Source organism: Myroides sp. LJL115 (assembly GCF_054871665.1).
Genome location: NZ_JBTXLS010000021.1, coordinates 1 through 45,878 on the forward strand (window position 1 = coordinate 1; position 45,878 = coordinate 45,878).

The following is a 45,878-nucleotide window of genomic DNA, read 5'->3' on the forward strand; positions in this document are numbered from 1 at the left end:
TCTTTGCTTTTGATCTAAGGTCCATTTATCTGCGCTTTTGTATAATAGGTATCTAGATCTAGCTAATAGTTGCTTTTTAGTATCTCCATTTTCTAAAACTTCTGGAGTATAAGTTGTTCCGAGAGATTTAGCCTCGCCATTAGCAGTATTTTCATTGTCCATTTCTATCCATCTATATTTGATACGGATGTTTTGAAGCGCCTCATTAGCAAGCTTTTGTACATGAAAACGGTCGATAACCTGAACTGCATTTACAAAACAAGACTTAGCGATTTGTTTCATAGAACCTGCCATGTCTAAAGTAATCTCTTTTACAGTATCTCTCAGGGATTTTGGGATCTGCCTAAGGTGTTTTATAATCGTTTCTGATTTAGTGCCTTTTATAACCGCTACAATAGTTTTTTTCTTGCCTTGCCCAGCTTTAGAGGTAAGTATAGTATATAACTCTCCTTTAGATAAACAGACTTCATCTATGGATAGCTTTGAGGTTAAGTTTTTAGGGAAGATTAGCCATTCCTTAGCGTGAGAGCCTTGATTCCACTCTTTAAAGCCACTGGTTTTGTTTTTGTATTGACGTTGAAATTTCCTGCCATCTACACCAAATAACTCACCAATAGCCTTGCAGCTTAGTAGTTTAGTATCGGCTAATTTTTTTTAAGAACTCCGAAAACTCTTGAGTCATTCGTGTTCCTTGTGCAATTAGGTTCCAATCGCGTGAGATAATTTCTCCTGTGTTTTTATCTGTCCAACGACGACGTTGTACATGTAGTTTAACTGATTTACCTCTTAAAGGAAAATCTTCGATGACAGCCATAGGGTAGAAACCTTTAGATATCAACTGCCTATCGGCAAGTTGATTTCCATAATCGTTCTTCTCTTCAAAGTAAATATCTACACGACTATTTAACTCCTCTACTTTAGTAATATTGAAATGCTCTACCAAGTACTCTGGTAGGATTAATTTTAGTAATTCTTTGCTGTCCATCATAACACAAAGATATTATTTTATCTTTTCCTCCCCAAGTTTTGTACCTGATCCGGATCAATCTCAAAACCTGTGGTTATGCAAATAGTTTGGTTAATCTATATGGATCAATCTCAAAACCTATGGTTATGCAAATAGTTTTCTGAGCTAAAACATAATTTATTTTCAAAAATAAAGGTGAGCAATTAATTTAATTCTTACCTTAGAAAGGCATTATTTTCAATACTACTAATTATGATTTATCCATTTATTTCAGTAGGACTATTAGTTGCTTTTATTGTTTACCTTATCTACGTAATAGGGGTGAAAAAAGATTTTAAACGACAGAAAAACAATGTTTTTGCTGGTTTATTTATTGTATTGATTTGGGGAGTTATTTATTACTTTTTGACTAAATAATTTTTTTGTTTAACCTAAGTATTACATCTCCTAACATTTCTCATTCTAACAAGTAAGTGTAGTTATGCAGCAATGAGATATAAAGTAGCCTTTTATAAAAAAAGGCAGTATTTGCCGTTAATTTTACAGACTAGTTGGAGATATATTTCAGAAAATAACTAGGGGTCAAAAAATAAAACTTTTATCTTAACTATTCATTCAAAGATTTTATTTTTTTACAGCCTCCGAAAGCCTTTTTTTACAAAATACAGGGAGGAATGAGCCGTTCTAAGGTTAGTTCAATTGCTCTAGAAGAGTTGGAAAGAGCAAAGACTTTATGCTTTTTTAGTTTCTAGGCTATCCTTTATTTTTTTGATTGAGGCCTTGGTTTTGCGTTATGCTAGCTAAATAGTGGTTAATTGTTGGGATAAAAGCTAAATTACCGCTGTAGAGTTCTTGTATTGTGGAAATATGAATTATCTTTGTCTCTTATTAAAATTAAGAAAAATGACATTAAATCAGATATTAACTCCACAGATAGAGAAGGCAGTTCATACCATATACGGAGTAACCGTAGAGAAAGTTGAATACCAAGGAACAAGGAAAGAGTTTGAAGGAGATATTACGGTAGTTATTTTCCCTTTTTTAAGACAAATAAAGGGGAATCCAGTAGAGATAGGAACCAAAATTGGGGAATACTTAGTGGAGAATACTTCTATTATCGAACGGTTTAATGTAGTGAAAGGATTCTTGAACCTTGTGGTTTCTGATACCTATTATATTAACTTCTTTAATGATATTAAAGCACAAAAGCATTTTGGATTTGTTCCTTTAGACCAAAATTCAAAGGCAGTATTAGTAGAATATTCTTCTCCTAATACCAATAAACCTTTACACCTTGGACACGTTAGAAATAACCTTTTAGGTTATTCTGTTGCTGAGATTCTAAAGGCGGCTGGTAATAAGGTATATAAAACACAAATTATCAATGACCGTGGTATCCATATTTGTAAGAGTATGCTTGCTTGGCAAAAATTTGGACAAGGACAAACCCCTGAATCTACAGGATTAAAAGGAGATAAATTAGTTGGTAATTACTACGTTAAGTTTGATCAAGTTTACAAAGAGCAAATAAATGCTTTAATGCAGGACGACGGCTTAACAGAAGAAGAAGCTAAACAACAAGCTCCTATTATTTTAGAGGCTAAACAAATGCTTTTAGATTGGGAAGCTAACAAACCAGAGGTAATCGAATTATGGAAAACAATGAACCAGTGGGTTTATGATGGTTTTGCTGTAAGTTATAAAAACCTAGGTGTAAATTTTGATAAAAACTACTTTGAGAGCGATACTTACCTTTTAGGAAAAGATATCGTTGAGCAAGGTTTAGAAAAAGGAGTGTTTTTCAAGAAGCCAGATAATTCTGTATGGATTGATTTATCAGATGAAGGTTTAGATGAGAAGTTAGTTCTTAGAGGAGATGGTACTTCGGTATACATGACTCAAGACTTAGGTACAGCTATTCAACGTGTGAAAGATTTTGCTGATACTTCAGGTATGGTTTACACTGTTGGAAACGAACAAGACTATCATTTTAAAGTTCTGTTTTTAATTTTAAAGAAATTAGGATACCAGTGGGCAGAAAGCCTATACCATTTATCATATGGAATGGTAGACTTACCTTCAGGAAAGATGAAGTCTAGAGAAGGAACTGTTGTGGATGCGGATGATTTAATGTTAGAAATGGCTCAAACTGCTCAAACTATATCAGAAGATTTAGGTAAGTTAGAGGGGTATTCTGATCAAGAAAAACAATCTTTATATAATACAATTGGACTTGGAGCTTTAAAATACTATATTTTAAAAGTAGATCCAAGAAAGAGAATATTATTCAATCCTGAAGAATCTGTGGATTTTGCCGGGAATACAGGTCCTTTTATTCAATATACTTATGCGCGTATCCAATCTATTATTCGCAAGAGTGATTTTGATTATAGCCAAACTATCTCCAATATCGCATTAGATCCAAAAGAAAAAGAATTATTAAAACTTGTTGCTGAATTCCCAACAGTTATACAAGACGCAGCACGTAGTTATAGTCCTGCTTTAATTGCAAACTATATCTATGATTTGGTAAGAGAGTATAACTCTTTCTACCAAACTGTTTCTATCTTAGGGGAGCAAGAACAAGACTTAAAAGTTTTCAGAGTACAATTATCTCTAAAAGTGGGACAAATCATTAAAGATGCATTTGAACTTTTAGGTATTGCTGTACCTGAACGTATGTAATATTTTACTTAAGTGAAAAAAGAAAAGTCCTATATATATCAGTCGCTTGTCATAATCATTATGGCAAGTGGCTTTTTTTTATTCTTTAAGGCCCAGTTGCCCAATAAGATATTTTCTGTAGAACCAATTGTAAATAAGAATGTTGTCATTGATTCCCTTCTTTTACAAGCAGTAGCCGATTATAAAGATAGTAGCTTAACTACACCTGATACCTCTAGTGGTAAACAAACACAAAAGCAGAGTTCTTCTGAGAATAACCAAGATACTACTGTAGAGCAAAAGGAACAAAGTCCAAAGAGCAAAGATGGTTTCTTGGGGCAAGAGGATTTTAGAGGTAATGGTTTTACCAATACAGATGGGATGGACAATTTGGAGTACTTCTACAGTCAATTATACAATCTACAGCAAGATCCAAATAAGTCTGTTAGGATAGCTTATTATGGGGACTCTATGACAGATGGTGATATGATTGTACAAGATTTAAGAGGAAGCTTCCAAGAGAACTTTTCTGGTAACGGTGTGGGATTTGTACCTATGACCAATGAGTCTAGTAGATCAAGGGCTTCTATTACCCATCGTTATTCCAATAACTGGAACACTATTTCTTATGTAAATAACAGAAATCCTATACGTCCTTTTGGGGTGTCTGGACAAGTGTTTTTTGTAAAAGATAGTGTTAATCCCACTTGGGTTTCTATTGCTGCTGGTGGGATTAAACATATGCGCTCTTTATACAGTCCTACCCTATATTATGGCAAGTCGGATAATAAAATAGCCAGTGTTCAAATTATAGCTGATAGAGATACTGTAGTAAAACAATTACAACCCAATAATAGGCTTAATCGTTTAGAGCTTGTAAAAGGTCCTGTTAAAAAACTAGAGGTTAATTTTATAAAGGCCGATTCTATCGCCTTTTATGGTATAAATGTTGGAAGTAGTAAAGGAGTACAAGTAGATAACTTCTCCTCTAGAGGAAATTCAGGTCTGCCTATCTCATTATTATCTACAGGGTTAATTAATTCCTTTGATAACTATTTGCATTACGATCTTATCATCTTGCACTTTGGTACTAATGTTTTAAACTATGGGTCTTATAATTACTCTTGGTATACCAATCAAATGTCTAGGGTAGTTAAGCACTTACAACAGTGTTTCCCTAAAGCGGATATATTGGTTATTTCAACAGCAGATAAAGCAACAAAATATGAAACAAGTATGCAAAGCGATTCAGCCGTTACTCCACTAGTTAATGCTCAAAAACGCTATGCTGAGCAAAACAATATTGCATTTTTCAACCTGTATACGGCCATGGGAGGAGAAGGTTCTATGGTAGAATGGGTGGAAGAGCTTCCTACAAGAGCCAATAAGGACTATACACACTTTAACTATAAAGGTGCAAAAGAAGTTGCTAATTTACTGTATAAGCAGATTGATCAAGGTTATTTATTATACCAAGGTAAAAGAGAAGAGCAGAAAAAAAATAAAGAAAAACAGATTCGATTAGAAAAGCAAAGAGATTCTTTAGCCCTTGCTAAGGACTCTTTGACAATAGAAGTATCCAATGAAAATTAAATCACTATCCAAAATAAGCCATTTGTTCAATAAATTTCACCTATTTGTTGTTCTTTTTTTTAGTTGTTTTACCCTAGCTTTTTCTCAGGCTACTACCATAGCAATAAAAGATGACGAAGAGCAAATCTATTTTGATAGCACTTCAACAGAGCAGCCAGCAATTTATTATGCCGAGCATTTAGAGCAGTTTTTTTCCAAACTAGAAATACTAGATTCTTTAAAGCAAGGCAAAATTAATATTGTGCACATAGGGGACTCTCATATACAGGCCGATTTTTTTACTGGGCAAATGCGTAATTTATTGCAAAATCGTTTTGGAAATGGAGGGATGGGTTTTGCTTTCCCTTATAAATTAGCGCGTACCAATGGTAATAGTGATGTAAAATATACCTCGAATATTGCCTGGGAGAGTTATAGAAATATTTTTCCTGTCAATGGAGCGAAAGTAGGCTTAAGTGGTATTGCATTATCTACTAGTAGTAAAGATGCTGTAGTTGAACTTTCGGTGAGAAATCCATTGTTTTACTTTTCGAGATTAAAGGTATTTACTCCCTCTGATCAGCAGATATTTAATATTGCTACTTCCAATACGCCTATTAATATGGTGAGTAATGTAGCCAAGAAAATTAGCCATAGCATAAAAAGCGGGGAGTCCTTATCTGGCATTGCTCGAAAGTATGGTACTACAGTTGCCAAAATTAAGAAAGCTAATAATCTAAAGAGCGATAATATTGTGGCAGGAAAAAAGCTTAGTATTCCCTCTAAAGAAATGCAGGCTGTAAAGGTGAATATCTCTTCTCTTAATCCTTTAGTAGCCGAACAAAAAACTGGCTACTATGATTTTAGTTTTGAAGAACCTTTAAGTAAGGTTTATCTATATCCAAAAGAGGATCTTTCTTTATATGATTTGAATGGGATTGTATTGGAAAACTCTTCTCCAGGGATTATCTATCACAGTATAGGAGTTAATGGAGCCAGATATTCTGATTTCTCTAAGTATCCTCTATTTTTTGAACAGTTAAAGGGATTAGAACCGGATTTAATTATTTTATCTATGGGGACCAATGAAGCTTTTGATAAGATGAGCGTAGAAGATTTTACTTATTCAGTAAATAATTTTTTAAAGCAAATAAAACTGGATAACCCTCAAGTGGATATATTGCTTACTTCACCTCCTCCGAGTTACTTTTCTAAATCTAATCCAAATACCATCGTAACGAGCTTGAGTAATGAGTTAATTATACAGGGGATTTCAAGTAATTATGCTTTGTGGGATCTTTATTATAACTTAGGAGGTACTTTAGGTCTTCCCAATCTTCAGCAAAATGGTTATTTAGCAAAAGACTTAGTACATTATACCGTAAAGGGATACGAATACTCGGCCGAGCTTTTCTACCAAGCCTTATTACAGAGTTATGATCAATTTCACAAGACTAAAAGCTTATTAAACAATGAGTCTATTTAATATAGAAATACCTTCCTTTACTACTAATGAAATAATAAATTGGTTTACTTTCAATGCAAAGGAGCCATTGTTATTCAATTCCGGGTTATTCTTAGGAATGTTTATAGTATTTTACTTTTTTTATATTGCCATTAGAAAGACATTCCACATCCGTCTTTTATATGTGGTACTATTCTCTTTATTTTTCTATTATAAATCCAGCGGTTATTATTTTATTGTTTTAGTGGGCTCTTCCTTATTGGATTATTATTTGGCCAATATTATATATAATACCCAAGACAATTTACGTAGAAAGACATTACTAACCCTAAGTATCATTGTCAACTTGTCTTTGTTAGGATATTTTAAGTATACCAACTTCTTCTTAGATGGGGTAAATGTTTTAGCAAACACTAGTTTTCATTTAGATGCAATTATCTTACCAGTTGGTATTTCTTTTTTTACTTTTCAATCCATTAGTTATATCATCGAGATATATAGAAAAGAAATAGAGCCTACTAAGACCTTTTTAGATTATGTATTCTTTATTTCCTTTTTTCCTCAATTAGTAGCAGGACCTATAGTTAGGGCAAATGAGTTCTTACCTCAGATTTATGCTAAACTACAGGTAAGTAGAGAACAGGTAAATGAGGGGTTTTTACTTATTATAGGAGGTGTTTTAAAAAAGGCAGTAATCTCTGATTATATTTCGGTAAACTTTGTGGACCGCGTTTTTGATGCACCAAACACCTATACAGGATTTGAAAACTTAATGGCTACTTATGGGTATGCTATTCAAATTTATTGTGATTTCTCAGGGTATTCTGACATGGCCATTGGAATTGCGTTATTAATGGGCTATCGTTTACCAACCAACTTTAATGTTCCATATCAAAGTATGTCTATTACTGAGTTTTGGAGAAGATGGCACATTTCACTTTCTACTTGGCTGAAGGACTTTTTATACATTTCCGTAGGAGGAAATAGAAAGGGTAGTTTTGGAGGTTATTTATTTCCAGCTTTGTTTTTTATAGGAATTCTAGGATGGGGTATCTATTATTACTCCCATAGTATTTGGCCTTTAGTAGTAGCAATAAGTAGTATTGTTGTATTTGGATTAACTATACTTCTTTCGCCTCAAAAGCAGAAAAGTACCTTCACTAATTTCAACCTTTTAACCACAATGCTTTTAGGTGGTTTATGGCATGGAGCTAGTTTGAGGTTTATCGTTTGGGGGGCTTTACACGGGATGGGTTTAGCGGTTCACAAAGTGGTGATGGAATTGTTTCCAAGAGCCAAAGGTAGTAAGCCAAGTTTTTTATGGCGTTTATTTAGTGTAATTCTTACCTTTCACTTTGTTACTTTTTGTTGGATCTTTTTCCGTTCTGATTCCTTTGAGGTTGCTTTAAATATCATCGACAATATTATTAAAATGGAATTCTCCTGGAAGGCGTGGCTTATTATTATAACCTCTTACAAGAGTTCTTTTATCTTAATTGCAATAGGGTTTATCTGGCATTTTATACCAATAAATTGGTTTAATCCTATTCATCAGCTTTTTAATGCAGCACCTGTTTTTGTAAAAAGTGTTGTGTTAGGTTTCGTTTTCTGGGTTGTTTACGCTACGGCTACAGCTGGAGCCCAACCTTTTATTTACTTCCAGTTTTAAGGTAAAGACATATAGATATAAAATAAAAATGCTTTGTTGGTTATAACAAAGCATTTTTATTTTTAAATTGAATTAGCGCAAATCACTAGAGTGTTTTGGAGAAAGACAAACTTCCGCAAATTGGATTACTTTCTCTTCTTCTAAAGCTGCTAAAATGGCATAAACATTTTTATAATCGGTTTGTAAAGGAACATTAATTACAAAGTAATAGTCATCTACTAATTCGATTTCTGTTTGAGCATAAAGTATTTCATTGTATAAATCTTCTTTATTGTATTTATCGGACTCCACAATGACTTGTATAGTGCTATTACCACAATACTCATATACATGTTCAAAAGTATAAAGATTAGGAGTTTTTGTAGGTGTTGCATAAACGATATCCTCGCATGATAAATCAGGACCATAAAATGGGATGTTATCAATTTTAAATAATCCTTTCTCTTTATCGATAGGAATCCCCCAAAATATTTCCTGAGTTTCTTTTTCTAATACTTCACTTTGATAAGTAATTTTAATTTGGGCAAACTCTTCCTTGTTTTTGTTCATATTCTAAAGGATTTTATTACAATTATATCTATTGCAAAGATAATAGACTTTTATGGCTTACAATAACATGTTAATAAATATTCTACACTTAGCCTGTGATAGCGTATTCCCACATTGCTTTAAGATACAATCTTAAATATTTGGTTTTTCTTTAAAATACCATATAAGGGGTTAATTTTAAAGAAAAAGAATATAGTAGATTAATGTTAATGTTCTGTAGCTTTGATTTTTAAGGTAAAAGCAACACTTTTTTTTATTATCTTTAACAGTACTACTTCTAAAAGAGAATAGCTATGGAAAAAGCAATTAAACTATTTGTGGCTGTGTTATTATTACTAACTACCTTTTCTATGCCAGCGGACTTTTATCGGCTTGTAAGTTTTGTAGTTGTGGTAGCCTTTAGTATTCTAGCTTATAATTCTCATGTCAATAAGAAATTAGTAGAAATGGGCACCTATTTAGGGTTGATTTTAGTTTTACAACCATTCTACTCTTTTGATATTAGTAGAACAGTTTACATTATTATAAATATAGTAATTGCTGTAGGTCTTATTTTGTCCATATTCATAAAAACTCCTCCTAATAAATCCGTTTGATTTCTTAGTAATACTTTACTTTTCTTTTAGAAATATAATGGGGCTATAGTTTTTATCGGTTCCTTATACTTTATTACACCTTTTAATGTTTGTTAAAGTAAGTTGCCCTTGTATTATAAAGCAATGGGTAATGGTATTTTATTCTTGATGTAGTGTTTATATGTTAATGTTTTTAAATAATTCTTATTTTTTATATTAATAATAATGCAATGTGTATGTATTTAATAATATTTATGTAAAAGATTATATTTAATAGTGATGTATTTGGATTTTTACTATATTGCATATGCTGTTCATACAAAAGGTTATAGGTAATCTTTTTATTGGAGATTAATAATAAAAGAGTGGGGACTTTTTTATTAGTTTTTAAAGGGAATAAGGACTATGTTTTGCATAGTCCTTTTTTGTTGCTCATTAGCCTTATTTACAATAGCTTTTTTTTATGAGGATTGCAAAAAATGTTATTACCTTTATTTTTTAATTTCACTCTCATGAACAGGTATTTTATATTCTTTATTATTGCATTGTCTTGTGCGCTATACAGCTGTAATAAGGCTAAATCTACTTCCACTATGATTATTCCATCTAATAAACCTAGTGAACCAAAGAACCCTGTGAAAACGGATTTTGAGCAAGGAGTTTTATATTATGATTTAGTAATTAGTGATACAATAGTACAGCGCTTTATAGATCTTATGGCCAATAATGCTACTTATGTAAAAGATTCCTACTACAATCAAAGTCCAGATAGTGTTTATTTGAAAAAGTTTATCACTGAAAATCCTGATTTTTGGCAAGATGTTGGATATTTTCCCTTTATGAAAAACCAGATCTATATCGCTGGCTATGAAGCAGTCTATAAAGGGGAGGCCTTAACCTTTAAACAGGAGAATAAATATAATGATCTCTTGGAGCAAGGATATGTTTATACAGGTTCAAAACTGGGATTAAAAGCTTCTATAAATGCCCATTATTCACTTAAAACACCGATTATAAGAGAAATGCAGTATTCTATAGATCTAGCCAATTATACCCAAGAAATTCAAAGAGATTCTACTTCTATTTTAGGTTATCCCGCTCAGGTGGCTACCTATGTATTAAAGCCGGAAAATTTCGATAAAGGCTTTTTTATACCTTATCAAATTAGGCTTTATCAAAGCCAGAGTTTTCACAATAGTTTAAATAGAGTATTACCCTTTTTTATCAATGTTCCCCATGGTATAGTCAGAATGGATTTTAAACTTAAGCAAAACGATACTTATAGTTTTAGTTTTTTAGCCAATTCTATTGTGCAAAGGAAAGTCTTGCCAGAAGAATCTATGGTTACAGTTGGACAGGGACTTTTTGATTTAACCAACTCCCAAGACAAGGATAATTTTCAAAAGCAGCTTCTTATTTTAAAGGAACTTCCCAAGGTAAGGTAATAGTTGCCTATAAGGCTTGTATTCTGGGTTTTATTAAGGATGAAAAACCTTTTCATTTATAGTAACAACTTATAAAAAAGTAGTAATTTACCCTTTTGTTATTAAACCTAAAACCTATGAACTATAATACCCTAATAAGTCCTAAAGAGCTATCTAATTGGATGCAAGACTCCACCAAGGAACTAGTAGTACTTGATGCAAGTGCAAGTGAGAAAGATTATCAAAAATATTTACAAAGCCATATCAAAGGAGCAAGATTTGTTTTTAATGAAGACTTGAGTGGTCCAGTAACAGATGCTTCTTTAGGTGGAAGACATCCTTTACCAAGTATAGAAGCATTTGAAAAAACACTTCAAAAACTGGGTATTACAAAGAATAGTACGGTGGTTATTTATGATAATCAAGGGGGAGCAAATGCAGCAAGCCGTTTTTGGTGGATGCTCCAAAGTGTAGGACACACACAAAGCTATGTTTTAGATGGTGGTTACCAAGGAGCCCTAAAGTATGGTATTGCAATGCAAAGCCAACAGGAAGAAATCCAACAAGTAGCACCTTATGGGCTTAAAGGATTTATGTGGCCTACTATTGAAATAGACCAAATAGTAGATAACCAAAATAAAAAAGATAATGTTTTAATTGACGTAAGACAGGGTTTTCGTTATGATGGAATAAGCGAACCAATTGATTTACTAGCTGGACATATTCCCGGGGCAGTGAATATTTGTTTTGATCAAAACTTAGATGCAGAGGGAAATTTTAAAAGTAAGCAAGATTTAAGACAATTATATCACAGTGTAGTAAAGGGATGTAATAAAGTTAATGTTCAGTGCGGCTCAGGGGTAACAGCCTGCCATACTATTTTGGCCTTAGTGCATGCAGGTTTTGATTTACCAACACTTTATGTGGGATCATGGTCTGAGTATAGTAGAAGTAATTTTCCAAAGATTACTAAAGAATAAACAAAATATAAAAGGGCTATCTTACTATTTGTAAGTAGCCCTTTTTGCTTTTTAGCTATTTATTTGGTCCCAAAGTACATCGGATGGTGGATCTGCTTTAAGGGTAAGCTTTTCTTTGGTTACTGGATGAATAAAAGTCAAACTTCTAGCATGAAGATGTATTCCTCCATCTGGGTTACTTCTGTCAAAGCCATATTTTAAGTCACCTTTTATAGGACATCCAATAAAAGATAATTGTGCTCTAATTTGGTGATGTCTACCTGTGTGAAGATCAATTTCTAAAGCAGAATATTTCTTGAATTGATGGAATATTTTGTAACTCAATTTAGCTTGCTTGCTATTTTTCACTTCTTTAGCATGAGCTCTAGAGGTGTTGTTTTTGGGATTTCTAACTAAATAATGTTCTAAAACATCTTCTGTTTTAGGAGGTGCATCCTTCACCACTGCCCAATATGTTTTTTGGGTATCTCGGTTTTTAAAGGATTCATTTAAGCGAGTCAGTGCTTTAGATGTTTTAGCAAAGACAATAATACCCGAGGTAGGTCTATCTAAACGGTGTACTACACCTAAGAAAGCCTCTCCTGGTTTATTAAAGGCTCTTTTCAAATAGTCTTTTACTATATCACTTAATGGCTTATCATTGGTTTTATCCCCTTGTACAATATCTCCAACACGCTTATTGATCACAATAATATGATTGTCTTGGTAGATTATTTGTAGATTGTCAATGTTAGAAACAATTTTCATGGATGCATATTTTAAACAAAAATATCCTTTTTAAAAGTAAAAAGGATATTTTTAGTAATACTATATTAAATCAAGTTTTAATATTGTTCATTTTCATTTGGAAAGTCAACCGACTTAACATCTTGAACATATTGTGCAACTGCTTGTGACATTTGCTCATAGATATTTAAATATCTACGTAAGAACTTTGGGTTGAATTCATGAGTTAATCCAATCATGTCGTGAACTACTAAAACTTGACCATCTACGCCACTTCCTGCTCCAATACCAATAACAGGGATAGAAATACTTTCAGCTACTTTACGTGCTAATTCAGCAGGTATTTTCTCTAATACTAATGCAAAACACCCGATTTCTTCTAGCATTTTAGCATCTTTGATTAGTTGCTGTGCTTCTTCATCTTCTTTTGCTCTTACAGTGTAAGTACCAAATTTATAGATAGATTGTGGTGTTAAACCAAGGTGTCCCATAACTGGAATACCAGCATCTAAGATTCTTTGGATTCCTTCTTTAATTTCATGTCCACCCTCCATTTTCACAGCATGAGCTCCACTTTCTTTCATAATGCGGATAGAAGAACGAAGTGCTTCTTGTGGGTCAGATTGATAAGAACCAAAAGGAAGGTCTACAACTACTAAAGCTCTGTCAGCTCCACGTACTACAGATTGAGCATGATATATCATCTGATCTAAAGTAATAGGAAGAGTAGTTTCATGTCCGGCCATTACGTTACTAGCAGAATCACCAACTAACATTACATCTATACCACCAGCCTCTAAAGCCTTAGCCATGGAGTAATCATAACAAGTTAACATAGATATCTTTTGACCATTGGCTTTCATATCTATTAGTGATTTTGTAGTCACTTTTTTATAATCTTTTTTTGCTACTGACATTTTTAATGTTTTTTAGAAAGTGTAAAGGTAAAGAATTTAGCAACAAAACCACTTTTAAAAGGGAAAAATCCTCAGATATTCCACCAATACACTAAAAAGTCACTACTATACCATAAAGTAGGTAAGTATAATAATCAATTTACGGAGCAAAGCGGTTTTTTTACTATCTTTAAAAGAGAAATAGGTGAAAATACTAGGTTTTCTCTTTTTTGTACTAACTTAAATACTGCTAATGGAGACTAAGTTTTATTCTGAAAAAAGTGTTTTCTTTTTATTGCTTTCGTTAATTATACCTGTGGCTATTATTTGCTACGCACAAATAAGATATGAAAATAGCTGGTTTATTTTAGTGACTATGTTACTAGTTATGCTAGTGAATCTATATCTATTCTTTTTTACCTATTATATGGTTACAGAGGATAAATTAATCGTTAAAATCGGCTTTATTACCTATAAGACTATACCTCTAAAGGATATAAAAAGCATAAAAGAAGATAAGAGTGTAAGAAAAGGTTTAGCCACTAGTTGGAAAAATAGGATTGAAATCTTTTACAGTAATACCAGTGTTATAGTTTCTCCAAAGAACATAGAGGAATTTTTACATAAAGTTAATTCGTAAATTTTATGCTTTTTGTAAAGTCATAAAAGCTACGTATAAGGCCAACTAAAAAAATTGGCTTAGGCTTTGTAAAAGGTATATGGAGTGAATTAAAGACATAAAAAAATCTGCTTGAGGATACCCCAAGCAGATTTTTTTTATTTATAGCCTATAGGTCATAATGCCAAAGGTTTTTAACAATCTGATAAGTTTACTGCCACAGCTAGCCCTCCTTCAGAAGTTTCTTTGTATTTGTTATTCATATCCTTTGCTGTTTCCCACATAGTGTTCACTACTTTATCCAAAGGAACTTTAGCATTTTTAGGGTCCGTTTCTAGAGCTAATTCAGCGGCATTGATAGCCTTTAAAGCTCCCATTGTATTTCTTTCAATACAAGGTACTTGTACTAAACCTGCAATTGGATCACATGTCAATCCTAAGTGATGTTCCATGGCAATCTCTGCTGCAATAGTTACCTGCTCTGGTGTTCCTCCCATTAATTCACATAATGCTCCTGCTGCCATAGCACTAGATACGCCAATTTCTGCCTGACATCCTCCCATGGCTGCTGATATAGTAGCTCCTTTTTTGAAGATACTACCTATTTCTCCTGCAACCATTAAGAATTGTTGGATTTCTTTATCAGAAGCTTTATGGTTTTCAATTACTAAGTAATACATCAATACTGCAGGAATTACCCCTGCACTACCATTAGTAGGAGCAGTAACTACTCTACCTAATGCAGCGTTTACTTCGTTAACTGCTAAAGCAAAACAACTTACCCACTTTAAAATTTGTCTAAAGTATACTTTTGTTTTTCTAATAGTTTGCAACCATTCTTGTGGGTTGTTATAAGGAAGGTCTCCTTTTAATTTACTATGGGTGTCATATGCTCTACGTCTAACGTTTAAGCCTCCTGGTAATACTCCTTCGGTATGACATCCAATATACATACACTCTAGCATAGTATGCCATACGCGCATTAATTCTTTTTCAATTTCCTCAGGGCTTCTAAGAGAAAGTTCATTTTCATAAACTATTTCCGAAACCTTCTTATTTTGGTCCTTACAATAAGCTAATAATTCGGTAGCCTTGTCAATAGGGAAAGGGAAAGAAGTTTTAATTTCTTGTTTTTCAATATTATCGGCTGTCTCCTCTTTAACAACGAATCCACCTCCAATAGAATAGAATGTTGATTCATAGTATTGGTGCTCATCCACTTTTGCTGTAAAAGTCATTCCATTAGCATGGAAAGGCAAGAATTCTTTATTAAAGACAATGTCTTGTTTTGGATTAAATGGCAATAGACGCTTATTATCCAGATTTAATTGACAAGTGGTATTGATTAAATCAATAATACCACTAATATCATCAATAGGTACATATTCCGGGTCTGCACCACTTAAACCTAGCATTACCGCAAGGTCTGTTGCGTGTCCAATCCCAGTTAGAGATAAAGAGCCATATAAATCTATTCTTATATGAGTAACCTGGTCAAATAAGTCGCGGTCATGCAATTCTTTTAAAAAAAGTTCTGCAGCACGCCAAGGTCCTAGAGTATGCGAACTAGATGGACCAACGCCAATCTTTAGCATATCAAATACAGAAATACATTCCATAAAGTAGTTTGGTTTTAATAATTACGAAGATAGCCAAATTCTATTCTGTTCCAACTTTTTGGCTTTTTTTTCTTAGCCTTAGATAATGTTTATGTTGGTATATAATTAATTAAGTGTTTTTTTTTGCAGTAAAAAGATTTGAAAACAGTAAAAAAATATTTAATTTTAAAGGAGTGTTATAAAATATTAAGTGCAATGTAATCTTGTTAAAAAAAGATATTTTTATTTGTTAAAAATAAAAAATTACATTACTTTTATGTGACTTTCTGATAAAAACAAGGGAAGAATCCTATATGTGAGTTTTTTTTTGTTTTGCCGGAAGGAGAAATCTCTGCCGTTTTTAACATTTATAAAAGCTATGGTTCTAGTAAAAATGACAACTTGTCATTGAATTTTGCAAGAATAATGTAATTAAAGGTAAAAAATGACATAATTGTGGATTGGCACAATCCTTGTCTAAGTAGCAGGGAGCTTCAAGCTCACAATTAATATAGAATTGAAAATTAATAGAAGTATAAAAAGTAAATTATAAAAATATTATGAGTAAAATTATTGGTATTGACTTAGGGACTACAAACTCATGTGTTGCTGTAATGGAAGGTAACGAGCCTGTAGTAATTCCAAATGCTGAAGGTAAAAGAACAACTCCGTCAGTAGTTGCTTTTGTTGAAGGTGGTGAAATTAAAGTAGGAGATCCTGCAAAACGTCAGGCAGTGACTAACCCTACTAAAACAATCTCTTCAATCAAGAGGTTTATGGGAGAGACTTACTCTCATATTGCTAAGGAAGCAAAATCAGTTCCTTACAAAGTTGTAAAAGGAGATAATGATACTCCACGTGTAGATATCGACGGACGTTTATATAGTCCACAAGAGATTTCTGCAATGATTTTACAGAAAATGAAAAAGACAGCCGAAGACTATTTAGGACAAGAAGTTTCTGAAGCAGTTATTACGGTACCAGCATATTTTAATGATGCACAACGTCAAGCTACAAAAGAAGCTGGAGAAATTGCAGGATTAAAAGTTAGACGTATTATCAACGAACCAACTGCTGCTGCTTTAGCGTACGGTTTAGATAAAACAGGTAAAGACCAAAAAGTTGTTGTTTATGACTTAGGAGGAGGAACATTTGATATTTCTATCCTAGAATTAGGAGACGGAGTATTTGAAGTACTTTCTACAAACGGAGACACTCACTTAGGAGGGGATGATTTTGATAACGTTATTATTAACTGGTTAGCAGAAGAATTCAAAAGCGCTGAAGGAGTTGACTTACGTGAGGACCCAATGGCTTTACAACGTTTAAAAGAAGCTGCTGAGAAAGCAAAAGTAGAATTATCTTCTGCTACACAAACGGAAATTAACCTTCCTTATGTGACTGCTACAGCTTCAGGACCAAAACACTTAGTTCAAACTTTAACTAGAGCTAAATTTGAGCAATTATCAGATGATTTAGTTCGTCGTTCAATGATTCCTTGTGAGAAAGCATTAAAAGATGCTGGAATCTCTAAATCAGACATTGATGAGGTAATCTTAGTTGGAGGTTCTACTCGTATCCCAAGAATCCAAGAAGAAGTGGAAAAATTCTTTGGTAAAAAACCACACAAAGGAGTTAATCCAGATGAGGTTGTTGCTATTGGAGCTGCTATTCAAGGTGGTGTTTTAACAGGTGATGTTAAAGACGTATTATTATTAGATGTTACTCCACTTTCTTTAGGTATTGAGACAATGGGTGGTGTATTTACTAAATTAATTGAGTCAAATACAACTATTCCTACTAAAAAATCTCAAGTATTCTCTACTGCTGCAGATAACCAACCATCGGTTGAAATCCACGTTTTACAAGGAGAAAGACCAATGGCTGTAGATAACAAAACTATTGGACGTTTCCATTTAGATGGTATACCACCAGCACAAAGAGGAGTGCCACAAATTGAGGTTACTTTCGATATTGATGCTAACGGAATTATCAAAGTTTCTGCTACAGATAAAGGAACAGGAAAATCTCACGATATTCGTATCGAGGCTTCTTCAGGATTAACAGAAGAAGAAATCCAAAGAATGAAACAAGAGGCTGAGGCTAATGCTGAAGCGGATCAAAAAGCTAAAGAAGCTGTAGAGAAAATCAATGAGGCAGATGCTATGATTTTCCAAACAGAAAAGCAATTAGCTGAGTTTGGTGAGAAATTATCAGAGGCTAATAAAACAAACATCCAAGGTGCTTTAGAAGAGTTGAAAAAAGCTCACGAATCTAAAGATATCGCTACTATCCAACCTGCACTTGATAAAATCAATGAGGCTTGGAAAGCAGCTTCTGAGGAAATGTACAATGCTCAAGGGGGACAAGAACAAGGAGCTCCAGAGCAAGGTGGACAATCTACTAACGAAGATGGTACACAAGATGTAGAATACGAAGAAGTGAAATAATTCGCTTTTTACAATAACAAAGGCCAGATTCCAAAAGGATCTGGCCTTTTGTTTTTTAAGTAATTCTCTTATGGTGAGTTTAACCAAAAATGCTTAATTTACATCGAATAAGAAATTCAACCGTATATGCATAGTTTACAACAAAGTAATTTAGATTTTTTGAAGGCTCTAAGCCAAAATAACAATAGAGAGTGGTTTAGTGAGCACAAGGAAGATGTGGAGGCTAATATGAAAGATTTTAAGGCTTTTTTTGCTGAGGTTGAAAAAGAAATGAATCAAGTAGATCACTTAGAGAAATTCCACATGTATCGCATTTATAGAGATGTAAGGTTCTCCAAGGATAAGACTCCTTATAAAAACCATATTGGTTTTCATATTGCTAGAACTAAGCCTTTATTAAGGGGAGGGTACTATATTCATATAGAACCAGGAAATAGTTTCGTTGCTGGAGGACTATGGGCCCCAAATAAGGAAGATCTTTTTCGTTTAAGACAAGAAATCGAAGCTGATGCTGATTCTTTTAGAGAGGTTTTAAATCAAAGCCAAATCAAAGACTTCTTTGGTGAGCTAAAAGGGGAGGAGCTTAAAACAGGTCCTAGGGATTTTGATAAAAACAGTCCCAATCTGGACCTATTAAAAAAAAAGCAATTCTATTTGCAGAGAAACTTTGATGATAAAAGCCTACTAAGGGAAGATTTCGTCTCTCAAATAGTGGAGAGCTTTTTGACAATGAGGCCTTTGTTTGATTTGTTTTCAGAGGTACTAACCCATGATAGCAATGGTGTACCTTTATATGAGTAAAAAGATAAGCTGTTTTCCCTTGGAGAAAACAGCTTATCTTTTTTAAGAACAAGGCTTAATATATCTTTACTTCAAATATTTTATCCCAATTTTTTCCAGTGACAAAGAAAGTATTGGTGTTTTTATTATAGGCAATACCATTGAATACATCTCTATCCTCATGGTAGGTGGTTTTGTTTAATAAATCATTAAAATCAATAATATTTAAAATTTCTCCATTTTTAGGGTCTACCACTGCAATGGCATTTTGTCCATAGAAATTGGCATATATCTTACCATCTACCCACTCTAATTCGTTCACTCCTTCAATGGCAGAACGATTGGTGTATACCTGGATTTGATCTACCTCTTTAAAGGTATTTGGATCTACTTTGTAAATAGTATTAGTACCATCACTCATATAAAGATATTGACCGTCATTGGTAAGTCCCCAACCTTCCATTTTCTTGAAGTAATCAAAGGAATCTATTTGCTCTAGGGTATTTAAGTCGTACACAAAACCTTTATTGTTTAACCAAGTAAGTTGATAAAGTTTATCGTTTAAAATAGTACATCCTTCTCCGAATATAGAAGTAGGTAAATTGTTAATTTGCAATACCTTTCCTGTTTTTGGATCTACTTTTCTAACACTTGAAATACCTGTTTTTCCAGTACCACCACTTTTACTTGTTCCACCTCCAACTCCATTTCCAGTACTCTCATATAATAGGCCATCGTAAAACTCTAGCCCTTGAGTATATGCATTTATATCATGGGGATAAGTATTGACAATACTATAGTTTAAAAACGTTGGTTGCACAGAAGACATAATTTCAATTGGCGTGGTAAAGGTTTTACTGTTTTTCCCAACATAAGCTGTAGCTTTTATGGTTTTCTTACCTAATTTTTGGCCTCTTAAATCAAAGTTTTTTACCTCATTATCCTGTGAGGATAAGATTTTTTGGTCATTAAGGTAATAAACCACAGAGTCTACTTTTACATTTTCTGTGGTTTTTAAACGCAGTTTTAACGCATCTTTAGGGCTATATTGTTGTTTTAATTGACTAGTATCAATGGAAATGAGATTTTTTTCTATATTTTTTTCTTGAGAACAACCACTTACGGTAAGGCCTAAAGTTAAGGCTATTAGTAGGTTAGCTTTTATCATAGTCGTATAATATTTTTATACAAGATACAAATCTTATGGATAAAAGTATAAAAGACTTGGAAAAATATAAAATGGTTGTATATTTGCACTGGCAAGTCCTACACGACCAGCTCCTGCAGAATCCTCCAGGGTGGGAACGCAGCAAAGGTATGCGGTTGTAGCGGTGCGATGTAGGTAGCTTGCCACTTTTTTGTCTCCCATAGTGGAGATTTTTTTTTGCTTTATCCTTTCCAAAGCAGTTTTATTAGGCTATCTCTTTTTTTAATGTTACTTTTTGAAAAATATTTGGTGTTTTATAGTCTATTTTAATAAAGAAAAAATATATTAAGGGTATCGCTTTTACTCTGAGATGCTTTTTGTTATTTTTGAAGTAAAATACTTCAAATTGAAAAATATAATAAAGAAGGTAGTAAAATTAGCCCTATGGGTTGGTGGTTGTATTTTAGCATTACTTTTATTGCTAATAGTTTTGATACAGTTACCTTTTATTCAAAATAAAATAAAGGATGTTGCCATTGGTTTTGTGCATAACAAAATAGGTACGCCTATTTCTTTGGAACGCATTTCTATCGCCTTTCCCAAGCAAATTGTAATAGATGGGCTGTATATAGAATCCCAGCAAAAAGATACCTTACTTTATACCAAATACCTTGGGGTGGATATTGGTTTTTTTAAATTACTAGGTAATACGGTTGAGATATCTAATATTGATTTAGAAGGTTTAACAACCACTGTTAAAAGGGATAGTTTACAAGGGTTTAACTTTGATTATATCGTAAATGCTTTTGCTAGCGATACCCCTGAGGAACCTTCTGAATCTAAGCCTATGGATATACAACTAGGGGATGTCAACCTTAAAGATATTAAGGTGAACTTTCAAGATGACTACCAAGGCCACCATTTAAAGATGGAACTAGCAGACCTTTTAGCTAAAGTCAAAGATATTGACCTAGAGAAAGAGCATTATGGTCTTTCAAAAATTGCAGTAGATGGTCTTAAGATAGACTACCAAAAGAGCCCATCTCTTGAAGCAGAGGCTTTACCAGAAGCCCAAGATTCTCTAGCAATAAAGACATCAGATACTTTACCTAGTTTAGACTTGGGAATTATCTCTTTGAGCAATTTTGATATTACCTACAAAGACCAAGAAAGTAAACTACAAGCTGCGCTGGTGATGAAGCAATTAGAGGTAGATTTTCACAGAATTGATTTAAATACACAACAAATAGAAATTGATAATGTACTGTGGAACAATACCTATATCAAGGCACTGTTTTTAGAAAATAATTTACCCCTTACTTTGGATGTCCAAAAACAGACTAGTTCCCAGGAAGTTGTAGATACTAAAGTCGATAGTATCTCAAGTACTTTACCATGGCAAATAAGTGTAAAACAAATAAGCGTAGGTTCTATTGGGGTGGATTTTGACGATGAGAATTTTAAAGCTCAAAATAGTGGATTGGATCCCTACCATATTGGTATAAGTGATCTAGGAGTTCAGGTGAAGGATTTTCAATTCTCTGGCAGTACTATAACTGCAAATATCAAAGATTTTGCCTTTAAGGAGAAAAGCGGATTTGTATTGGAGAATTTCAGCACTTACCTTTTATATGATAAGCAAACCTCTTTTATAAAGGATTTTTATTTAAAAACTCCTAATACCAAAATAACTTCTTCTATAGTATTGAATTATCAGGATATAAATACAATAGAAAAGCAATTGGATAAAATTTCTGTAGATGCAAGTATTTTAGATTCTTATATAGGATTTAAGGATATTGATCTACTACTACCTGGTGTATTGCCAAGTGATCAAATCAAAGGTATACAACAAGATAAAATCAGCTTTGATGTTATTGCCAAAGGAAAGGTTGCAGATTTGAATATAGAGAGGTTCTTTGTACGAGCTTTAGGGTCTACCTTTATAAACGCTAATGCCAAGGTGAAGAACTTGCCAGATGTGAGTAAGGCCTATATGGAACTTAACCTAAAAGATCTGCAAACTACCAATAAGGACATTGCAAAAGTGGTGGATAAATCCCTTTTACCTGCCAATATGCAAATACCTGCTTTGATTAAACTACAAGGTTTTGTCAAGGGAAGTATGCAAAATGCCACTACGGATTTAAAACTAACTTCTAGTTTAGGAAACCTAAGTTTAAAGGGCTTATTGGATCAAAGAGCAAAAAATAAAGAAAGCTATTCTTTAGATGTAGAGGTAGATCAATTACAATTAGGCCAGTTAATTGGTAATGATTCCATAGGAATGGTCAATCTTTACCTTGGTGCTAAAGGACAAGGTTTAGATGTAAACACCGCTAAGGCTAGCTTTGAAATGGATTTAAAAGATGCTCATTTTAATGGCTATACGTATAAAGATGCTGTAATAAAAGGTGAGTTGGACCAAGGTGCCTATCAAGTGAATTGGAACAATACAGATCCCAATTTATTAGTAGACTTATCGGCCAAAGGCCAGGTAAGTGATTCGGCTATTAGTTTAGATTTATTGGCTGATTTAAAGAATATAGATTTTAATAAATTAAAATTGGATAGTGAGCCTAGAGTATTAACCACCACTATAAAGGCAAATATGCCTAATATTCTGCCAGATAGTTTAGTGGGAACTCTTCGCATTGAAGACTTAGGTTTTGTTTTGCAAGATAGAGCCTATACTTTACAACCGATTGTCTTTACAGCTTTGGCTCAACCGGGGCAGCGCCAAATGAGTTTAACTTCTCAATTAATTGACTTTAATCTAAGTGGAGATTACGTATTAACAGATTTAACTACAGATTTAACCCAAAGTATTCAAAGTTATTTTAATACCACAGAGCAGCATATAGCCAGCACAGATCAAGACCAAGAACATAAACAGGAGAAGTTCTCCTTTTTTGACTATTCTTTAGACATCAAATACGATAGTGTTTTAAAGGATATGTTACCAGAGCTAACCCAGTTAGAACCTTTTTCTATCGCAGGAAAATACGATCAAAGAACCAATTACATAAGTGTAAAGGGGGGAATATCTAAGTTGGAATACGCAGAAAATACCATTAACAATGTGTATTGGAATATAGAGCCTTATCAAGGAGCTTTGGGCTTTAGCCTTGGTGTGGTAAGTATTTCTAATTCCTTTTTACAATTAAGGGGATTGAATTTACAAGGGGATATGAAGGATAATATGTTGCGTTATAGTTTAAACTTAAGTGACTCTAAAGATAGACTATGCTATGTATTATCGGGTGAGGTAGAAAGTAAAGAAGATCAAATTATCGCAAAACTCTATCCAAAAGGATTTATGCTAGATTACCAAAATTGGCAAATCAATCCTTTAAATGAAATCGTTGTGGATTCTAGTGGGATTTACATCAGCGACTTTGATTTGAGTCAGGGTAATAGTAGCATAAAAATAGCCTCACAAGAAAAAGTAGCCAATAGTCCGCTTCATATACAGTTTGCGGATTTTAATTTAGCAACTTTAACCAAAACAATTCAAAAAGATAAACTTTTAGCTGGTGGAAATATAACAGGTTATGTTAACTTAGAAGATCTTTCTAAGGATTTCCGTTTTGTATCTGATATCGATATTAAAGAGTTTCAGATGATGGAAATGCCTTTAGGAGACTTACACATAGGTGTTAAAAATGCTTCCTTAAGTCAATACTTAGCCAGTGTAGTCTTAGATGGACAAAACAATAGCATTGCATTAAAAGGTATGGCTGACATGCAAGACTCTACTTTGGATATGTCCTTAGACATTTCGCAATTACAAATGGAATTCTTAGCTGGTTTTGTTCCAGAATTACTAAGTGAGGCTCAAGGATACTTTAGTTCTAATTTAAGAATTAGCGGAAAAATGGATGACCCTAAAGTATTAGGTGATTTTAAATTCAACAATATAGGTTTCCATGTAAATACCCTTAATGCAGACTTTACAGATATTAATGAGTCTATCACATTTGTGGATAATGCTATTAACTTTGATAGGTTTACTATAAAGGATAGCGACGGAAATATTTTAGTGGTTAACGGACAAGTTTTAACCAAGAACTACGCCAATGTAGGTTTTAAATTAGATATCACAGCCAATGATTTCAAAGCAGTAAACTCTACTTCTAAGGACAATGAAATGTACTATGGAACTTTGGTGTTTGACACAGCTATGAAAATTAGAGGTGATATGAATAAGCCTGTAGTTAGCGGTGAAATAGGAGTAGGGCCAAAGACGGACTTCACCATTGTAATGCCACAAGAAGACCCATCTATTGCAGATAGAGAAGGAATAGTAGAATTTGTGGACCAACAGAGTTTGCAAAATGCAGAGCTAATGAAGTACCAAGAAGACTTTAATACTTCGGCCATTATGGGATTAGATGTTTCTTTGATTATTAAAGTAAGCAAAAGTGCTGTCTTTAGTATGATCATGGATAAGAGCAGTGGAGATAAAGTGGTTTTAAAAGGACAAGGAGATTTAGTAGGGGGTATTGATCCCTCTGGTAAGGTTACTCTAAGTGGTAGATATGAGTTTGATGAAGGATCCTATGATTTGAGTTTCAATATGATTAAAAGGAAATTTGAAGTACAAAAAGGTAGTTCTATCATTTTCGCAGGAGATCCGACCGATGCCATTTTAGATTTAACTGCTATTTACCAGGTCAATGCTGCTCCGATAGATTTATTGTCTAATCAGTTAAGCTCACTGAGTCCAAGTCAGCAAAACATGTATAAGCAAAAGATACCTTTCCAAGCTTTGTTAATGATGAAAGGACAACTCTTAGAGCCCGAAATTAGTTTCGATATTAAATTAAAAGACGATATAACGAGTGTTTCTGGAGATGTAATTAGCAATACTAATACCAAACTAGCTCAGTTAAGGAATAATGAGTCGGAAATGAACAAACAAGTTTTCGCTCTTTTACTATTGAATCACTTTATTGGAGAAAACCCTTTTGAGAGTAGTGCAGGCGGATTAAGTGCCGGGGCAATTGCCAAGCAAAGTGTTAACCGTATACTATCGGATCAGTTAAATAATTTGGCTAGTAGTTTAATATCAGGAGTGGAACTGAACTTTAACTTAGAGAGTAGTGATGATTTTTCTACTGGTTCAAAGCAAAGTAGAACCGATCTTAATGTGGCGGTTTCTAAAAGGTTGTTTTCCGACCGTTTGAAGGTAACAGTAGGTAGTAGCTTTGAAGTAGAAGGAAACCAAAGACAAAATGAGCAATCGGCTAATATAGCTGGGGATGTAGAATTAGAGTACGCCCTTAGCCAAGATGGAAGGTATCTATTAAGAGTATATAGAAAAAATAGATATGAGGTAGCCCTTCAAGGTCAAGTAGTAGAGACTGGGGTAGGATTTGTAATTACTATGAGCTACCAACACTTTAAGGAGTTATTTGAAAATTCTAGAGATAAGAAACAATTGAAAAAGCAATTAAGAGAGCAAACTAAAGATGAAAAGAAACAACAAGAGGACTAGAACATTTAACGCAATTGTAGTGATCCTATTAACTTTGGCTTTGTACTCTTGTAGTAATACCAGGTATATTTCAAAAGGGGATTATCTTTATACTGGAGCGCAAATTAATATAATTAGCGATTCAATGTCAGCTAAGAAGAAAACGGCAATGGTGGAAGAGCTAGAGGGATTAGTTCGCCCCATTACTAATAGTTCTTTTTTTGGTTTTCGACCTAAATTATTCTTTTACAATTTAGGAGGAAATCCTTCTAAGGATAGTAAACTAAGAAATTGGTTTAGAACAAAATTAGGCCAAGCTCCTGTATTATTTGACAAGGTAGATATGGACTTTAATGCATCTATATTGAGTAACCGCTTGGAAAATGAGGGGTATTTTAATGTAGTAGTGAGTGCAGATACTTTAAAAACTGGTCAGAAAAAAAGAGGCGTACAGTATAATGTTACCCCAAAGGATCAGTACTTAATTAATAAAGTTACCTTCATTAATGACTCTACTCCTTTGCAGGAGTTAATTTATAAAGGTAGAAAATATACAACTCTTAAACCTGGAGATCCATATAATCTGGAAACCATTAAGGAGGAAAGAGTGCGCTTTGATAATTATGTGAAAAATAAGGGATACTATTATTTTAGTGCCAATGATTTAATTGTGCAAGTGGACTCCTCTGTAGGTGACCATAAAGTAGACTTATATGTGAGGGTTAAAAACACGGCGCCTAAACCAGGGTTGTCTCCTTATAGTATTGACAGTATTTTTGTATATACCGATTATGTATTGTCCGATACTGGCTTACAACAACAAGCTGATTCAGCCACCTTATATAAAGATCTTCGCATTATAGATCCTAAGAAAACCTTTACACCCCAAATTTTTGATAGGGCTATATTTCTGGAGACAGGCGAATTATACAATCGAAACAAACACAATATGTCTTTGAATAGATTGGTAAACTTAGGAGTGTTTAAATTTGTGAAAAACTCTTTTGAGATATCCGATACCCTAAACCATAAACTAAATGTGTATTACTTCTTAACCCCAGATAACCCTAAAGCTATCCGCTTGGAGTTATTAGGTAAGAGTAACTCGGCTAGTTACCAAGGTGCTGAAATCAATTTAAACTGGAGTAATAAAAATACTTTTAGAGGAGCAGAATTACTTTCAGTAAGTGCTTATGGTGGGGCAGATTTTCAGATGTCCGCAGAGAACAAAGGATATAATATTTATAAGGCCGGAATAGAGACTTCCTTGACTTGGCCTCGATTAATTTCTCCATGGAATTTTAAAAATGTAAGTACCTATACTCCTAAGACAAAAGCAACCTTAGGGTATGAATACTTAGAGAGAAGGAAATTATATGCCTTAAACTCCTTTAAGGCCTCTTGGGGATATATATGGAGACAAACTCCTTATGTAGAACATCAATTTAACCCCATAGAGGTAACTTATGTGGCGCCTCAACATGTTACTGACCTTTATCACCAGTCTGCTCAAGGAAATCCATCGTTGGAAAAAGTATTGGAGAAACAATTTATTTTTGGTCCTACCTATAGTTTTACTTATACCAATACCATGAGGAATTTTAAAGAGCATACCTACTATTATAGAGGACTAGTAGATTTATCTGGTAACCTATTAGGACTTGCTTTGGGAGCAGACCAAAAGAAGGGAGACCAAAAAGAGATATTAGGGGTAGCTTTTAGTCAATTTGTAAAGTTAGACCAAGAATTTAGACATTATTGGAAATTATCTAAAGAGTCTACTTTAGTAAGCCGCTTTCGAGCTGGAGTTGGTATTGCTTACGGGAACTCATATGGAATGCCTTATAGTAAGCAGTTTTTCATAGGAGGTACCAATAGTATACGTGCTTTTAAGGCTAGAAGCCTTGGGCCAGGTAGTTTTAATCCACATAGCTTAAATACAGCCTTTGTACCCGATCAAGGTGGAGATATGATTTTGGAGTTCAATATTGAATACAGAAAGAAATTATTTAGTATTGTACATGGGGCCTTGTTTGTCGATACAGGGAATATTTGGAATCTAAACCATGTAAGTGACCGTCCAGGTGGTAAGTTCACTAGAGATTTTTATAAAGAAATTGCAGTAGGTACTGGGGCAGGTCTACGTTTTGATGTTACCTTTTTAGTTCTTAGACTAGATTTGGCTTTCCCTTTAAGGGTGCCTTATAACCCAAAAGGAGAGAGATGGGTAATAGATGATATTCGCTTTGGAAGTTCAAAATGGAGAAAAGAGAATTTAATGCTCAACTTCGCTATTGGTTATCCTTTCTAAGAAAGCTATAAACGCATTATTTTAAAAGGGTAAAACTTCTTTTTTGTAGAGAGACTTTACCCTTTTCTTATTAAATACTACATATTGGGGAAAGCATCCCCATTCTATAGATCTGCATAATATACTTATTTTAGTAGGTTTTAAAACATGTAATCTAATTTATTGTACTGATTGTTAGTTGGTTATTATTTTAATTATGTGTGAGTTATTTTAATAGAATAGTGTATTGGCATGATTTTCTCTATATAAGTAAGTGTAAGGTGTTATAAAAAAAAGAGTTTCACTCTTTGTTATGAAAAAGAAAATGTATTGAATAGTTTATAAGACTTAAGTCTTATTTAGAATACAAAAAAAAGATCGTTAGTAAGGTGAGGAAGAGAAATCTTCTGGTATTAGGGAGCATATTTGCTCCCTTTTCTTTTGCTTCTATAGTTAAGTAGTTATAAACCAAGATGCTCACAAAGCAAACAAACTCTAGATCATTCTACTTGTTATCCATTAAAACTTTTACTTCTTAACATATCTAAAGGATATTGAACTAAATAACAAAATTAAAGTCCGAATATATTTATAGGGCATTAGGTTGGTTTTGTTCGAATATGAATGATATACAAATAGCTTTAGCTTATAAAAACTATTTTTAAGTAGTTATTTTTGATAAAAGTATAGTTTGTAAATAGTATAAAGAAGTAAATTAATTGATAAGGAAGGTTAAATTTTCGCTTGAATTGGTTAGTGAGGTAGAAAAAGGTTAAATTTGTCACTAGCACCCTAAAATAAAACAATAAATATGAGTCACAAGATTCTTGTAATAGATGATGATGTACCATTTTGCGAAATGCTTAAAGCCTTTTTAACCAAGAAAGGGTATGTTGTTTCAAATGCCTATTCTGCTGCAGAGGCTGAGCAACAAATAACAAGCAACTCCTTTGATATCGTTTTAACTGACGTTCGACTTCCTGATAGAGATGGAATGGAATTATTGAAGCTAATTAAGGGACAATCTCCTGGATCTCAAGTAATTTTGATGACTGGATACACAGAGATACGTACCGCTGTTAATGCAATGAAATTGGGAGCTTTTGATTATGTAGCTAAACCTATTAATCCAGATGAGATCCAATTGACTATTAAAGCAGCATTGGAGGCTAAAAATGATCCAATTCAACATACAACCGTAACTAGCTCTAAAAAGGTAGGTAGTTCTAAACAAAATAAAGCCAATACATCCCACACTCAAACTTATGTAAAAGGACAAAGTGATGTTTCTTTACAATTACATGAGTATATTGAACTTGTAGCTCCTACTAATATGTCGGTATTAATTATCGGAGATAGTGGTACAGGCAAGGAGAATATTGCACATTCTATCCATTTAAAAAGTAAAAGAGCAGATAAGCCCTATATTGCTGTAGACTGCGGAGCCATTCCTAAGGAGTTAGCATCAAGTGAGTTCTTTGGACATATAAAGGGATCTTTCACTGGAGCTGTTGGCGATAAAATAGGTCATTTTGAAGCGGCTAATGGTGGAACTATTTTCTTAGATGAAGTGGGAAACCTTTCCTATGAGGTACAGGTACAATTATTAAGGGCCTTACAGGAGAGAAAAGTAAAACCTGTAGGGAGCAGCAAAGAAATTGAAGTTGATATTCGTGTAATTGCTGCAACTAATGAAGATTTACCTAATGCAGTTAGAGAAGGAGAGTTTAGAGAAGACTTATACCACCGTTTGAACGAGTTCGGTATTGTAGCTCCTCGTTTGTGTGATAGAAAGGAAGATATATTGCATTTTGCTTATCACTTTTTAAATACCTCTAATGAAGAATTAGAAAAAGAAGTACAAGGTTTTTCTACAGAGGTTGAAAAAATATTTTTAACCTATGATTGGCCTGGGAACCTTCGCGAGATGAAAAATATTATCAAGCGATCTGTTCTTCTAACAAGAGGGGATACTATAGAAGAGGAAGTACTTCCTTTAGAATTAAAGCAACCTTTTGCTCCTGAGCCTATAGCTGTAAAGCAAGTGCAGGAGACAGAATCAGAGGAGGATCTAAAATTGTTTTCTTCTAAAAACGAAGAGCAAGCTATTCGTTTAGCTCTTGAGAAGGTAAAATTTAATAAAACCAAAGCTGCTCAAGTATTGGGAATAGATAGGAAAACATTATATAATAAGATGAAATTATATAATATCGAATTATAATAACTAGCCTTTAAAGTAAAGGTTGGTTTAAAGCTACAAAAGGCCTTTCTTGTTGGAGAAAGGCCTTTTACATTATAGGTATCAAAACTTTTTTAGCTAAAAGGATTAATTTGATCGGCTGTTGGAAACTCTTGTGAAGTAGTTTTTAAACTTTGGTCGAAATCAAATTTAGCAGCATCGGTAGCTTTACCACCTCCTGCTAGTTTTACGCGATCTAGCAAAGAAAGAGCTAATTTTTCTTCCTCCCTTTGTTCACTTACTAGCCATTGTAGGAAGTTCCATGTAGCCCAATCTTTTTGTTCAAAAGCAAGGGTAACAATATTATGGATAGCCTCTGTGTTTTTAACCTCTTGTTGAAATACCATTTCAAAGCATTCTAAAAGAGATTTAGGTTCGCTTCCAGGGGCCTGTATAGCTTGGATTGTTACCTTAGCTCCTCTTTCCTGTACATATTCAATAATTTTAGCCATATGTACCCTTTCTTCTTGGGCATGTCGCATTAAAAAACTACTTACCCCAGCCATATTCGCTTGGTCTGCCCAACAAGATAACATCAAGTATACTTGGGAAGAAAAAGCCTCTAAGGTGATTTGATCATTAAGGGCACTAGTTAATTCGGAAGATAAACGATTTGTTTTCATAATATTTTTTTTGATTGTTCTGTATCTTGGTTCGTTTAAAGATACAAAATATTGCCCTGTTATAGAAGGAGTTAAATGTTAAATAATAGGGCTTTTGTTTGTTTTGTATTAAAATAAATAAAGATAAGCTTTGGGTTGAGGTTTTATTTTTACCTTTGTATAAAATAGAGAATTATATATTATGGACATACAAACCTTGATTCAAAAGAACCTTGATGAACTATTTTATTTAGCGGATAAAAAGCGAGTACTAAATACTGTTATGGTAGTTCGTATTGGTGCCTTTGTGGGGGCAGCTGTATTAAGAGGTCGATTTGCTGATCAAAAGGAGGTTTCTCAAGAGGAGATTAATGGAGTGTTTGGAATTATTGGAGATTTTTGCAGAATGAGTTTCGGAGGACGTAGTTTTTCAAAAGTACATTTCAATAAAATGGTGAAATTAGCACTAGAATTGATACAAGAAACTAGTTTTGATCAAGACGTAGAAGAGTTTATTGCTAGCCTACAAGAAGATTAAGTTTAAAATGCATATACTTTTAAGACTGCCTTTTTACAAGGGCAGTCTTTTTTTTTGTAATTAAGTAAGGTGTATATTTTTATGACTTATTTGTGGTTGAGATACCTTGTTGTTTGGCAGCATAAAATAAGTTATCTTTCAACAAATAAATTAACTACCTAACACGAAATGAAAAAACACCAAAAAAAGTCCAAAGCACCTGGCTTTGGTCAAGGAGTAAAAATGCTTAGCCTAGCTTTTTTCGCTCTTGGATCTATAACGGGTTATGCACAAAAAAAACCATTAGATCATTCCCTTTATGACCAATGGGAAGCCATAGGAAGCAAAGCTTTTACCAACGACGGTAAATGGCTTTTTTACCAAGTTAACCAACAGCAAGGAGATGCTACTCTTTATTTAAAAACCACAAAACTTGATAAGACTTTAGTAGTGGATAGAGGGGAATCCGCCGTATTTACGGGAGATTCTAAATTTGCAGTTTTTAGTATTGTTCCTACTTATGAGGATTTAAAACAAGTTCGAATTAAAAAGAAAAAGCAAGATGAGATTGCTAGAGACTCTATAGGGATTGTTAATCTTCAATCGGGTGCTATGACTAAGTACGCCAATATTAAGTCCTTTAAAGTACCGGAGAAAAATAGTAGTTTTTTAGCCTATTTATTAGATCCAATTACAGAGAATTCAGATGATACGAAGGACCAAGGTGATGCTAATTCTAGCGATAATGCTCTTGTAATCCAGGATACTAAAGACAAAAAGTCTTCGGATAAAAAACAAAGTTTTGAACTTGTAGTAGAGAATTTAATTACTTCTAGTAAACAGAGTTTTGAGAATGTTAGTGATTATTACTTTGATAGTCAAGGAAAGTATTTGGTTTTTGTAACCAAAGCCTCAACATCTAAGAAAAAGCAAGATAAAAAAGAAGTCTCTGAACAAAATCAAGTAGAAGATAAGAAGACCTATGGGGTATATGCCTTAGATTTAAAGACAAATAAGGTGGTTAGTATTCTAGAAAACCAAGAAGAATACTCTCAGTTTGCTTTTGCTAAGAACTCTGCAAATTTTGCTTTTATCGCCAATAATGACCCAGAGAAGACTTTAGATAAAACCTATAGTATTTACCAAAGTGATTTTGTGAGCCCTGCTACACTTTTAGCAGATAATAAAACTAGAGGGTTACCACAATCTTGGGTTATTTCACCAAATTTTAAACCTGTATTTAGCGAGAATTCAAGTAGAGTGTTCTTAGGTATTGCACCAGCTTTAATGGTAAAGGATACTACTTTAATCCAGGAAGATCATGCTATTGTAGATATCTGGCATTTTAATGAAGATGTATTACAAACCCAACAATTAGCTAATTTAGAGAAAGATTTGAAAAAATCTTACCTAGCAACCATAGATCTAAAAAATAACAATGGTATTGTTGCTTTAGGGGATCAAGAAGTTGATCAGGTTCAATTAGTAGACAAAGGAGATGCTAATTTTGTTTTAGGATCTGGAAATATGGGATACCGTATTCAAAGACAATGGGACATATCACCAGTTGCTTCTTATTATTTAATTGATGTAACAACAGGTAAACGCACCACTGTGGTGGAAAACCTTAGAGGTCAAGTAAGAGTATCACCTAAAGGACAAAGCGTAGTATATTTCAATAGCGAGACTAAGAATTGGTATGCCTATAATGTTGCAGCCAAAACAACCAAAGAGTTAAATAAAGGACTTGAGGTTTCTTTTGCTGATGAATTAAATGATATGCCTGATTTAGCGGGACCTTACCGTATTCAAGGATGGACTACAGGGGATGAGTCTGTTTTAATTAGAGATCGCTATGATATTTGGGAGTTTGCTTTAAATAGTAATAAAGCCCCTAGAATGATTACCAATGGTTATGGAAGAAAGAACAATGTTTCTTTTGATTTAATGAATCTAGAAGAGGATAAGGTAGCTTTTACCACTAAAGAGAATCTTATTTTAACAGCATTTAATACGGTAAATAAGGAGGCTGGTTTTTTCCAAACACAAGTTAGCTCAAAGAAAAATCCAGTAGAACTATTAATGCAAGACTTTAGTGGATTCACGACTTTATTTAAAGCTAAAGACGCCCTTATGTATGGTTACCTAAAAGGCTCATATGCCCAAAGTAATAATTTATATATCACTACTGATCTAAGAAAGGCTACTCAAGTATCCGATATTAATAAGCAACAAGCTTTATATAATTGGGGAACTGCTGAATTAGTAGAATGGGTTACACCAAAGGGATTTGAAAGCCAAGGAGTATTATTTAAGCCAGAGGATTTTGATCCAAATAAGAAGTACCCAATGATTGTATACTTCTATGAGAGATTATCGGATAACTTACATCGTTATGAGGCTCCAGCTCCAACGCCGTCTCGATTGAATATTCCATTCTTTGTAAGTAATGGTTACTTAGTTTTTACACCAGATATAGCTTATATGGATGGCTATCCTGGTAAGAGTGCAGAGGAGTATATCAACTCAGGAGTAGATTATTTAAAACAAAATACTTGGGTGGATGGTGATAAAATTGGAATACAAGGACAAAGTTGGGGAGGTTATCAAGTAACTCACTTAATTACAGTTACGGATATGTATGCTGCAGCTTGGGCTGGAGCTCCAGTGGTAAATATGACATCGGCTTATGGAGGAATTCGTTGGACAACAGGAATGAGTAGACAATTCCAATACGAAAAGACCCAAAGTAGATTAGGTGGAGATTTATGGAATAGTTTAGATTTATATATGGAAAACTCTCCACTATTTAATATGCCAAAAGTTACTACACCTGTGGTTATTATGCATAATGATCAAGATGGGGCAGTGCCATGGTACCAAGGTATTGAGATGTTTATGGCTCTTCGCCGTTTAGGTAAACCAGCTTGGTTGTTAAACTACAATGGAGATGATCATAACCTTATCAAACGTCAAAACAGGAAAGATATCCAAATTCGCCAACAACAATTCTTTGACTATTATCTTAAAGGGGCTAAAGCGCCAGTTTGGATGGTTAAAGGAGTTCCTGCAATAAATAAAGGAAAAGATTGGGGATTTGAATTAACACAAGAGAAAGTACCTTCTAGTTTATAAATAGAAGACACTTAAATCAAGTAAAAGGGACATGTCTAAAATTGGCATGTCCCTTTTTTATTATAATTAAAAATGCATGCTTTTAAAAAAAGAGAAATCAGTGCTATAATAAATAATAAAAGATAATAGCTTTGAAATGAATTGTTTATTATTTTTATTCAATAGGTAGGATGGTAATATAGTGTATATTCCCATGTTGTAAAACGTAAAATAAATTGTCATTTTATCACTTTAAAGGATTCTTAATAGGATGAAAAAAATAGTTGTTTTAGTGTTATTATCCGTGCTTTTTAATTTTTGTAAGAAGCAGAATCTACAAAAAAATGTAGTAGAGGCGACTTATGGTAATTTACTTACTTCAGATATTAATGAAATATATAAGCAGAGTGATTTTAATGGATTTGCTGTTTCTATTGTCAATGACAGTGGAAGTTTATATCAACATGGCTTTGGGTATGCTGATACTCAAAATAAGATACCTTATACGCATAAAACTATTCAAAATGTGGCTTCCATCTCTAAGGTATTTATTGGCATAGCTTTATTAAAAGCTCAGGAATTAGGTAAGTTGCAATTAGATGATCCAATTAATGATTATTTGCCCTTTAAAGTAGTAAATCCTTATTATCCAGATCAAGAAATAACAATTCGGCATTTAGCTACCCATAGCTCAGGTATTGTAGATAATGCGTTTTATTTAAGTAAAAACTACATCTTAAAGCAAGGAGAATTTCCTATAGATGCAAGTTTAAGTTTTGAAGATATGCAAAGCTTTAATCCAAATGATTCTCTAGTGTCCTTAGAGCAATTTTTGCAAAATACACTTGTGCAACACGGTAAATGGAATACAAAGGATACCTATTCCAACTACCAAGCAGCAAGTGTGTATGAATATTCTAATACAGGGGCAGCACTGGCAGCTTTTGTTTTAGAAAAAGCAACAGAAGAGCGATTCGAAGACTTTACCCAAAAGTATATTTTAGATCCTTTAAGTATGAAGGATTCCGGATGGCATTTTGAAAATGTCCATTTTGAGAATTATTCAAAATTGTATGCCGATAAAAACACAGAACTTCCCTTTTACCATATGATTACTTATCCTGATGGGGGCCTTATTACATCTGTGGATGATTTGGGATTATTTTTAACAGAATTAATAAAGGGATATAATCAAAAAGGAGCACTACTAAACCAGGAAAGTTATAAAGAATTCTTCCGCGCCCAATTACAAGAAGAAAATTTTTTAGAAAGGGACCATAACAACCCTTATAATGAAAGTTATAATGTTGGTGTATTTATTGGCTTTGGTTTTTCTGGCTATATAGGTCATACGGGTGGAGATCCTGGAGTAGCTTCCCTTATGTTTTTTAATCCAAAAAACAACATAGGGCGTATTTTGATTCTAAATACCTCTTTTAAAGGGCCAAAGTCAAGTCAGGATTTTTATGGAATATGGAATACTTTGGAGGAGTATCAAGATAAAGTAGATAACTAATCTTTTTTTAGCTCCTCTTAGTAGTAAAGTGAACTCTCTTTTGTTCTAGCTTTTATCAAAATTATATAGGACAATCTTTTTAGACATGAGCCTAAAAGAAAAGCTTTATGTTTTTTTTAGAGACTATTTATATTTAGTTGGGTATTTTTACCTTAATTGTCTTTTAATGGGCAATTTTACTTTATAACTTTTTTTCATGGAACAAATAAAAGCATTACAACGAATCTGGCATAGCAAGTCTACCATAGAGCAAATGCCGCTTGATATAGTTATTGATATGCAAGATATCAATAAAGACCAATTGCAACTTAAAACAGTTATTACCTTAGGAGAACAAGAAGCTATTGAAATTCAGGCAAGCCAAGTTGCTTTTGATGACAATTGTTTAACGTTTAGCATCGAAAAGATGCAGATGGATTTTAAGCTAACTCTTGTAAAGGATACCCTAAAGGGAGAGGTTTTCTTAAAGCAACAGGCATTTGATATTCTATTTCATCCTTTAGAGAATTCTTTACCTGGAGACCCTACTTTAGTATCTAGTGTTCAAGACTTACAAAAGTTACAACACATGGAAAAACAGCAGTACAAGTACAAGGTTTCAGATTATTTTGAGCGTCCTGATTCCTTTGGGTTTCAACTTTCTCCACAAGGAAAGTATTTGTCTTTCAAGAAAAAGGATGAAAAAGGAAAGGCTCATGTGTATATTAAGGACATTGACAAGCAAAAGGTAAGTAGAGTAATTCAAGAAGATAAGGAGCTAATACGCGGCTATGGCTGGTTAACTGAGCAAAGGCTCGTTTACATAATGGATAAGGGAGGGGATGAGAATTACCATATTTATGCCGTGGATGTAGATGGCTCCAATGCAATGGACTTAACGCCATATCCAAAAGTGAAGGCTAACATTTTAAATTTATTAAAAGAGGACCAGGATCATATTATTATCAGTCTTAATTTAGATAATCCTCAAGTTTTTGAACCCTATAAGCTCAATATCCACAATGCTCAAATGGTTAAACTCTTTGAGAATAAACAAGCTAGTACTCCGATTTCTAGTTATGATTTTGATAAGGATGGAAATTTAAGGGGATATAGTCAAATGCTTGATGGGATAAAAACCCAGTATTTTTACAAAGCCCAGGGCAAGAGCGAATTTTCTTTGTACCATACTATTGATTGGTGTGACACTTTTGCCATTTTAAGTTTTGATTATTCCAATGAAAACAAGGATGCTGCCTATGTTCTGACCAATTTAGATTCGGATAAGCTAAGAATTGTACTTTGGGATTTTGCAACTAATACGGCAATTAAAACGATTTATGAAAATCCAGATTATGATGTATCTATTTTAGGTTTATCGCGTTTAAGAAACTGGGAAATTGATTATGTGGGCTATATTGGTAGTAAGCTTACTATAGAGCCTGTAAGTGAAACATATAAGCAAATACATCAAGATTTAACCCAGTATTTTACACAGGATCAATATAGTATTGCAGATAAAACCGATAAGGAGGATAAGTACTTGGTATTTGTGCAAAGCGATACTTTATATGGAAGCTATTATTTTTATGATAAGCAAAGTAGAAAGATTACTTTACTTTATGATTTAATGCCTCAATTAGAGCGTAAAGATATGGCTACTATGCTACCAATTAGCTTTACTTCTAGAGATAATATAACCCTTCACGGATATATTACTTTACCTCAAAAGGCATTGGATGGTCAGAAAGTTGCTTTGATTGTTAACCCTCATGGAGGGCCACAGGGTATTAGAGATTCTTGGGGCTTTAATCCAGAAGCTCAACTTTTTGCCAGTAGGGATATGGCCACTTTACAAGTAAACTTTAGAATTAGTGGTGGATACGGGAAGGAATTCTTTACTAGTGGTTTTAAACAAATTGGTAGAAAAGTAATGGATGACATTGAAGATGGAGTAGCTTACTGTATAGCTCAAGGTTGGATAGATCCCGATAGAATCGCCATTTATGGAGCTAGCCACGGTGGTTATGCCACTTTAATGGGGCTAATTAAGACCCCGGATTTATACCGCTGTGGAGTAGATTATGTTGGGGTCTCTAGTATTTTTACATTCTTTGATTCTTTTCCAGAGTATTGGAAGCCTTATAAAGAAATGGTAAAACAGATTTGGTACGATTTGGATGATCCTAAGGAAAGGGAGATAGCAAAATTAGTTTCTCCAATTTACCAGTTGGATAAAATATCTAAACCATTATTTGTGGTTCAAGGAGCAAATGATCCAAGGGTTAAAATAGGGGAGTCCGATCAGATTGTGAAGGCTTTAAGGCAAAAGGGATTTGATGTGCCTTATATGGTGAAATATGATGAAGGCCATGGCTTTGGTAAAGAGCAAAACCGCATTGAATTCTACCAATGTATGATGGGGTTCTTTAGTGAGCATTTAAGCAAATAATGTAAAGAGAAGATTATTATCTTTCTATATAGAAAACAAAAAAGCTACCAATATTAATTGGTAGCTTTTTCTATATATAGTAATGTAAAATTATTTTACAGTAAAACCAGAATTCTTTAAGTATGCATCCATACTTGGTTCTTTTCCTCTAAATTCTTGGTAAAGAACATCTCCTGATTTAGAATTTCCTTTAGAAAGTATTTTTTCACGGAAATAGTCTCCATTTTCACGTGTAATACCTCCGTTTTCTAATAACCACTGGTAAGCATCATTATCTAATACTTCTGCCCATTTGTAAGAGTAGTATCCAGCTGCATATCCTCCACCGAAGATATGGTTAAAATAAGAAGAACGGTATCTTGGAGGTACTTGCTCTATATCTAAACCATATTTAGCTAAAGCTTGTTTTTCAAATTCTTGTACATCTTCTACAGTAGCATCTTCAGGTAAAGTATGCCATTCTAAGTCTAATAAAGAAGCACCAAGTACCTCACTTAAATTGTATCCTTTGTTGAAGTTTCTTGCATTTTCAATTTTCACTAATAATTCCTGAGGGATTACCTCTCCTGTCTCATAGTGTTTTGCATAATTCTTTAAAATAGCAGGATCAAATGCAAAATGCTCATGGAATTGAGAAGGTAGTTCCACAAAATCCCTAGAAACTCTTGTACCTGATAATTTAGGGTAAGTTTGGTCAGAGAAAAATCCATGTAAAGCATGTCCAAACTCATGGAAAACAGTAACTACGTTATCTAATGAAAGTAGCGCTGGTTGTCCAGGTGCTGGTTTTTGGAAGTTTCCAACGTTATAAATAACTGGTAAATTATTTAATAATTTAGATTGGGTAACAATACTGCTCATCCAAGCTCCTCCACGTTTAGAGTCTCTTTGGTAGTAGTCAGTATAGAATAATCCAACTGGAGTTCCGTCTTCATTGAATATTTCATATACTTTTACATCCTCTTGCCATACTGGAATATCTTTTCTTTCTTTAAAAGTAATTCCATAAAGCTCTGTAGCCATGTGGAATACTCCATTTTCTAAGACAGAATTAAATTCAAAATAAGGTTTAATTTCATTTTGATCTAAGTCATACTTTTCTTTTCTAATCTTAGAAGAATAGTATTCCCAGTCTGCTGGAGTTAAAGTAAATGGATCTTGTTGTGCATTTACTGCTGTTTTTAATTCATTTGGTTGTAAAGCGCTATGGTTTTGCACTTTATTCATATAAGCTTGTAATTCTGCAGCTTCTTCATTAGCACTTTGTACAGCATAAGGACTCATCTTCTCTAATAATGCGATTGCATTAGTAGGATTCTTTGCCATACTAGTCTGTAAAGACCACTCTGCATAGTTATCATACCCCATTAACTTGGCTTTTTGCGCTCTTTTTTTAGCGATTTGTGCAATAGTTTTTGTGGTATTGTTTTTATCATCTTGCTTTTCAGCTCTTTGCCAAGCTTGATCGTAAAGTTTTCTTCTTGTTTGTGGATCCTCAAGTACTGCCAAGTCTGGTTGCTGGGTAGTATTGTTTAAATCTATAAGATAAGTTCCATCAGGTTGCTTAATAGACTCTAGCTGTGCATCTGAAAGACCTTTTAATTCTTCTTTAGTAAAGCTTACTCCTCCTTGTTTTGTAGCAGCTAATAACTGATCAGAGAAGGTATTAGTTAAAGTAGCTAATTCTTGATTAATTACTTTTAACTGCTCTTTTTGTTCTTCATTTAAATTGGCACCAGCAATTTCGAAACCTTGGTAATAAACCTCTAAAAGTCTTTGTTGCTCTTGGTTTAAATCTAAATTATCTTGGTTATCGTATAATACCTTAATTCTTTGGAATAATGGATCATTCAAATAAATGGCATCAGAGTGCTGTGCAAACACTGGTGATAACTCACTGTTTATTTGTTTTAATTCATCATTGGTATGTGCTCCAATTAAAAGGAAATATACAGCGCTAACTCTATCTAAGAGTTCGCTAGATTTTTCCATTGCTACAATAGTATTATCAAAAGTAGGAGGTTCTGGATTAGTAGCAATTGCGTTAATAGCTTCTTGTTGACGACGCATTCCTTCTAATAAAGCTGGTTTAAAGTCTTTATTTTTAATGTTGTCAAAATCTGCCGTTCCATAAGGCAAGTTACTTTTTTCTTGAAAAAAAGCATTGGAGGAATCCCAATTTTGAGATTCTTGGTTGTTGTCTTTGTCCTTTTGGCATGAAACCGATAAAAGAGAGGCTCCTGCAAAAACACTTAGTACTGCTTTTTTAGCATTCATAAATTAAGGTATTTGAGTTAGTTGGTGTCAAATATATATAATATCTTAGTAATATGTTGTTTTATCTAGGATAATAATGCGCTACTATAAGGTATATCTCAAAGGTTTTCTCTCTTTTTAAGGAAATCAACTAAAAAAACAACCGTTAACTCCTTTTTATTATAAGTAGTATAGTGAAAATAAAAATATATAGTATCCTATTTTGTTTTGCCTGTGGCTTTGCTTTTTCGCAAAGTGCTCAGGTGCGTCAAATAATGACTAGGGGAACTTCCTTGCAAACCCAAAATGAATTAATTGAGCAATTTAATTGGCAAAAAAAACAAGATGAGCAAAGTAAGGCCTTTATTTTAAAAGATACTTTGGAGGTATTAGTACCAAAGGACCCTGTTTATAGCCTAGAGAGAATCAACCCCGATGGAGTTTATATTTATTATAGTGTAAACAATAGTAAAGCCGCAGAATTCTCTCGAGTGCATTACTTACAAAGAGGACTGTTGGAACTTAAAGGGGAAAAGCTCTTAGGGCAAAATATGTTCGTTGGATTATTAGATGCCGATGTAGTATTAGATAGTCATAAGGAGTTTGGTTGGGATGGGACTAATACAAGAGCTCTTGTAATGGATAAGGCAAAAGAATCTTCCCTTGTTTTTGATTTAGGCTCTTCCCAAAGTATAGATAGGCGTAATCACGCTACCCATGTTGGAGGAACCTTAATAGCAGGTGGTTATAAAAGCAATGCTTTGGGCATATTACCCTATGGTCAGTTATATAGTTATAATTGGGACAAAGATATTTTAAAAATGGTATCTCTTGCATCAAATGGGGTTTGGCTATCGAATCATTCCTATGGGATTGCTACTATTTCAAAAGATAATATAGCTTTAATACCTGCCCATTATTTTGGTGTTTACTCTCGTGAGGCCAAAAACTTTGATACAGTCATGAGAGAATTCCCTTATTATCAGGCGGTGGTAGCAGCAGGTAATGATAGGAAAAACTACGCAATTCTCAATCCTAGTAAAAAAGGAAAGGATTTATTAGTGGGATATGCCCTTGCAAAAAATGCTATTGTTGTAGGAGCAATTCTAGGGGAAAGATTAACTAGTAAAGGAGTAAAATTCTTAGAAACCAATTTTAGTAGTTATGGCCCTACTGCTGATTTTAGGGTGAAACCAGATATTGTGGCCAATGGAGTAGGAGTGTATTCGAGTATTTATAGTAGTCTAGATGGACCTGAAAATGCTAGTTATGGTTTAAAATCAGGAACCTCAATGGCTACACCTGTGGTAAGTGGTATTCTTACCCTTTGGCAACAATGGGTAATTGAAAATAGAAAAATCCCCTATAAGGCAAGTAGTATTAAGGCTATAATGATTCATTCTGCCGAGCCCTTAGAAACGTCTTTGGGGCCTAGTTATCGTTATGGATGGGGGTTGGTAAATGCCTATAGTGGTCTTTTATTACTTAAGAATTCTTTGGAGCAAAAATCTCTGATTCTACAAGAGGCGATTTATGATAATCAAGGATTTTCAGCAAGCGTTTTTCTTAAGGAAGATAGTCCTAGTGTGAGCTTTACCTTAGTATGGAATGATTTAGCTGCACAGGATAAGATACAGTTAAACCTCGATGGACAAACGCCTGATTTAATAAACGATTTAGATATGCGTATTATCGGGCCAGACGGGCAAGAACACTTTCCTTGGGTACTCAATAAAGACTATAATAATTTGGTTGCTATCCAAGGTGATAACGATGTAGATAATGTGGAGAAAATAGACATTTTCGATGCACTAAAAGGAGAGTATATCATTAATATTCGCCCTAAGGGTAATTTTATCAATAATTGGCAGGATTTTTCTTTAGTAGCAAGTGATCAAAATTTTGGAGGGTTAAGTCTGGTGCCAAGGCAGCAAAAACAGGAAGACTTGACATTTCAAGTATGGCCTAACCCTGCCCCAGATAAATTACACTTATTAATACCCGAGCAAATTGTATTTGATAAAAATGAGTTAGAGGTCTACAATATTAAAGGGCAATTAGTTTATTCTAAAGTTATTTTCAAGGTCGATCACTATGAGTTAAATGTAGCTCATTTTGAGCCTGGACTTTATTTTTTAAAATTAAAAGGCAGTTTAAAAGACTATCAAGCCAAATTTATAAAGAAATAAGGTCAGAAGTGTATAATGATTTTTTTATACGAAGATCTCTACTATCCAAAGAATAAGAAGTTTAGGATTTTATTTATAAGGAAAGAACATAGACAACGGTCTTGAGAGGCTTTAAATACAAGGATACAGTAGTATTTTTAATACAATAAGGATATATTTGCTTTACTAGGTTAGACAAGTATAGGGATAGTATTTCTAACTCAATCTTGGCTAAAATGCGTTACACTGTAATCTGTTTTTTTCCTAGTAAACAATAAAAACTACAAAATAAACTACAAAAATTATGAAGAAAACATTTACTATTGCTCTGATGTTCCTTTGCAGTATGCAAATTTTTAGTGCTAACCAGCAAACGCAAAATAGCAAAAAACCAAGAATTATCATTTTAGCAACAGGAGGAACTATCGCAGGCTCAGGAGAGTCTTCTACTAAGGCAGCTTATACAGCAGGAAAAATTCCTATTGAAACACTTTTAGATGCAGTACCTCAAATGAAGGATATTGCCGATATTCAAGGAGAGCAAATTGCACAAATTGGAAGCCAAGATATGAATGTAGAAACTTGGTTGAAACTAAGCGATAGAATTAATGAGATTTTCAATGAAGATTTAGCAGATGGTGTAGTTGTAACCCACGGAACGGATACACAGGAGGAAACGGCTTATTTTTTAGATTTAACAGTAGAGTCTAATAAGCCAATTGTTGTAGTTGGAGCTATGCGACCTGCAACGGCAATGAGTCAAGATGGTAATAGAAATCTTTTAGATGCTGTAATGGTTGCTGCAAGTCCAAATAGTAAAGATGTAGGTGCAGTTATCGCTATGAATGAGGCAGTTTTTGCCGCTAGAGATGTAACAAAAACAAATACTACTAACATGGCTACTTTTCAATCTAGAAACTTTGGACCTATAGGACTGATTTTTGATGGAAAAGTAAGCTATTACTATAAAAGTATAAAAAACCAAGGTCCTTTCTTTAATGTACAAGGATTAAAAAATCTACCTGAAGTAGAAATTGTGTATGGATATGCAGGAGCAAGCGACAGAGCAGTAAGAGCTGCTATGAGAGATAAAGTAAAAGCAATAGTATACGCTGGTGTAGGAAATGGAAACTTTAACCAACAAGTAGGAGCTTCTTTAGAAAAAGCTGCTAAAGATGGAATTATTGTTTGTCGTAGTGCAAGAGCAGGCGAGGGACGTGTTACTTTGAACAATGAAGTAGATGATGAAAAACTAGGTTTTGTTGTAGCAGACGATTTAAGCCCACAAAAGGCTAGAATTTTATTAATGTTGGCTTTAACAAAAACACATAACATAGAGGAAATTCAAAAAATATTATTTGATTATTAGTTTAGAGTACGAAAAAGAAGTACCTTTAACGAGAATATTAAAAATAGAGTGTATATCTTAAGGTATACACTCTATTTTGTTTAGATAAAATATTGAAAAGATGTTGTTTATTCAATTTTTAGTGCTTTTAAGTATGATTCTGATCGGCTCTCGCATGAAAGGAATCGGATTAGGAGTAATGGGAGTAGTTGGATTAAGTATTTTTGTATTTATTTTCCAAATGAAACCAGCAGAACCACCCATTGATGTTATGATTGTGATTATGACTATCGTAACAACTGCTGCTGCATTACAGGCTTGTGGTGGATTAGACTATTTAGTTAGTCTTGCAGAGAGAATAATTAGAAGTAATCCTTCTAATATTGTTTTTATAGGACCTTTTACCGTTTACTTCTTTTGTTTGTTTGCAGGTACTGCTCATTTACTGTACTCTTTACTTCCTATTATTTCCGAAGTAGCTGCAAAAAAGCGAATTCGTCCTGAACGTCCTCTAAGTATGTCTGTTATTGCCTCTCATATGGCTATAACTGGAAGTCCTATGAGTGCTGCTACGGCTGCTTTTGCAGGAGCAGGTATCTTAGGATATCCTGGAGCTTTGGTAGATATTATGAAATATAGTATACCAGCTTGTATACTTGGTATACTTATCGGATGTTTTTCCGTTTTAAGAAAGGGGAAAGATTTAGATCAAGATCCGGAATTTTTAGAAAAGATGAAAGACCCTGTATTTGCTGAATCTATGGATAGCGATGTGGACTCTAACCCCAATTCTATAGGTAGAGGTGCTAAAGTTTCTGTGGTTATTTTCTCTTTAGCTGTTGGGATGATCGTTTTATTTGGAGCTTTTCCAAGTCTGTTACCAGTATTTGAACCAGGAGAGTCTAATTTGATTTTAAAAAGCAATGGGGAATTACAAATGGTAGGTGTTATTAGTATGATTACTTTATCTGCTAGTGCATTAATGCTTTTAATTACCAAAACTTCTGCTGTGAAGGTTACTCAAACTTCTTTATTTACATCTATGGCTACTGCTGTTGTAAGTGTTTTTGGAGTTGTTTGGATGAGTAAGACCTTTATTGATCATAATATGGGGGAGATTAAGTTATTTTTAAGTGCAGTGGTAGATGAGTACCCTTGGACATTTGCCTTTGCGGTATTTATTTTAGGAGCTTTGATGTTTAGTCAAGCGGCAACTACAAAAACGATGATGCCTTTAGGAATGGCTCTTGGGATTGGTAATCCAGCTTTAATTGCGATTTTCCCTGCTGTAAATGCTGATTTCGTTCTTCCGGGTTACCCTACTTTATTAGCAGCTATTAATTTTGACCGAACAGGTACTACTAAAATAGGCAAGTATGTCTTTAATCACAGTTTTATGCTACCTGGGCTAGTTACTGTTATTTGCGCTATAGCTTTAGGGTTTTTATTTATAGGTTTATATTGATATATCTCTATATATAAGGTAGTATTTGAACTACCTTAATATGGGAGAAAAGGGAAGTAACTCTAAAGTGGGTATTATTTATAAAATAATATAAGGTCTATTTGGTTAGATTTAAGATAGTTAGTTTTTTTGCGGAAAAAAGAATTAAAAAAAGCATGTATAAAGTTTGGAAGTAAGGAATAAGTTTCTACTTTTGCACCCGCATTAAGCAAGACGATCTTATACAAAAAGAAGTAAAGTTACCTTTTAAAAACATTAAAGAAATTTTAAGAAAAATAAATTTGGATAATGAAAAAATAAGGTGGTATCTTTGCAGTCCGCTTTAGGAAATACGAGGGCTGGCAAGAAATTAAAGAATGAAAATTTTCGAAA

At 33.7% G+C, this 45,878-nt stretch carries 30 protein-coding genes and 1 other RNA gene; 22 read left to right on the plus strand and 9 right to left on the minus strand.

Annotated features, from left to right (window positions below; translation table 11 throughout):
• On the minus strand, positions 1-615 hold a 615-nt coding region (locus ACYSNX_RS06885; protein ID WP_461753974.1), incomplete at its 3' end, for an ISAon1 family transposase.
• 19 nt (positions 616-634) lie between these two features.
• Complete coding sequence (locus ACYSNX_RS06890; protein WP_461753945.1) at positions 635-988, minus strand: ISAon1 family transposase N-terminal region protein; 354 nt, start codon at positions 986-988, stop codon at positions 635-637.
• 231 nt (positions 989-1,219) lie between these two features.
• Here ACYSNX_RS06890 and ACYSNX_RS06895 point away from each other — a divergent pair, with 231 nt between their 5' ends.
• The 5 genes from ACYSNX_RS06895 (at position 1,220) to ACYSNX_RS06915 (ending at position 8,337) form a co-directional block, all read left to right on the plus strand.
• Complete coding sequence (locus tag ACYSNX_RS06895; RefSeq protein WP_461753946.1) at positions 1,220-1,384, plus strand: hypothetical protein; 165 nt, start codon at positions 1,220-1,222, stop codon at positions 1,382-1,384.
• Positions 1,385-1,870: 486 nt separating this feature from the next.
• Entirely contained in the window at positions 1,871-3,652 is a 1,782-nt protein-coding gene (argS, locus tag ACYSNX_RS06900; protein WP_461753947.1) for an arginine--tRNA ligase, read from the plus strand.
• A 60-nt stretch (positions 3,653-3,712) separates the two neighbouring features.
• On the plus strand, positions 3,713-5,224 hold the full coding sequence (locus tag ACYSNX_RS06905) for a GDSL-type esterase/lipase family protein (RefSeq protein WP_461753948.1): 1,512 nt from the start codon (positions 3,713-3,715) through the stop codon (positions 5,222-5,224).
• Complete coding sequence (locus ACYSNX_RS06910; RefSeq protein ID WP_461753949.1) at positions 5,214-6,689, plus strand: LysM peptidoglycan-binding domain-containing protein; 1,476 nt, start codon at positions 5,214-5,216, stop codon at positions 6,687-6,689. The genes ACYSNX_RS06905 and ACYSNX_RS06910 overlap by 11 nt, the downstream gene beginning before the upstream one ends.
• Positions 6,676-8,337, plus strand: a complete 1,662-nt coding sequence (locus tag ACYSNX_RS06915; RefSeq protein ID WP_461753950.1) for an MBOAT family O-acyltransferase — start codon at positions 6,676-6,678, stop codon at positions 8,335-8,337. The genes ACYSNX_RS06910 and ACYSNX_RS06915 overlap by 14 nt, the downstream gene beginning before the upstream one ends.
• A gap of 72 nt (positions 8,338-8,409) precedes the next feature.
• On the opposite strand, the gene ACYSNX_RS06920 is transcribed toward ACYSNX_RS06915, so the two are convergent.
• Positions 8,410-8,886: a DUF4265 domain-containing protein gene (locus ACYSNX_RS06920; protein WP_461753951.1), complete on the minus strand. Its 477-nt coding sequence runs from the start codon at positions 8,884-8,886 to the stop codon at positions 8,410-8,412.
• Between the two features lie 293 nt (positions 8,887-9,179).
• Between ACYSNX_RS06920 and ACYSNX_RS06925 the strand changes: the two genes are divergently transcribed.
• The 3 genes from ACYSNX_RS06925 to ACYSNX_RS06935 all read left to right on the plus strand — a co-directional run bounded on the left by ACYSNX_RS06925 (position 9,180) and on the right by ACYSNX_RS06935 (position 11,865).
• Positions 9,180-9,482 carry a DUF6804 family protein gene (locus tag ACYSNX_RS06925; protein ID WP_461753952.1) on the plus strand — a complete coding sequence of 101 codons (303 nt, stop codon included), beginning with the start codon at positions 9,180-9,182 and terminating at the stop codon, positions 9,480-9,482.
• Positions 9,483-9,973: 491 nt separating this feature from the next.
• Entirely contained in the window at positions 9,974-10,906 is a 933-nt protein-coding gene (locus ACYSNX_RS06930; protein WP_461753953.1) for a hypothetical protein, read from the plus strand.
• Between the two features lie 116 nt (positions 10,907-11,022).
• On the plus strand, positions 11,023-11,865 hold the full coding sequence (locus tag ACYSNX_RS06935) for a sulfurtransferase (protein ID WP_461753954.1): 843 nt from the start codon (positions 11,023-11,025) through the stop codon (positions 11,863-11,865).
• Between the two features lie 51 nt (positions 11,866-11,916).
• On the opposite strand, the gene ACYSNX_RS06940 is transcribed toward ACYSNX_RS06935, so the two are convergent.
• On the minus strand, positions 11,917-12,612 hold the full coding sequence (locus ACYSNX_RS06940; protein WP_461753955.1) for an RluA family pseudouridine synthase: 696 nt from the start codon (positions 12,610-12,612) through the stop codon (positions 11,917-11,919).
• 77 nt (positions 12,613-12,689) lie between these two features.
• On the minus strand, positions 12,690-13,508 hold the full coding sequence (panB, locus tag ACYSNX_RS06945) for a 3-methyl-2-oxobutanoate hydroxymethyltransferase (RefSeq protein ID WP_461753956.1): 819 nt from the start codon (positions 13,506-13,508) through the stop codon (positions 12,690-12,692).
• 232 nt (positions 13,509-13,740) lie between these two features.
• Here panB and ACYSNX_RS06950 point away from each other — a divergent pair, with 232 nt between their 5' ends.
• Entirely contained in the window at positions 13,741-14,127 is a 387-nt protein-coding gene (locus ACYSNX_RS06950) for a PH domain-containing protein (protein ID WP_461753957.1), read from the plus strand.
• Positions 14,128-14,300: 173 nt separating this feature from the next.
• Here the strand turns inward: ACYSNX_RS06950 and ACYSNX_RS06955 are convergent, their stop codons facing one another.
• On the minus strand, positions 14,301-15,725 hold the full coding sequence (locus tag ACYSNX_RS06955; protein WP_461753958.1) for an L-serine ammonia-lyase: 1,425 nt from the start codon (positions 15,723-15,725) through the stop codon (positions 14,301-14,303).
• Between the two features lie 539 nt (positions 15,726-16,264).
• On the opposite strand from ACYSNX_RS06955, the gene dnaK reads away from it, so the two are divergent.
• Positions 16,265-18,154, plus strand: a complete 1,890-nt coding sequence (gene dnaK / locus ACYSNX_RS06960) for a molecular chaperone DnaK (protein WP_461753959.1) — start codon at positions 16,265-16,267, stop codon at positions 18,152-18,154.
• Between the two features lie 126 nt (positions 18,155-18,280).
• A complete protein-coding gene (locus ACYSNX_RS06965; protein ID WP_461753960.1) occupies positions 18,281-18,955 on the plus strand; it encodes a DUF2461 domain-containing protein in 675 nt (224 codons plus the stop codon).
• A 55-nt stretch (positions 18,956-19,010) separates the two neighbouring features.
• On the opposite strand, the gene ACYSNX_RS06970 is transcribed toward ACYSNX_RS06965, so the two are convergent.
• Complete coding sequence (locus tag ACYSNX_RS06970; protein ID WP_461753961.1) at positions 19,011-20,102, minus strand: glutaminyl-peptide cyclotransferase; 1,092 nt, start codon at positions 20,100-20,102, stop codon at positions 19,011-19,013.
• Between the two features lie 89 nt (positions 20,103-20,191).
• Between ACYSNX_RS06970 and ffs the strand changes: the two genes are divergently transcribed.
• The 4 genes from ffs to ACYSNX_RS06990 all read left to right on the plus strand — a co-directional run bounded on the left by ffs (position 20,192) and on the right by ACYSNX_RS06990 (position 30,071).
• Positions 20,192-20,290, plus strand: an RNA gene (ffs, locus tag ACYSNX_RS06975) — signal recognition particle sRNA small type.
• Positions 20,291-20,487: 197 nt separating this feature from the next.
• Complete coding sequence (locus ACYSNX_RS06980) at positions 20,488-25,581, plus strand: translocation/assembly module TamB domain-containing protein (RefSeq protein ID WP_461753962.1); 5,094 nt, start codon at positions 20,488-20,490, stop codon at positions 25,579-25,581.
• Complete coding sequence (tamL, locus tag ACYSNX_RS06985; RefSeq protein ID WP_461753963.1) at positions 25,556-27,871, plus strand: translocation and assembly module lipoprotein TamL; 2,316 nt, start codon at positions 25,556-25,558, stop codon at positions 27,869-27,871. The genes ACYSNX_RS06980 and tamL overlap by 26 nt, the downstream gene beginning before the upstream one ends.
• 790 nt (positions 27,872-28,661) lie before the next feature.
• Entirely contained in the window at positions 28,662-30,071 is a 1,410-nt protein-coding gene (locus tag ACYSNX_RS06990; RefSeq protein WP_461753964.1) for a sigma-54-dependent transcriptional regulator, read from the plus strand.
• 92 nt (positions 30,072-30,163) lie between these two features.
• On the opposite strand, the gene ACYSNX_RS06995 is transcribed toward ACYSNX_RS06990, so the two are convergent.
• A complete protein-coding gene (locus ACYSNX_RS06995; protein WP_461753965.1) occupies positions 30,164-30,712 on the minus strand; it encodes a ferritin in 549 nt (182 codons plus the stop codon).
• Positions 30,713-30,893: 181 nt separating this feature from the next.
• On the opposite strand from ACYSNX_RS06995, the gene ACYSNX_RS07000 reads away from it, so the two are divergent.
• From ACYSNX_RS07000 to ACYSNX_RS07015, 4 genes are all read left to right on the plus strand, one after another.
• Positions 30,894-31,229, plus strand: a complete 336-nt coding sequence (locus ACYSNX_RS07000; protein ID WP_461753966.1) for a hypothetical protein — start codon at positions 30,894-30,896, stop codon at positions 31,227-31,229.
• Positions 31,230-31,397: 168 nt separating this feature from the next.
• The gene (locus ACYSNX_RS07005) at positions 31,398-34,343 is read left to right on the plus strand and encodes an alpha/beta hydrolase family protein (protein ID WP_461753967.1); all 2,946 of its coding nucleotides are present in this window, start codon (positions 31,398-31,400) and stop codon (positions 34,341-34,343) included.
• A gap of 250 nt (positions 34,344-34,593) precedes the next feature.
• Positions 34,594-35,838 carry a serine hydrolase domain-containing protein gene (locus tag ACYSNX_RS07010; RefSeq protein WP_461753968.1) on the plus strand — a complete coding sequence of 415 codons (1,245 nt, stop codon included), beginning with the start codon at positions 34,594-34,596 and terminating at the stop codon, positions 35,836-35,838.
• 196 nt (positions 35,839-36,034) lie between these two features.
• Positions 36,035-38,269: a S9 family peptidase gene (locus ACYSNX_RS07015; protein ID WP_461753969.1), complete on the plus strand. Its 2,235-nt coding sequence runs from the start codon at positions 36,035-36,037 to the stop codon at positions 38,267-38,269.
• Between the two features lie 90 nt (positions 38,270-38,359).
• Here ACYSNX_RS07015 and ACYSNX_RS07020 read toward each other — a convergent pair whose 3' ends face one another.
• Complete coding sequence (locus tag ACYSNX_RS07020; protein WP_461753970.1) at positions 38,360-40,546, minus strand: M3 family metallopeptidase; 2,187 nt, start codon at positions 40,544-40,546, stop codon at positions 38,360-38,362.
• A gap of 173 nt (positions 40,547-40,719) precedes the next feature.
• Here ACYSNX_RS07020 and ACYSNX_RS07025 point away from each other — a divergent pair, with 173 nt between their 5' ends.
• The 3 genes from ACYSNX_RS07025 to ACYSNX_RS07035 all read left to right on the plus strand — a co-directional run bounded on the left by ACYSNX_RS07025 (position 40,720) and on the right by ACYSNX_RS07035 (position 45,506).
• On the plus strand, positions 40,720-42,714 hold the full coding sequence (locus ACYSNX_RS07025; protein ID WP_461753971.1) for a S8 family serine peptidase: 1,995 nt from the start codon (positions 40,720-40,722) through the stop codon (positions 42,712-42,714).
• Between the two features lie 283 nt (positions 42,715-42,997).
• Complete coding sequence (locus ACYSNX_RS07030) at positions 42,998-44,062, plus strand: type II asparaginase (protein ID WP_461753972.1); 1,065 nt, start codon at positions 42,998-43,000, stop codon at positions 44,060-44,062.
• Positions 44,063-44,162: 100 nt separating this feature from the next.
• On the plus strand, positions 44,163-45,506 hold the full coding sequence (locus tag ACYSNX_RS07035) for an anaerobic C4-dicarboxylate transporter family protein (protein ID WP_461753973.1): 1,344 nt from the start codon (positions 44,163-44,165) through the stop codon (positions 45,504-45,506).
• Positions 45,507-45,878: the final 372 nt, after the last annotated feature.

Bases quoted from the DNA above. Each gene is read 5' to 3' on its own strand.
- ACYSNX_RS06890 (WP_461753945.1), bottom strand. From the start codon at position 988: ATGATGGACAGCAAAGAATTACTAAAATTAATCCTACCAGAGTACTTG.
- ACYSNX_RS06895 (WP_461753946.1), top strand. From the start codon at position 1,220: ATGATTTATCCATTTATTTCAGTAGGACTATTAGTTGCTTTTATTGTT.
- argS (WP_461753947.1), top strand. From the start codon at position 1,871: ATGACATTAAATCAGATATTAACTCCACAGATAGAGAAGGCAGTTCAT.
- ACYSNX_RS06905 (WP_461753948.1), top strand. From the start codon at position 3,713: ATGGCAAGTGGCTTTTTTTTATTCTTTAAGGCCCAGTTGCCCAATAAG.
- ACYSNX_RS06910 (WP_461753949.1), top strand. From the start codon at position 5,214: ATGAAAATTAAATCACTATCCAAAATAAGCCATTTGTTCAATAAATTT.
- ACYSNX_RS06915 (WP_461753950.1), top strand. From the start codon at position 6,676: ATGAGTCTATTTAATATAGAAATACCTTCCTTTACTACTAATGAAATA.
- ACYSNX_RS06920 (WP_461753951.1), bottom strand. From the start codon at position 8,886: ATGAACAAAAACAAGGAAGAGTTTGCCCAAATTAAAATTACTTATCAA.
- ACYSNX_RS06925 (WP_461753952.1), top strand. From the start codon at position 9,180: ATGGAAAAAGCAATTAAACTATTTGTGGCTGTGTTATTATTACTAACT.
- ACYSNX_RS06930 (WP_461753953.1), top strand. From the start codon at position 9,974: ATGAACAGGTATTTTATATTCTTTATTATTGCATTGTCTTGTGCGCTA.
- ACYSNX_RS06935 (WP_461753954.1), top strand. From the start codon at position 11,023: ATGAACTATAATACCCTAATAAGTCCTAAAGAGCTATCTAATTGGATG.
- ACYSNX_RS06940 (WP_461753955.1), bottom strand. From the start codon at position 12,612: ATGAAAATTGTTTCTAACATTGACAATCTACAAATAATCTACCAAGAC.
- panB (WP_461753956.1), bottom strand. From the start codon at position 13,508: ATGTCAGTAGCAAAAAAAGATTATAAAAAAGTGACTACAAAATCACTA.
- ACYSNX_RS06950 (WP_461753957.1), top strand. From the start codon at position 13,741: ATGGAGACTAAGTTTTATTCTGAAAAAAGTGTTTTCTTTTTATTGCTT.
- ACYSNX_RS06955 (WP_461753958.1), bottom strand. From the start codon at position 15,725: ATGGAATGTATTTCTGTATTTGATATGCTAAAGATTGGCGTTGGTCCA.
- dnaK (WP_461753959.1), top strand. From the start codon at position 16,265: ATGAGTAAAATTATTGGTATTGACTTAGGGACTACAAACTCATGTGTT.
- ACYSNX_RS06965 (WP_461753960.1), top strand. From the start codon at position 18,281: ATGCATAGTTTACAACAAAGTAATTTAGATTTTTTGAAGGCTCTAAGC.
- ACYSNX_RS06970 (WP_461753961.1), bottom strand. From the start codon at position 20,102: ATGATAAAAGCTAACCTACTAATAGCCTTAACTTTAGGCCTTACCGTA.
- tamL (WP_461753963.1), top strand. From the start codon at position 25,556: ATGAAAAGAAACAACAAGAGGACTAGAACATTTAACGCAATTGTAGTG.
- ACYSNX_RS06990 (WP_461753964.1), top strand. From the start codon at position 28,662: ATGAGTCACAAGATTCTTGTAATAGATGATGATGTACCATTTTGCGAA.
- ACYSNX_RS06995 (WP_461753965.1), bottom strand. From the start codon at position 30,712: ATGAAAACAAATCGTTTATCTTCCGAATTAACTAGTGCCCTTAATGAT.
- ACYSNX_RS07000 (WP_461753966.1), top strand. From the start codon at position 30,894: ATGGACATACAAACCTTGATTCAAAAGAACCTTGATGAACTATTTTAT.
- ACYSNX_RS07005 (WP_461753967.1), top strand. From the start codon at position 31,398: ATGAAAAAACACCAAAAAAAGTCCAAAGCACCTGGCTTTGGTCAAGGA.
- ACYSNX_RS07010 (WP_461753968.1), top strand. From the start codon at position 34,594: ATGAAAAAAATAGTTGTTTTAGTGTTATTATCCGTGCTTTTTAATTTT.
- ACYSNX_RS07015 (WP_461753969.1), top strand. From the start codon at position 36,035: ATGGAACAAATAAAAGCATTACAACGAATCTGGCATAGCAAGTCTACC.
- ACYSNX_RS07020 (WP_461753970.1), bottom strand. From the start codon at position 40,546: ATGAATGCTAAAAAAGCAGTACTAAGTGTTTTTGCAGGAGCCTCTCTT.
- ACYSNX_RS07030 (WP_461753972.1), top strand. From the start codon at position 42,998: ATGAAGAAAACATTTACTATTGCTCTGATGTTCCTTTGCAGTATGCAA.
- ACYSNX_RS07035 (WP_461753973.1), top strand. From the start codon at position 44,163: ATGTTGTTTATTCAATTTTTAGTGCTTTTAAGTATGATTCTGATCGGC.